The organism is Lysobacterales bacterium (assembly GCA_016703225.1).
In the GTDB taxonomy this organism is placed as follows: Bacteria; Pseudomonadota; Gammaproteobacteria; order Xanthomonadales; family Ahniellaceae; genus JADKHK01.
In genome coordinates this window covers 511,235-568,242 of the sequence record JADJCM010000002.1, presented here as the reverse complement: position 1 = coordinate 568,242, position 57,008 = coordinate 511,235, and the positions used below count along the sequence as shown (strand labels likewise).

Here is a 57,008-nt window from a genome sequence, read left to right as displayed (position 1 = left end):
TCACTGCCGCCCCGGTGATGAGCAGCCCGAGAACGATCGAAATCATCAGTTCGACCAGACTGAGACCTGCGACGGCGTGACGATCGAAAATGCGGTGGACACCCTTCATAGCAAGCTCCGAGTGTGCAGTTCCTGCGCCGCAGAGCCACCGCTTCCGCCTTCGTCGTTCCACCGAATGGAGACCTCACAAACGCCGCTAGTACAGGAGATACCTCCACAAGCACCGGCACCCATGGTCGTCTGGATCGCGGAGACCCAAGCGTTGAGGTCGTTCGAAATCAAGGTGCTGCCAGCCAGCGGCACCGAGCAACCTGTCGCGGGCAAAGCCAGCGTATACCCGGGGGATATCCGCGCAGCTTCCACATTCGCGCGCATCGCCTCGGTGATGGAGTAGGCCAACAAGATGGCTTGGCTGCGCTGGAACGCACTCTGGCTGTTGCGCAATGAAATAGCCTGCATTGCGGCCACGCCAAGCATGCCGGTTGACAACACCAACACCGCGATCATGACCTCAAACAGACTCGATCCCGTCTGCCTGACTCGATTTCTGGATGGACGAATACGCTTCATGACATCTCCTGCGATCAAGAATTCGCGGGGGCTGCGCAGGCGCCCGCAGCATTGCTACGAGCCACGGAGACGCGTGAACCGCCAGAAATGGCCACGTCTCGAGCGTTTTGCGGCGGGGTGGTCGTCGGCACGCACACCCGGACCTTAGCGACCAGCAAGGCACCGCTTGATGCACGCGCCAAGCCATCCGCCCGGAACACGATGCTGTTGGACCCCGATGAAATCAATGGACTCGGCACAACGACGGCGGGCGCGTTCACGGTCGTTGCGCGCAGCACCACATCCGTACCATTGACGTTGCCGTTGGCATCGACATCGACGAACGCCAGCCAGCCACCCCAGTTACCGGCGCTGGTCGTACACGACGGTGCCGCCGTGTCGGCGTTCTCGCTGCGACACACCACGGTGCGCTCACCGCGACGAAACGCTTCCATGCGCGCCAGTTGCAGCGTGGACACAATTTCATTTGCGGGCCCGGATACGCGCGAAGAATTGATTGTCGACTGAAAGCTGGGCAGCGCCAAAGCCACGAGAATGGCGGCTATAATCACCGTGACGATCAGCTCCAGCAGCGTGACGCCTGCCTGTCGCGAGCGACTTGGTGCGATTGCAAGGGCGAGTAAAGTCCGCATGGCGTTGAGTCACCGGTTTTTCGACAGTTCTTACGCTAGCTGTGCCGCAATTCCCGGGCAAGAGTGGACCGACGAACGGGGACTCCGCCCGGTCAACGGCGAGGCGAGGCACCACGCATCGGGAACTCCGTCACGAAACAACCCGGTAGCACGGCTGATAGCCCGAGCCGCCGGGAAGTTTCATGCGTTGCTGCGCGACGAAGGCGGCGAGCAGGCGGTCGAGGGCGGTCATGATTTCGGGTTCGCCGTGGATCTCGAAGGGGCCGTGCTGCTCGATCGCTTGGATGCCCTCTTCCTTGACGTTGCCGGCGACGATGCCGGAAAACGCGCGGCGCAGCTCGGCGGCGAGTACGTGGGTGTCCTGGTCGCGGTCCAGCTTGAGACTGGCCATGTTGGCGTGGGTGGGTTTGAACGGCTGCTGCAGGGCGTCGTCGATCTTCAGCGACCAGTTGAAGAAGAACGCGTCCTTTTCGGTGATGCGGTTGCGACGCACCTTCTCGATCCCGGAGTTGACGACCGTGGCAACTTCGCCGGGATCGTCGATGATGATCCTGTACTTGGCGGCGGCGGCCTCACCCAGCGCGAGCTTCAGGAAAGCGTCGATCTGCTCGAAATAGGCTGCGGATTCCTTCGGGCCGGTCAGGATCATCGGCAGCGGGATCGCCGCATTCTCCGGATGCAGCAAAATGCCGAGCAGGTACAGGATCTCCTCGGCCGTGCCGACACCGCCCGGGAACACCACGATCGCATGCGCCACGCGCACGAAGGCTTCGAGTCGCTTCTCGATGTCGGGCATGATCACCAGATGGTTGACGATCGGATTCGGCGACTCGGCAGCGATGATGCCAGGCTCGGTGATGCCGATGTAGCGGTTGGTGCGCCGTCGCTGCTTGGCGTGGCCGATGGTGGCGCCCTTCATCGGGCCCTTCATCGCTCCCGGGCCGCAGCCGGTGCAGATGTCGAGACCGCGCAGACCTAGCTGATAGCCGACCTTCTTGGTGTACTCGTACTCGTCGCGCTTGATCGAGTGGCCACCCCAGCACACGACCAGATTCGGGTCCAGATGCGGGCGCAGGATGCGCGCATTGCGCAGGATCTCGAACACGGCGTTGGTGATGCCGTTCGACTCCTCCAGATTGAAGCGGCCAGACTGGATGTCACTGGCGACGTAGGCGATGTCGCGCACGACCGCGAACAGCAGTTCGCTGACGCCACGGATGATCTCGCCCTCGACGAAGGCCTCGCCCGGCGCGTTCAGCAACTCCAGCTTGACGCCGCGGTCCTGCTGGTGCACTTGGATATCGAAATCGGGGTAACGCTCGAGCAACGCACGCGGGTCGTCGGAGGTGGAGCCGCTGGAGAGCACCGCGAGCGCACAGCGACGCATCAACTGGTGCAGTCCACCGTGGCTGGCGTCGCGCAGGCGGCCAACTTCCTGGCGCGACAGCATGTCCATTCCGCCCATCGGCGAAATGCGGGCATTCAAGGTAACTGGGGACATCTTGGGGTGGTTCCTCTGATCAGGGCGCGACCGCGCCGGATGCCGGGTCAGTCCGACTCGGTCATCAATTCCGCAGGCACGCCGCCTGCAACGAGAAGTGCGTCGAAACCTCGTTCGCACAACAAGTACGTGGCCGAAGCGCTACGCCGGCCCGAATCGCAATAGACGGCGCAGGGCCTGCGCACGTCGAGTTGCACTGCCAGTTCACGAAGGTGCGCAAGCGGCAGGTTGATCGCTCCCGGCACATGGCCTAGCGCAAACTCTCCGGCCAGGCGCACGTCGATCAGTTGATGCGCAGCGGTCAACTCCTCGAGCGTCATCTGCGAAAGCACGGGCGCCTTCAGCAGTCGCTCGAAGTCCTGGGCCGCGATTTTCATCACCGCGATCTCGGTAAGCGCCCGCACCGTCGCGTTGCGCGGATTGCCGGAAAGCAGTGCCTCCTCGCCAAAGCCACGACCGACGCCAAGGAGCGAAACCTCCTGCTCGTTCATGCCATCGACGTCCTGCTGCACTACCTGCACGCGGCCCTCTGTCAGGATGAAATAGCTGTCGCCATGCTCGCCCTGCTGGATCACGACATCACCGGCCGCGAACCGCGCCGACTGCATGCACGCGAACAGCTGCGCGATGTTGCCCGGCGGGATACGGTGGAATGCATGGTTCTGCAGCAGCGCCGTCATCCAGTCCTGGGGCTCGTCTTCGCGGCCGCTGGAACCGTGGTCGGTGACCACCAGCCCGCCGGTCTGCGACCAGGTCAGGATCAGGTCCAGATGTTCGCGATCGACGATCAACACCTGCGCGGTCTTCAGGCAGGTGGCGGTCACTGCGCGGCGCAGGCCTGCAGCCAGTGCATTGCGCGCTTCCGGCGTGTCTCCGCGGACGACCCTCGCATGCGCACCGTCGAACAACTCGATCTCGCCGGAGATCAGGAACGGCACCGTCTGCGCCGACTCGCCCCGGGAGAACAGGATCTGTCCGGGCTGGTAGGTACCAACACGCGCGTACTTCGCCAGTTCGGCGCGATCGGTCGGCAGCAGCGCGCCGAGCGGAACGAAGTTCTTGAAGAGGCTGATGTTGACCATTCCGCTGGTCAGATCTTGGATTGATGCCGTCGAGGCGGGCACAGAGAATTCCGCAGAAATCGGGCCTGGTCAAGGCGGCGCCCGAAAAAACGGCGGCCCGCACAAGGCGGGCCGCCGCGATTTGCCGCAAGCGCTACGCTCAGAACTCGTAACGGAAACCGACCTGCACGGACCAGCGCGACTGGCCCACTTCGTCACGCGTGCGCATCGTCGGCACGCGGGTGAACTGGTAGATGTAGCGGCCGTTGGCATCCACACCGGCCATGCGCGCGACCTGCATGAAGCCCGGGAAGCCCACTTCCTCGACCATGCCCCAGTCCTTGTTCAGCAGGTTCCCGAAGTTGACGATGTCCAGGAAGATCTCGGACTTGTTGTCGCCAAAGAAGCCGGGGAGATCCTGGGCGATATGCACGTCGACCTGATTGACCCAGGGCATGTTGTCGCTGAAGCGCTCCACCACCTGGCCGCGATGCGAGTTCAGGTAATCGTTGCCCTCCACGTAGGCCCAGAACGCGGCCTCCTGCTGGGCGGCCGTGATGGTGGTGCCGCCGGTAGCCACATCGGTGAACACGACATCGCCCGGACCCGTGGGCACGTAGAACAGGTCGTTGTTGGTGCTGCGACCGTCACCGTTGGCATCACCCGCAAAGGTGTAGCTGAACGGCAGTCCCGAACGGCTCTCGAAGAACATGCCGAAGGTGGTGTCGAGGTCGCCGAAGAAGTCGTTCTTGTACGACAGGTACGCGCTAAACCGGTCCTTGATCGCGTAAGCCGCCTTGCCCGCCACTTCTTCGTTGATGTTGAAGATCGGGTTGGTGCGGAAGTTGGTCTCGGCCTGCGAACTGGTACCGGTCTGCACCTCGGTCGCCTCGGTGTAGGTGTAGGCGACCTTGGCGTACCAATGATCCTCGATCGGCTTCTCCAGGCTCACCACCGCCTGGCGACCACTGCCCTTGGTGGTGTTGTCGAGCAGAACGACGTCGCCAAAGGCCGGGTTGGCGCCGAAGCGCTGGAACGCACCCAAGTTGGTGATCTGTGCGCGCGTGGTCGCGTTGGTGAAGGTGTTGGCGTTGGTGTCGCGCCAGTAATGGTAGCGGCCGTCCGGCAACACGCCGCGGGCCGGACCCATGTTCAGGTGCTCGTAGTAGATCGCCGATTCGACCTCGGTGAACAGCACCTCGGCCGACGCAACAAGGCCCCACCACGGCAGTTCGTGATCGAACGCCAGGTTGCCCTTCCACACGGTGGGCTGCTGGAAGTCGGGCGAGAGGATATCGACGACCTGGCGGCCGGTGGACGGATTGCACGGCGCCGGGCACAGCGGGTGATCCGGATCCCCGGTGAAGCCACCCTGGTTGCGCAGCGAAACCTCGAAGAAGTTGAGACCATCGTTCGAGAACGAGTTCGACAGCCACACGCCTGGGGTCGAACCCTGGAACAGGCCGAACCCGCCGCGCAGCTGCGTCGGGCGCTCGCTGTCGAAGGTGTAGTTGAAGCCGACGCGCGGCTGCACCACCGAGTTGCCGTCGATGGTGCCGTCGTTGCGCAGGCCGAAGGTGTTGTACACCGACTGATTGAACTGCGGACGATCGCCAGTGTTCGGGATATCGACGCGGACGCCGTAGTTGATCGACAGGTTGTAGTTGTACGCCCAGGTGTCCTGCAGGAACAGGCCGAGGTTGTCGAGGGTCCAGTCGGCCGCGCGGGATTCGAGAATGCCGTTGGTCGGCAGACGCACCGAGTAGGTGGCGAAGTTGCCGGCGGCGAATTCGGCGACGCTACTGAAGGTGTACAGACCGTAGGCGTCGCGCCCGAACAGGTTGTAGATGTCGTTGCGCTTCCAGTCGGCGCCGAACTTGATCGTGTGGTCGCCGGCGTAGTAGTCCGCAGCGAGATACGCGGTGGTGGTCTCGGGGGTCAGGAAGTTGGCCTGGCGGAACTGTTCGGTGCCCAGCGTGACCTGGTCCCCGGAAGCGACGCGGATCGCGACCTGCGGCGCGCGCGAATTGACGATCGGGCTACCGTCGTACTCGGAATAGGACACCGAGAACTCGGTCGACAGGCTGTCGGTCCAGTCGCTGTACAGATGGCCGACGTAGCTCTCGAAAGTTGCAGCGTTGTAGTACCAGTAGGAACTGAACGAGTAGTCGCTGGCACTCAGGCGACCGGCAGTGAGCTGCTCTCCCTCGGTTTTGTTGTAGCGGAACGAAGCGCGGTGCGCATCGCTGATGTTCCAGTCAAGCTTGGCCAGGATCTTCTGATCGGTGTTGTCGGCGTTTGCGCCGCCGGTGGCGCCGACATCAATGCCGTAGCCGCTGGCGATGCTCTCGATCTGGTTGAGTTCATCTTGCGTCACGTCGACGATGACGGTCGCGCCCGAGCCGATTGGCCCGACGTTCGAGCTCGGACTGCCGCGCTCGAATTCCTCATAGGCAACGAAGAAGAACAGCGTGTCCTGGATGATCGGGCCACCGAAGGTCAGCCCGTAGGTGATGTCCTGCTCATAGGAGGTGAACTGGGTTTCGCCTTGGGTCGCGCGGTCGCGGCCCACGGTCTGCTGCGGCGCCACCGGCGTGATGTCGCCGAACCAGTCGCCGTCGCGGTACAGGCCATAGACGGTGCCATGGAACTCGTTGGTGCCACTCTTGGTGACCGCGTCGATGCTGGCGCCGACGAAGTCGGACTTGGTCACGTCGTAGCTGGAAATCGTGATGTTGAACTCGTCGATGGTGTCCATCGAGATGGCGTTGTTGAGCGACGGCGAACCGCTGTCGTTCAAGCCGAACTCGTCATTCGAGGGCACGCCATCGATGTTGATCGCGTTATAGCGGCGATTTTGTCCGCCGGCGGAGATGGAGCCGCCACGGTCCTTGTCGATCTGCACGATGCGCGGGTCCAGGCGAGCAATGTCCTGGATGTTGCGACTGATGGTCGGTGCGTTCTCGATCTGCTCCCGGTTGAAGTTCGAACCGGTGCCGGTGTTGTCGGAGGAGAAGATGGTGTTCGAGGCGGTGGCTACGACTTCGACCGTTTCCAGGTCTGTCGCGCCGTCGTCCATGGTCAGGTTGACGGTCGAGACTTCGGCCAGCACCAGATAGACGTCGTCCTTCTTGATCGCTTCGAGGCCGGTCTTGTTCGCCGAGACCGAGTATGGCCCGCCGACACGCAGTCCGCGCGAAACGTAGCGGCCATCGGCATCCGTGGTGACCGACTTGCGGGCGCCAGTAGGCGCGTGGACGATTTCCACGGTCGCGTTGGCGACCGGAGCACCGGTCTCGTCAACGATACGACCGGAAACCGCTGCGGACGTGTTCTGGGCAGCCACCGGCATGGCCGCGGCCAGACCGAGCAGGATGGCCATGGAGAGCGCACTACGCTTTGTCATATTTGCACCTTGTTTTAACAACGGAAGAAAGCACCACCAACAACCATGCGCGCGAACCGATGCGCAAGGGCCGGCGATGCGGCGCTGCGTACCCACCCTCGCGCGGCGCGATCCGGGGGTTAACCGAAGTTTAACAGTGCCCAATGACAGATTTGTAACTCACTGACGTGACACATTTTTTTAACAACATTCGGCGCCGTACTCAATCCTCCTTCCAGGCCGGACCAGGCACGCTCAATCGCTTGAGGTCGCCGCCGCGATCAGCGCCAGGCAACGCGCCGCTTCGACGTCCGCCGCCGGCAGCAGTGCGGCGTCCTCCGCGAAGTAGGCGCGTGCACGCAACGTGGTTCGCATCGGGGCCGGCGTGAACGCGAGCATGCGCACGCCTGCGTTCTCCAGTTCCTGCGCCCACTGCGAGACCAGCCCGCGCAACGCAAACTTGGCGACACCGTAGGCATTCCAGAAGGCATTGCCGACGCGCGACTCGTCGTCCAGCACAAATACGCAACTGCCGCGCACCGCGCGCAGCATGGGCAAGCAGGACTGGGTCAGCACGAAAGGTGCATTGAGATTGACCTGCAGCGAACGCAGCCAGTCTTCCGGCGGCAGACTCTCCAGCGGCGTCAGCCCCGAGAACGCTGCAGCAGCATGGACCAGCACATCGAGACGACCGCACTGCTGGTCGATGGTCTCGGCCAACACGGCGAACTCGGCCGGCGTCGCGCCTTCGAGATTGATCGGATAGATCGCAGGCTCCGGGCTCCCGCTCGAGACGATGCGGTCATACACGCGCTCCAACTCGCGTACACGCCGACCTGCAAGCACCACGGTGGCGCCGGCGGCAGCCGCCTGCAACGCGCACTCGGACCCGAGTCCGCCAGCCGCGCCGGTGATCAGCACGACCTTGCCGGCGAGCGCTCCAGCCTGCGCCGCCACCGCTTCAGGCCTTGCCGGCATCGCGCAGCATCTGGGCGAGCTCGCCCTTGGCGTGCAGTTCGAGGGTGATGTCGCAGCCTCCGATCAACTCGCCGTTGATGAACAGTTGGGGAAAGGTGGGCCAGTTCGAGAAGCGCGGCAGGTTGGCGCGGATGTCCGGGTTTTCCAGCACGTTGACGCTGTGGAACTCTGCACCGGCCTCCTTCAGCGCCTGCACCGTGCGGCTGGAAAAGCCGCACATGGGAAATTGCGGCGTGCCCTTCATGAACAGCACCACCGGTGCCGATTCGACGATGCCCTTGATGCGTTCGATGGTTTCCATGGCAATTCCTCAAATTGTGAGGGCGGCATTCTACCGTCAGCGGCGTTGCTCACGGCGCGCATACGATCGCCGGCTAGAATTGGCGCCCGCAAATTTCCGCAACCGTTTCCGGAGCACTCCGTGGCCATCGATCTGCCCGCCCTGCCCTATGCCCGCGACGCACTGGCGCCGCACCTCTCCGCCGAGACCATCGACTACCACTATGGCAAGCATCATCAGACCTACGTCAACAATCTGAACAACCAGATCAAGGGCACCGAGTTCGAGGCGCTGGCGCTCGAAGAGATCGTGCGCAAATCATCAGGCGGCATGTTCAACAACGCAGCGCAGGTCTGGAACCACAGTTTCTACTGGAACTGCATGAAGCCCCAGGGTGGCGGCGAACCCACGGGCAAGCTTGCCGACGCGATCAACGCCGCATTCGGCTCGTTCGCACAATTCAAGGAGCAGTTCACCCAGATCGCGCTGACCACCTTCGGCTCCGGCTGGGCCTGGCTGGTGCAGCGCGCGGATGGCTCGCTCGGACTGGTCAGCACCGCCAACGCCGCGACGCCACTCACCGGCAGCGATCGCGCGCTGCTCACCTGCGACGTCTGGGAACACGCCTACTACGTCGACTACCGCAACGCCCGGGCCAAGTACATCGAAGCGTTCTGGAATCTGGTGAGCTGGGAGTTCGTCTCCGCGCAGATGGCGTAAGCGCGCAGCCTCAGGCCTCCACATCTCTGGAGCATCGCGGGCAGATCTCGCAGCCACAAAGATTCGCGTGCGGCGGCTGTTGCTGGGGGATGACCACTGGTGGCCCGACGCCGTGCCCGATCCCGGCATGAACATCAGGTAGGCCGTGCGACGGTGGTCGCGGCGTCCCATTGCGGGCGGTGCGTGCGGATCCAGGCGAGCAGGAGTGCGTGGAGTTCCTCGACATTGGCGATCAGTTCGTCGAGTTCCTGCTGGGACGGAAAGAACGAGCCATTGTAAAGACCGGCGGCGCGTTGCCTGCGAAACTCCTCGAGAAGTCGGAGCTTGGACTTAGCCGCGCCGATGGTGGTCGGCAACGTCTGCAATGCCAGGACATGGTGGCCGCCGCGGGAGTCCGGGCGCAGGTCGTGCAGTCGCAAGGAGACGATGCCGATCTGCAGCAGAGCCTCGTAGGCCATGTCGAAGCGGCCCTCGCGGCTCACCTATGTTGCCCGAGCATCGCTGATGCGCGTGGCGATGCCGGTGAGCAATCGGACGATCTCCAACGCGCTGGCGGGTTCGCGCTGGAGACCTCGTCCCACCAGCGACTCAAGCACCATCGGGGCCTCCGATGAGCGGTTTGGTCGGGCCGGCAAGCACGGCGGTGAGGAAGGGATCGCGTTGCTCGCGGCGATGGTGGAAATCGTCGGACGTGTAGAGACGAACGCTGATCTCGCGGGCGATGCGTCGTTCGACCGGCTCGATGGCTGCCAGGAAGGTCTCTAGACGCACGTCGCCTACGACCAGCAAGTCAGCGTCGCTGCGCGCATGTTCACTGTTGCTGGCGAACGATCCATACAGGCAGGCAAAGCGGACACCAGAAACCTTGCCCAATGCAGCGGCGAGTTGTGCCGGAAGTCCGCAGGTCTTTTCGACCATCGCGTGCAGGTCGGTATACACCGGATGACGCGTGTCACCCCGATCTTCCCCTGGGGGATGGGGGACGAGAGAAGCATCCAGCCGCGATGCTTCATCGCCCGCGCAGTCGTTCCGCCGGTGGCGCGACTTGTGCGTGCCGACTCAACGCTCCGCCGACACGATCAAGCGCGTCGGCGAGGGCCGATGGCGAATCCGCCACCAGCGTGGCGTGCCCGACCTTGCGCCCGTCGCGCGGCGACTTGCCGTAGTCGTGCCAGTGACCGCCTAGTTCGGCAAGCAGCACGCGCAGGTCCGGCAGCTCACCGATCCAGTTCAGCATGCAGGCAACGCCGCGTGCAGCGGTGCTGCCGAGCGGCAAACCGAGCACGGCGCGCAAGTGGTTCTCGAACTGCGACACGACGGCTCCCTCGATGCTCCAGTGTCCCGAGTTGTGCACGCGCGGCGCGATTTCGTTCGCCAGCAGTTTCCCGGCGCAGACGAACAGCTCCAGTGCGAATACGCCGACATAGTCGAGCGACTCGGCCACGCGCCGCGCCGCCGCGATCGCATCCGCGGCCAGCACGGCGTCGACTGCAGCCGGCGCCAGGCTGGCCGACAGCACGCCGTGGTCATGCCAGTTTTCGGTCAGCGGATAGGTACGGCACTCGCCGTCGCGGCCGCGCACCGCCACCACCGACACCTCGCGCTCGAACGGAACGAAGGCTTCGAGGATCAAGCCGCCACGCTCGGCCTGCGCCCCCAGCGCGGCCCAGGCCGCATCCAGATCGGCCAGGGTCCTGACACGAAACTGACCCTTGCCGTCGTAGCCGAGGCGGCGTGTTTTCAGGATCGCCGGTACGCCGACCGCGCCGGCCGCATGCTCCAGCTGTTCGCGCGTGGCGACAGCGGAAAACGCCGGCACGGCAATGCCGAGTTCACGGAACAGAGACTTCTCGGCCAGCCGATCCTGGGCCACCGCCAACGCACGCGGGCTGGGAAACACCGGCACCCGCTCGGCCAGCCACTGCGCGCTTTCCGCGGGCACGTTTTCGAAATCGAAGGTAACGACATCGACGCGACGCGCGAACTCGGCCAACGCCGCCTCGTCGCGATAGTCGGCGCCGAGCAGCGGCACGAACTGCGCTGCGCAGGCATCGGCGGCGCTGTCCATCACCAGGAAGCGAAGCCCGAGTGGCGCTCCAGCGAGCGCCATCATGCGCGCCAACTGGCCGCCACCGAGAATGCCGATGGTGGTCATGGAGTACGCGGGTCCGACAGGCTCAGTACCTGTTCGGTCTGGGCGCGACGAAAGGTGTCGAGTGCGCGCGCGATGTCGGCATCGTGCAGCGCAAGGATGGCGGCGGCATGGAGCGCGGCATTCACGGCACCGGCAGCGCCGATCGCGAAGGTCGCCACCGGAATGCCCGCCGGCATCTGCACGATCGAGAGCAGCGAGTCCACTCCATTCAGCACCTTCGACTGTACCGGCACACCGAGCACCGGCAGCGCCGTTTTCGCGGCCAGCATGCCGGGCAAGTGCGCAGCGCCGCCGGCACCGGCGATGATCGCCTTGATACCGCGCGCCGCAGCTTCCTCGGCATAGCGGAACAGCAGGTCGGGAGTGCGGTGTGCCGAGACCACGCGCACCTCGCAGACAATGCCGAGTCGCTGCAGCGTTTCCTCACTGCGCCTGAGCGTATCCCAATCGGAACGCGAACCCATCACGATGCCCACAACAGGCAGAGCGTTCGAATCGGTCATGCGGCTCTCCACGAACAGGGCGGCGCGGACCCACCGCGACGGCTGCTATCTTAGCGCCCGCTCCCATGGCGACGTGATGACTGATGGCTCTCGACCCACGATTTCTCTCCATCCTCTGCTGCCCGGTCAGCAAGCGCGCACTCAAGGCCTTGTCGCGTTCGCGGCTGGCCTTCGTCAATGACGCGATCCGCTCCGGTGCGGTGCTGAACGTATCTGGCTCGACGCTGGATGCAGCGCTCGCCGATGCGCTGATCAGCGACGACGACAAGGTCATCTATCGCATCGAAGACGGCGTGCCGGTGCTGTTGCCGGACGAGGGCATCGGCACCACCCAGTTCGCGGATTTCCCGGCGTGAACATCGAAGCGCCGACGCCATCGGTGATCGCTGCCGATGTGCGGCGCGCGCTGGCCGAGGACCTGGGTGACAGTGACCTGACGGCGCAACTGCTGCCGCCCGGACAGCGCTGCGAGGCCGAGATCGTCACCCGCGAGAACATGATCCTCAGCGGCCGCGACTGGGCCGAGGCCTGCTTCCGCGCGCTCGATCCGGGGGTGCAGATCGAGTGGCGCTGCGGCGACGGTGAGAGCATCGCCGGCGGTGCGCGCCTGTGCCGCATCGAAGGCGCCGCGCGCGGCATCGTCGGTGGCGAGCGCACGGCGCTGAACTTCCTGCAGACGCTGTCTGGCACAGCGACCACGACGCGACGCCACGTCGAAGCGCTGTCTGGCTCGGGCACGCGCGTGCTCGATACCCGCAAGACCCTGCCCGGCTTGCGCCAGGCACAGAAATACGCGGTGCGCTGCGGCGGCGGCACGAACCATCGCATGGGCCTGTTCGATGCGGTGCTGATCAAGGAAAACCACATCACCGCTGCGGGCTCCATTGCTACCGCGATAGCGCACGCACGTGCCATCGCCGGAACGCGCATGGTCGAAGTGGAGGTCGAGAATCTGGACGAGTTCGACCAGGCACTGGCGGCCGCACCGGACCGCATCATGCTCGACGAACTAACCGATGCCGATGTGCGTGAAGCCGTGCGCCGCAACGGCGGGCGCGTACAGCTGGAGCTTTCCGGCGGTGTTTCGCTGCAAAGGCTCGCGGAGATCGCCACCCTCGGGGTCGACTTCGTGTCGATCGGCGCATTGACGAAGCACCTGCATGCGATCGACCTGAGCCTGCGCGTGCTGCGCCGCTGGCCGCCGCCTGCCTAGATCTTGACGATGCCCGCTGCCCATAGCGCAGCGAAAATCGCAGCCGTACCGAGCAGGCCGATCAGCAGCCACTTCACCTGACCACCAGCGCTTGCCTGCACCGTCGAACGCACCACCGTCGGCGCTTCCGGCACACGCGCAACCTGCTGCATCTCCAGATGCGGCGCGACCAGCATGAAGCGCACGGTATCGAGGCGCAGTTCGTCGCCTGGCGCCAGCTTGCCGGTATGCACGCGCTTGTCGTTGATGAAGGAGCCGTTCGCCGAACCCATGTCCTCGACCGCGACGCCATCCGGCATCACCTGCAGCTTGGCGTGCTGGCGCGAGACCTCATCGGTCGGGATGCTGATGTCGCAGTCGCTGGCACGGCCCACGGTCATGGTGCCATGCAACGCGAAGGTCTTGCCGAAGGTGCTGCCGGAAACCCCGCGCAGCACGAATCGCGGCAGCGCCTGGCGCACGCGGGTGCGGCCATCGTCTTCGGGTTCCTTCCTGGCTGCGGCGGCAGCCGCCTGCATGCGCTCGCTGGCGAGGATGCGCGTGCCGATCTTGCCGAACAGCACGATGTCGCCGGGCTTGATCGGAGTATCGGCCAGCACCTGGCGGCCATTCAGCGCGATGCTGTTGGCGGCATCGAGCACACGGATGGAACCAGCGCTGCCGTCGAAGATCAGCTCGCAATGCTGGGCCGCGATCCCCGGTGCCAGCAGGGTGATGTCGTTGCCGGCACCGCTGCCGACCCGCGTGGTGCCGACTTTCAGCTCGATCTGGTCGTGCTCGCCATTCGGGAAGAGCAGCTTCATGTGGCCTTGAACTCCTGATATTCGCTTCGGTGCGGCCGCGGGGCCGGCGTCAATCGATTTCGCGTGCAACCCGGAAGCCGATCGTATTGAAACCGGTGTCCGCATCAAAGCCATCGCTCTGACTTGTGTCAAGCTGGCCCGCGGTCGACAGCCATGCACTGCCCATGGCCAAGCGACTGCCGCAGTTGGAAGCGCAGTCGCTGGTCCATTCGCGCACGTTGCCGGCCATATCGTACAACCCGCCCGGTGCATCGTAGCGGCGGACCGGCGCGGTGGCGGCGAATCCGTCGGAACACGCGAGCGCGTCACGATCGCGGTGCTCGGCATTGAACTCCTGGTCGGCTACATTCGCACGACACCTGCCCGCATCAGCCGCCTTGCCCGCGGCCGCCAGCCATTCGGCGGCACTGAGCAGGCGGTAGCGCTTGCCGCTCTGCTTCGACAACCATTCTGCATAGGCCTCGGCATCGCCGTAGGCCACGCAGACCACCGGATGCGTCGCCTGCTGAACGAACCCCGGGGACTGCCAGGTTCGCGACTTGGAACCGCGGAATACTGATTCGCGGTCGCGACAGGTCGGGCGCAGCGCACGCGCTTTGGATCCGCCCGCCGTCCAGTAACGACCGAATTCGGCGACCGTGGTCTCGTTGCGCGCCACCGCCAGGCGTTTGCCGGCGACGCGCAGCACCAGCAATTCCGGACCGCTGGCCGTGCCGAGCTTGTCGGCGAAGGCATAGCCGGGCTGGCCGACGCCATCCGCCTGCGTGAGCCCGCGCTTGGCGGCCGCGTTGGCCGGCTCGAAATGCAGCGCGCGCGCAAAAGCAGCCCGCGCAGCCTTTCCGTCCCAGCGTGCCATCGCCGCGTCGGCATCGGCCAACGCAGCCTGCACCAACTGCTTGCGTCTCGCCGCCACCGCACTACGGATCGCGCCTTCGCCGTCGTGTTTCCCGGCGATGTCGATGGCGCGCGCGGCGGTTTCGAAATACTCGTCGATCTTGCCGGCCGCAAACTGTTCTTCGGCCACGACCAGCAGGGCCTGCGCGGTCTGCACCAGGCCGGCGCCCGCTGCAGCGTTGTTGGCATCGATCAGCAGGACCTGACGATAACGGTCACTGGCATTGCGTCCGGCGGGAAGGGTCAGGCGCTTCGCAGCGAGATCGCCCTTGGCCAGACGCAGCAACTCGGAGACCGGATCGACCACCGTGGTCTCGATCGCGAAACGCAATTGTGCATCGGCGTCGACGCCGAGCAGTTCCAGCGCGCTCGGCTCGACCGTGGGCTCGGGCTCGTCGGTCGCCACTGCGGGCGTCGGGCTTGAGACCGGCTCGCCCGCGGGCTGCGCGTCAACCACCGGCGCGGTCAAGGCTGTGGCCGACGGCACGATCGCAGAAGCGTCGGGGCCCGCGCCGTGACTGGTCGATGGGCTTACGCTGCGATAGACGGAAAACCCGACCAGAACCAGCACCACGACGACCCCGGCGGTGCCGAGCGCCCACCCCACGCGCCGCGCATTGCCGGGCGCAGCGGCAGCGGTTGGTGCCGCCGCGGAGGAGCGTGCTCTGCTCTGCTCGCGCAGCTTCTGCAACTCGGCGCCAATCGCGCCTGCGGCCACAGTGGGCACGGCCATCTGCCGCGTCGCGCCGGGCTCGGCCGCCGGCCCGGCCGTGGCCGAATTCGGGGGAATCGCACTCATCACCAAGGTCGGCTGCGAGCCGATGGCCGTGGACGTCGGGTTCGCGACCGGCGCCAGACGCGTCTCCATCTCGGCCAGCGCCATCTGGAACTCGTCGGCGTTCTGGAAGCGCTGGTCGGGATCCTTGGCCATGGCCTTATCGATCAGCGCCTGCCAGTGCACCAGATGCTCGGGCAGGCGCGGCACCGGCTCGAACACATGCGCGTAGGCAATCGCAAAGCCGTCGTCACCCTCATAGGGCGCCTGTCCGGTGAGTGCTTCGAAGATGACCGCGCCGAGCGAATACAAGTCGGAGCGGCCATCGACATCACCGCCTCGCGCCTGTTCCGGGCTCATGTAATGGCTGGTGCCGACGCTGACGCCGGCATTGGTGATGCGCGAGGTCTTGCTCACGGCACGCGCGATGCCGAAGTCGGTCAGCACCGGGTTGGCATTCACATCGAAGAGGACATTGCCGGGCGCGACATCGCGATGCACGAAACCGCGCTGGTGCGCGTAACCGAGTGCGCGCGCTACGCCGGAAACCACGCGCAGCACCTCGGCCTCGCTGACGCCCCCACGAATGCGCTGCAGGAAATCGCCGTGCGGCAGGTGCTGCATCGAGAAGTAGTGCAACTTCTCGTCGGTGATGCCAACGTCGTAGACCGCGACGATGTTCGGGTGCGCGAGCGAAGCCAGCGTGCGCGCTTCCTGCATGAAGCGGCGCGAGAAGGTGGTGTCCGAAACCATGGCCGGGTTCATCACCTTCAGCGCCACCTCGCGTTCGAGCGAGGTCTGCACCGCCAGGTAGACCGTGGCCATGCCACCGGCACCGATTTCGCGCTTGATCAGATAACCGGGAACCTGGATCACGCTGGATGGCCGGGACGGGTGGGAGGGGGATTGTAAACGTGCGCAGAGCCGCGCGTCAGCGCCGACGGATGCCGACCGCGCCCCCTGGACTGAGCGCCATCACTTCACGACACGCAGTGCCGGGCCCTTGCGTGCCGGCTTCTCCGGCTCCTGCGGCGCGTTTTCCGGAGGCGGCGGCGCATCCTGAGCCTCGACCGGGAACATCATGCCCTGCCCGTTCTCCTGGGCATACACCGCCAGCACCGCGTGCAGCGGCACATCGACTTGCTGGCTGACGCCACCGAAGCGCGCGAGGAAACGGATGCGATCGTTGCCAAGTTCCAAGTCGGTCACCGCACGCACCGCCACGTTCAACACCACCTGGCCATCCTTGATCGCATGCGTCGGCACTCTCACCCCCTGCTGGCGGGCATCGACCAGCAGGTAGGGAGTCAAGCCGTTGTCACAGATCCAGTCGTACATCGCCCGTACCAGGTAGGGGCGGTTGGAAGTCATCTTGTCGGCTGCAGTCATATTCAGACTCAAGGGCGCAGCGCCTTTTCGGTGTCGGTCAAGCTGCGCGTGAAGGCGGGATTGCGGAAGATGCGCTCACCGTAGTCAATGATCGGCTGCGCTTCCTTGGGCAGCGTCACGGACAACAGGGGCAGGCGCCAGATCAACGGCGCCAAGGCGCAGTCGGCCAGGCTCATTTCCGGATTGAGGAAGAACTTGGCGAGCTTGAACGCCGGCAAGGTCGCTACCAGGCCCTCGCGCAGACGCTTGCGCGCGGCCTCGGCGGCTGCGCGCGTTCCGCTCTGGATCGCCTCGATCTGCGACAGCCAGTCGCGCTCGATGCGCCGCACCGCCAGCCGCACGCGGGCGCGCGACAGCGGGTCGACCGGCAACAGCGGCGGGTGCGGATAGCGCTCGTCGAGGTACTCGCAGATCACGTCCACGTCATACAGCGACAACTCGCGATCAGCCAGCGTCGGGCAGGCGTTGTAGGGATTCAGCTCGGCCAGGTCTTCCGGCGGCTTGGCCGGGTCGACCACGACCAGATCGTAGGCGACCGCCTTGGCCGCCAGCACCAGGCGCACGCGATGGCTATCGATGTCGTCCTTGCCCGAGAACAGCGTCAGCACGGTGCGGGCACGCACCGCGGTGGCGGCCTTGCGCTTGGCGCCCCACGGGGGCGGATTCGGGTTGCTCACGTCGGGATACCTCCGTGTCCTGATTGGGCCGATCCCGGAATATCGCGTCGCCGCCGAAATGGCAAGGGCCCGGTTGCCCGGGCCCTCGCTTCATTCCAGCCGATCTCAGTGGACGTCGCGCCAATATTCGCGCTTGAGCACCCAGGTCATGGCGGTCAGAACAACCAGGAACAACAACACCCAGACGCCCAGTTGCTGGCGTTTCAGGGCGGCTGGTTCGGCCGCGTACTGCAGGAAGTTGGCGATATCGCGCGCGACCCGGTCGTATTCCTCGGCACTCAGGCTGCCGGGCTGGACCGATTCGAAACGCGCGAACACCGGCGCCGCGCCGGCCACCCCACCGTGCGGGGCATCGAACACTGCCGACTGCACACCCTGCTGTTCCCACAGCACATGCGGCATGCTTGCGCCCGGAAACAGCACGTTGTTCCAGCCGAGCGGACGCGCCGGGTCTCGATAGAAGCTCTTCAGGTAGGTGTAGATCCAGTCCGGACCGCCGCGCACGCGTGCGACCAGCGACAGGTCCGGCGGCGCCTTGCCCAGCCATTTCTCGCCATCGGCCGCGGTCATCGCCACGGTCATGGCCTCGCCGAACTTGGCGCCGGTGAAGTTCAGCGCGCCCATCACCTGATCTTCGGTCAGACCCAGATCGGCGGCCATGCGCGAATAACGCATGTACTTGAGCGAGTGGCAGCTCATGCAGTAGTTCACGAACAGGGCGGCGCCATTCTTCAACGATTCCTGATCGTTGAGGTTGGCGCCGGAATGCTGCAGGCCGGCGCCACCGCTGGCGTTGGCGGTCGCGGCGAACAGCGAGAATGCGAGTGCGATCAGCTTCTTCATTGTCATGTTCTCAGTGATCGAAGGTGACGCGCTCGGGCACCGGCTTGGTCTTGTCGACCGCGGTCCAGATCGGCATCGTGAAGAAGAACGCGAAGTAGTAGAAGGTCAGGATCTGGGCGACCAGCTTTTGCATCGGGCTGCCCGACTGCATGCCGAGCCAGCCGAGGATGCAGAAGCTGATCACGAACAGCGCGATCATGATCTTGGTGATCGGGCCGCGATAGCGGATCGACTTGACCTTGGAGCGGTCGAGCCACGGAATCGCGAAGAAGATCAGCGTGGCAGCACCCATCACGATCACGCCGAGCAGCTTGTCCGGGATCGCGCGCAGCATCGCGTAGTAGGGCGTGAAGTACCACACCGGCTTGATGTGCTCGGGCGTCACCATCGGGTTCGCCGGCAGGAAGTTGTCGTGCTCCAGGAACAGCCCGCCCACGGTCGGCTCGAAGAAGATGATGAAGGCAAAAATCACCAGGAAGAACGCGGTACCGAAGATGTCCTTGACCGTGTAGTACGGATGGAAGGCGATGCCGTCGAGCGGAATGCCGGTGGCCTTGTCCTTGACCTTCTTGATGTCGACGCCGTCGGGGTTGTTGGAACCGACCTCGTGCAGCGCCATCAGGTGCAGGTAGATCAGGCCGGCGAGCACGAACGGCACCGCAATCACGTGCAACGCGAAGAAGCGGTTCAGGGTCGCGTCCGAGATCAGGTAATCGCCGCGGATGAACTCGACCAGTTGATCGCCGATGACGGGCACCGCGCCGAACAGCGAGGTGATCACCTGCGCACCCCAGTACGACATCTGGCCCCAGGGCAGCACGTAGCCCAGGAACGCCTCGGCCATCAGCACCAGGAAGATGACCACGCCGAGCGTCCAGATCAGCTCCCGCGGTTTCTGGTAGGAGCCGTAGATCAGGCCACGGAACATGTGCAGGTAGACGACGATGAAGAACGCCGAGGCCCCGGTTGAATGCATGTAGCGGATCAGCCAGCCCCAGTCGACATCACGCATGATGTACTCGACCGAGTCGAAGGCCTCCGCCGCGCTCGGCTTGTAGCTCATGGTCAGCCAGATGCCAGTGACGATCTGGTTGACGAACACGACCAGCGCCAACGAGCCGAAGAAGTACCAGAAGTTGAAGTTCTTCGGTGCGTAGTACTTGATCGCGTGGCGGTCCATCCACTGCTGCAGACCGGGGGCGCGTTCGTTGATCCAGCCCTGGGCGCCGTCGATGACGCGGGTAATCACATTGGTCGTCATGATCAGGCCGCCTTCGGGTCGGCGTCGAGGCCGATCAGGATGGTGTTGTCGTCAATGAAGTAGTGCGGCGGTACGCGCAGGTTGGCCGGCGCCGGCACGTTCTGGTACACGCGGCCGGCCATGTCGAAGCGCGAGTTGTGGCATGGGCAGTAGAAGCCGCCCTTCCACTCGCTGTCGAACGGCTGCGGCAACATCTCCGGGAAGAAGGTCGGCGAGCAGCCAAGATGGGTGCAGATGCCGACGATCACCGCCACGTCCGGGCGGCGCGAGCGCGTCGCGTTGCGGGCATACTCGGGCTGCTGGTCGAGGTTCTCGGAGCCCGGGTCGCGCAGTTGCTGGTCGAGCGAGGACAGGGTATGCACCACTTCGGGCGTGCGCCGCACGATCCACACCGGCTGACCGCGCCATTGCTGGATCACACGCGCACCGACCTCGAGCTTGCTGATATCGGCGATGACCGGCGCTCCGGCCGATTGCGCGCGTGCGCTTGGCTGCCACGCCTTGATGAACGGCACCGCGGCGAATACGCCGCCAACGCCACCGACCACGGCGGTGGTCGCGGTCAGGAACCGTCGACGCCCGTGGTTAACGCCCTGCTCTGCCATGGGAAACCCCACACCTGGAAAGAAATCTGGATGGCTCGCCGAGCCAAAGGAGCGCGATTCTAGTGGAACGCGCCGGGACAGGACAATCAAAACCGCAGCGGAACAAGGCGCCTTCCGGCACGGACAAGATCCCGCCGCAGAAGTCAGAATGCGACCCATGCGCACCTTCGCCCGTTCCGCCCTGTTCGTCCTGCAATTCGCCGTGCTCGGCCTGGCGATCGCCTTCGTCGTTTCGCGTGTGTGGCCGCAGCGTTTCGCCGCCGCAGCCGCGCCCACCCCGGTATCGGCACCCGCTGCGACCGCGCCGGGCTCCTATCGTGCTGCGGTGGACAAGGCCGGCCCATCGGTCGTCAGCATCTACACCCAGCGTGTGGTCGCCGAGCAGGCCTATCGCAGCTTCACCGACCCGACCCTGAGCCGTTACAACGGCGTCACCCTCGGGCCGACGCGCAAGCGCCTGGAGCGCAGCCTCGGTTCCGGCGTCATCGTCGGCGAGGACGGCTACGTGCTGACCAACCACCATGTGGTCGCGGGCGCCGACGACATCCTGATCGGCCTATGGGACGGACGCATCACTTCAGCGCGCATCATCGGTGTCGACCAGGAGACCGACCTGGCGGTGATCAAGATCGAAGGTGCCCGCTTGCCTGCGGCGCACTTCGCCGAAGCCGATGCGTTGCGTGCCGGCGATGTCGTGCTTGCGATCGGCAATCCCTACGGCCTGAGCCAGACGGTGACACTCGGTATCGTCAGCGCCACCGGTCGCAACCAGTTGAGCCTGAGCCGCTACGAGGACTTCATCCAGACCGATGCCGCGATCAACTCCGGCAATTCCGGCGGCGCGCTGGTCAATGCCGAAGGCGCGCTGGTCGGCATCAATACCGCAGTGTTTGGCACCGGGCTCGGCATCAGCTTCGCGATTCCGGCCGCATCGGCACGGCGCGTGCTGGAGCAGATCGTCCAGAACGGCGAAGTGATCCGCGGCTGGATGGGCGCCGAGTACGCCGGCGCGCCGGCTTCTCCCGCGGCAGAGGGATCAGTGCAGCAACGCGGCGCCCAGATCGCGCTGCTGCTGCCGGACGGACCCGCCGATCAGGCTGGGCTGAAGCCCGGCGACGTGGTCGTCGAGTTCAATGGTCAGGCCGTGGAAGACGAGGGCGACCTGCGTTCGCGCGAAGCCGCGCTTGCTCCTGCGACCAAGGTGCAGGTGCGCGCCCTGCGTGTCGGCGTCGAGTTTGTCACCGAGGTGGAATTGATCCGTCGCCCGCGCCAGCAACGCTGAAACGGATCAGGAAGCGCCGAGTCCCGCGGTCTGCTGAGCCTGCTGGTAGCGCTTCATCAGGATCTCGACGCGGTCGACGTAGACGCGGGTCTCGGCATAGGGCGGCACGCCGCCGTATTTCTTCACCGCGCCTTCGCCGGCGTTGTAGGCGGCGGCGGCGAGCTTGATGTCGCCGTCATAGTTCTTCAGCAGGCCGGCCAGATGCTGCACGCCGGCACGGATGTTCTGCGCGCCGTCGTAGGCGTTGCTGACCCCGTACATGCCGGCGGTCGCAGGCATCAACTGCATCAGGCCCTGGGCACCCTTGTGCGAGCGTGCATTCGGGTTGAAGGAGGACTCGGCGTGAATCAGCGCGCGCACCAGTGCGGCGTCGACGCCATTCGCGGCGGCGGCGGCGGCGATCTCGTCGGCGTAGGCGGTGGTATTCAGTCGCGTCGCATTCCAGTTGACGGTCGAGTGCACGTCGCAGGCCGGGCAGGCGTCCACGTAGACCACCGAGTAACCGCCGGCGATCGGCGGCTTCGAGGTGAAATGCACCGTACCCTTGCCATCGATGCGCTTGTAGTAGCGCTCGCCGGTGCCGGGCAGGCGGCTGTTGGTGCTGACGATGTTGATGACGCCGCTCTTGTCCTTGAACACGCGCACGTCGCTGGCGACGACCGCAAGCGGGGCCAGAAACAGGAACGGCAGCAGTCGGATCAAACGGTGCAGTGGCAAGCGTCGAACTCCCTGGACAGCGCTCGGACCTTGCCGGCGCGCCGGAAGTTTCGCCAATCCGCCCGCGATTTGCCAGTGCGTCCGCCTTGACAGCCTACAATCGACCGCCGCCAACCCGTACACTGCGCGGCTTTTTCCGCCCGAGGTTGCACCGATGTCCGGCAAGCTGTTCATCAAGACCCACGGTTGCCAGATGAACGAGTACGACTCGACCAGAATGGCCGACGTGCTCATGGCCGCGCACGGGCTCATGCTCACCGAGAACGAGGCCGAGGCCGACGTCATTCTGGTCAACACCTGCTCGATCCGCGAGCGCGCGCAGGAAAAAGTGTTCTCGCAACTGGGGCGCTGGCGCGAACTGAAGAAGGCTCGCGGAGGGAATGTGATCATTGGTGTCGGCGGCTGCGTCGCGTCCCAGGAAGGCACGGCGATCATCGATCGCGCACCGCATGTCGATCTCGTGTTCGGTCCGCAGACGCTGCACCGACTGCCGGAGATGATCGAGGCCCGACGCGCGACGAACCAGCCGCAGGTCGACATCTCGTTTCCGGAAATCGAGAAGTTCGACCACCTGCCGCCGCCGCGCAAGGACGGCCCGACCGCGTTCGTGTCGATCATGGAAGGCTGCTCGAAGTACTGCTCGTTCTGCGTGGTGCCCTACACCCGCGGCGAGGAAGTCTCGCGCCGCTTCGAGGATGTGATGACCGAGGTGCGCTCGCTTGAGCAACAGGGCGTGCGCGAGGTCAACCTGCTCGGCCAGAACGTCAACGCCTATCGCGGCCAACTCGACGACGGCGAGGAAGCCGACCTCGCCTACCTGATCGAGGCGATCGCCGCCCTGCCCGGCATCGGCCGCATCCGCTTCACCACCTCGCACCCGCTGGAGTTCACCGACCGTTTGATCGACGCGTACGCCAACGTGCCCAAGCTCGCGAACTACCTGCACCTGCCGGTGCAGTCCGGTTCCGACCGCATCCTCGCCGCGATGAAGCGCGGCCATACCGTGCTCGAATACAAGGCGCGCATCCGCAAGTTGCGCGCGGTGCGGCCGGACATCTCGATCAGCACCGACCTCATCGTCGGCTTCCCGGGCGAAACCGAGAAGGACTTCGCGGCGACCATGAAGCTGTGCGAAGACATCGGCTTCGACCAGAGCTTCAGCTTCGTCTATTCGCGCCGCCCGGGCACGCCGGCGGCGAATCTTGAAGACGACACTCCGGAGGCGCTCAAGCTCGAACGCCTGCAACAACTGCAGGCGCTGATCACGGCGAATTCGCAGAAGATCAGCGAGGCGATGCTCGGCACGACGCAACGTGTTCTGGTCGAGAAGACCAGCCGGCGCAACGCGCTCGAGCTGAGCGGTCGAACCGAGAACATGCGCTACCTGAACTTCGTTGCCCCGGAGAGCCTGATCGGCCAGTTCGCCGATGTCATCGTCAGCGACGTGATGGCGAATTCGCTGCGCGGGCGGCTGGCCGTGCCGATGACTGCGGAACTCACCCCATGATCCGCCGCATCCTGCTTCTGCTGATGCTCGCCGCCGCCGCGCACGCAGAGGCGCGCCCGGAAAACTGGGCGCGACCGATTGCGCAGCGCACGCTACCCAACCTGCACCAGGTCAGCCCGGTGATCTACCACAGCGCGCAACCACGCGACGGTGCACAGGCCGCGCTCGATGCGCTCGGCATCAAGTCGGTGATTTCCCTGCGCTGGGGGGAAGATGCGGCGGAGTTGCTGCCGAACGCCAAGCGCATCCACGCACCGATCGAGAGCTGGGATGTCGATCACGCCGAGGGGGTGCGCGCACTGCGGGCACTGCTCGATCCAGCCAACCAGCCGGTGCTGTTGCATTGCCGCCATGGCGCCGATCGCACCGGCACGGTGATCGCGGCCTATCGCATGCTGGTCGAGGACTGGAGCGCGGAAGCCGCCATCGCAGAGATGCGCGAAGGCGGCTACCACTACCACGCGATGTGGAACAACATGATCCGCTTTCTGCGCAAGCTCGACGTGGCGGCGACGCGGCGCGAACTCGGGCTGCCGGAACGCACCGCGCGCGAAAGACCAGCCTGAACGGCGATACGCGTCTTCTCCCGGGCGATCGTTGCACCCGTGGCGCGCCTGCCTGACACTTGCGTCGATTTCCGGGTATGAAAATGGTATGAGAAGACTGCATCTGGGCGGCAAGGTCCGCGTCGCAGGCTGGGAATTGATGAACGTGGTGCCCAGCCCTGAAGTCGATCACGTCGGTGATGCACGCGATCTCTCGCGTTTTGCGGAAGCGAGCTTTGATGAGCTCTACGCATCGCATCTGCTCGAGCACTTCGACTACCGTGATGAGCTTGCGCAGACGCTTCGCGAGTGGTGGCGAGTGCTGATTCCGGGCGGTTTCCTGCGCATCAGCGTGCCCGACATGGAAGTGCTCGCGCACCTGCTGCTCGAGATTCCGAAAGACCGCCAAGCGGAACGCTTTGCGCTGACGCGCATGCTGTTCGGCGGCCATGTCGATGCCTGGGATTACCACAAGGTCGGCTTCACGCAGGACATGCTGGCCTGGTTTCTGCTCGCAACCGGCTACGCCGACGTGAGTCGGGTCGCAGATTTCGGGCTATTCGACGACACCAGCTCGATGCGATTCCTGGGGGTACCGATCAGCCTCAACATGGTCGCAGTGAAGCCGCTGCCAGCAAACGATGTACCGCGGGTCGACCTGGCGCGCATCAGTTGCATCTGCGGCAACGGCCGCCGTTTTCTCGACTGTCACGGTCACGCACGCACGCAGCCCGGCTGAGCGGCAACTACCGGATTGCCACTACCGCGGCACCGCGTCGCTCGCAGCGCCCATGCGTGCACGCAGCGAATTCGCGATCACCAAGGCTCAGCTTCCCCGGGTGCCTGCGCAAGGCGGAAAGCGCTTGCGCAGCAGCGGCTACCACCATCACGCGATGTGGAACAACATGCTCCGCTTTCTGCGCAAGCTCGACGTGGCGGCGACGCGGCGCGAACTCGGCTTGCCCGAGATCGACACGACCGACTGAGTTTGCGACGGCGGAGGCTTCGGCCGCGCACCCAATCAGTCTCGAGTACAGCGATCCGCGCGCATTTCGGCGAGCCGGGCATGCTGGCGCTGCAGGCGCGGTTGCGCGGGCGGTGGGGCGTCGAGGAACACGGCGGCCTCGTCGCAGCGGGCGAGCAGCAGCAGCGCATCACCAAGCAGCAGATCGATGCGCGCCTGGTCGCCGGGCGCTGCGGCAGGGAAATCAGTGGCGGCGAGCGCGCCGATGGCGGCCATCGCCGTGGCTGCGTCTTGCGCCGCCAAGGTGGCCGCGATGCGGGTGAGCGCGATGCTGCGCCGCTCGGGGTGCTCGGATCCGTACTCGGCGAGCAACACCGGCTCGGCGCGTGCGAGGTGGGCGAACGCAGTCGTCGCATCGCCGAGGTCGATCGCCGCCTCGGCTAGCAACCAGTCGGCTTCTGCGATGCGCAGCGGGTCGAACTCGACCGGCGCTTCGTCGATCACCACGCGCATTGCGGTGAAGTCGCGCTGCGCGCCCTCGGCGTCTCCGGCGCGCAATGCCGCCCAGCCCTTTTGGCGCCAGATGTTCTCGCGCGCGGAACGCGGCAGGTCGCCGGCAGCGAGCGCGGAAACCGCTTGCTGGAACAGCTTCGCCGCGCGCTCGCGCTCACCGAGCCGCGACAGCATGCTCGCGACACTGGCCAGCGCATCCGCAGACGCTGGCGCCCGCGGCGCCTGCAGCGCCAGTGCTTCGATGCGGTCGGCGGCGGCGCGCACACCGGGCAGCGCTGCCGGGTCATCGCCGTCGAACGACATCGCCAGCAGCTTGAGGTAGCCAAGGCGCTCGATCGCTCTGATCGCTGGCGCGCGGTCGGCGACCAGCAGCGCTTCCTGCAACACCGGGCGCGCGCGGTCGTCCTGGCCAAGGTTGAGCAGACCGTGGCCGATTTCGCCGAGTGCGCGGAACACCAACTCCGGATTGTCGCCGTGTTCGCGGCGGATGGTCGCGGCCGCCGTCACCAGAAACTCGCTCGCAGTCGGATCGCGACCGGCATAACGCATCGGATTCGCCGCCGCCAGCACTTCCAGCAGCGCACCGACATTGGCCTTCGCGATCGTAGCCTGGCGCCGCGCTTCGATGGCTTCGCTCCAGGCGACTGCAGCGGCAATGGCCAGGCCCGCGATCGCCGCCGACGCCGCAACCACCGCTACCCGGTGCCGGCGCAGGAACGCGCGTGCGCGCAGGCGCCAGGAGCCAATGCCGCTGCGTGGCGCGCGACCGGCCAGCCAGTCGCGCAAGTCATCGGCGAACTGGGCGATTCCGGCGTAGCGCGCCGCCGGCGAGGTGGCCATCGCGCAGGCGACCAGCGGCGCCAACTCCGCGGCCACTTGCGCCCGCTCCGCGGCTTCGAGCAGTGATACATCCAGTGACTCGGCCAGCGGCCGCACCGCGCCACGCACGATCGCGTCCTGCCAGGCCATCGCGCCGGACTCGGCGGCCGCGTAGGGCGACTGCAGCGCCAGCAATTCGTACAACACGACGCCGGCGGCATGCACGTCGGTCAGCGTCGTGGCGCGATCGCCGAGCACCTGTTCGGGCGCGGCGTAGCGCAGCGTCATCGCGGTGACACCGGCGCGCGTCGCGGCGTCGCTGTCGTCATCGACGAGCTTGGCGATACCGAAATCCAGCAGATGCGGCACGTCATCGCCATCGACCAGGATGTTCGCGGGCTTCAGGTCGCGATGCACGACCAGCGCGCGATGCGCATAGGCCACCGCGTCGCAGACCTGCACGAACAGCGCGATGCGCTCACGCAGGCGCGGTCGCCGCTGCCGCACCCAGAGCGCGAGATCGACGCCTTCGACGTAGTGCATCGCCAGCCAGGGACGACCGCAGCCATCGACGCCGCCATCAAGCAGGCGCGCGATCTGCGGATGCTCCAGGCGCGCCAGAATCTGGCGCTCGCGCAGAAAACGCAGATCCAGCCCGAGACCGGACAAATCCCGACGGATCAGCTTCAGCGCCACCCGTTGCGCATAAGCGCCGTCGTCGCGCTCGGCCAGGAACACCTCGCCCATGCCGCCGCTGCCGATGCGGCGCACGATCCGGTACGGCCCGCAGCGCTCGGGCGACGCCGGCGCGGCCAGGTCGCGCACGTCCACCGCGTCCAGCAATTGCGTAAGCGCGGCGGCAAACTCAGGATCACGCGCGCGCCACTCGACCATCGCACCGGCACGCGCCGCCGTGTCCAGTTCGACCAGCGCGTGGAAGGCCTCGCGCAGACGGGCAAACTCGAGATCGGCGGATTGCGTTGTCATCACTCAACCCGCCAACTGCTGGCGCAGCCAGGCCCGCGCCATCGCCCAGTCGCGGTAGACAGTGCGTTCGTCGAGGCCGAGCAGGGCCGGATGACCGAACGACGCGTCCGAGCTGCAACTGCGCAGGGTGACACTGGACGGCGCGCTCATGGATCGCAGATCCCCTCGTGTCGCGGCCAATCGAGAATGTGGCGACGTTCGAGCTCGTTCTGGAGTTCCTCTTCGCTGGGCAGGACGAGGCGGTACTTGGAGGCAAAGAGCTGCTGGCTCTCGCTGAGCACGGAGTAACGGACAAGGGTCTCGTCCTTGTCCGCGCAGAGGATGATGCCGAGCGTGGGGTTGTCACCCTCACCGCGTTTGAGGTCATCGAACATCCTGACATACATGTCCATCTGCCCGATGTCGCCGTGGGTCAGCTTCTTCGTCTTCAGGTCGATCAGGACAAAGCACTTGATGAGGTAGTTGTAGAAGACGAGATCAATGTAGAAGTGAGCCGTCTCGGTGCTGATGCGGAACTGGCGGCCAACGAAGGAAAAGCCACGACCGAGTTCCATGAGGAAGTCGCGCAAGCGGACGACGAGGGCATCTTCCAGCTGGCGTTCGCTGGGTGACGGCTGTTCTGGCAGATCGAGGAACTCGAGGATGTAGGGGTCCTTCAGGAGCTGCTTTGGATTGGCCTCCGGCATTGCCGGAGCAACGGACTCGGGGGCCTGCAGCAGCCGTTCGAAGCTGCGGGTCTCGATGGCCCGCTGCAGGGCGCGGGAAGTCCATTGCTGGCGGGCAGTTTCCTGGATGTAGTAGTCCCTAGCTTTCGGATCGTCGACCCGCATGACGAGGCGCCAGTGCGTCCAGCTCAATTCGCTACGCAGTGCGTAGCGCTTTTCCGCATCGGGGAAGCTCAGGTAGAACTGCCTGAAATTCCTGAGGTTGGCGACGGACATTCCGCTGCCGAGTTCCTCGCCGAGCGCACGCGCGAGATGGCGGATGAGCTGGCTGCCATATTCGGCGCGGGCGGCTCCGCCTTGCTCTTCCTCGACGATACGACGCCCGATGCGCCAGTAAGCGTCCACCATGGCGGCATTGGCTGCGGTGTAGGCCATCCTGCGGGCATCCCGCAGGATGGCGACGACATCCTCGAACAGACGCGATGACTTGGCGGGATGTTCGTTCATGCGTCTGCTCCTTGCAGTCGCCGCGCGCCCCAATCAGTGCCGCGGATGGCGATCACGGGTGTGCCCTTCAAGCGAACCCTGGCCATATTCAATCGTCCTCCATGTCTCAACCCGCCAACTGCTGCCGCAGCCAGGCCCGCGCCATCGCCCAGTCGCGGTAGACGGTGCGCTCGTCGAGCCCGAGCAGGGTCGCGACTTCGCTCACTTCGAGGCCGCCGAAGCAGCGCAGTTCGACCACTTCGGCGACGCGTGCATCGAGCAGCGCGAGCCGGCGCAAGGCTTCGTCCAGCGCCGGAAGGTCGGTGTCGGCATCGATCGGCAGGGCTGCGGCCTCGACCAGTTCGACGCGCTGCCAGTCGCCGCCGCGCTTGTCGCGCGCCTTGGCGCGGGCGCGATCGACCAGTACCTGGCGCATCAACTTGGCCGCGGTGGTGAAGAAGTGCTTGCGATCGCCGATGTCGATGCGGCTGGCGCCGAGCAGGCGTACGAATACGTCATTGACCAGCGCGGTCGGTTGCAGCGTGTCGTGGCCGACGTTGGCGCGCAGCTGCTGCGCCGCGAGCCGGCGCAGGTCGGCGTAGACCAGCGGCAACAGGGCCGCGAGCGCGTCGCCATCGCCCGCGCCCCAGCGTTGCACCAACTCCGTGACCTCGCCCGCCTGCATCCTGCCTCCCGTGCCCACGCCGCGAGTCTAATGTCAGCTCAACCCGGAAACGGCGTATGTCCGCTACAACACCCACGGAGATTGCCATGCGCTCGCTGATCGCCGCACTGCTCACGCTGTCGCTGCCGGTCCATGCCGCCGAGTGGTTCGTCTCCACCAGCGGCAACGACGCCACCGGAACCGGCTCGGTGGCGGCGCCGTTTCGCACACTCGGCCACGTGCTCGACCCGGGGCTTGGCCTGCTCACGGCGGGAGACGTGGTCACCGTGCGCGGCCCGGTCGGCAACAACACCTACAACGAATGCGAGGTGCGCCTGCGCCTGCCGCTGACGCTGCGCTCGCCGCCGGGCGAACGCGCGCATCTCCACTGCGACATCAACACCCTGGACACGGTGACGGTACAGATCGACCCCGACGCCAGCGGTAGCACGCTGTCCAACCTCGAGATCTCGGGCGGCTACTACTACGCGCTGTTCCTGCAGACCGACTGGGACTCCACCAGTAACCCGACCGGCCACGGCGCCTCGAACATCCTGATCGAAGACTGCCGCATCCACGACAGCGGCCGCGACGCGATCAAGATCACGCCGAAGTCGAACGACGTGACCATCCGCCGTTGCGAGATCGATCACAGCGGTCGCCGCTATCCGCCGGGCACACCGCTCGACGACATGAACGCCGAGGGCATCGACAACGTCAACGGCTCGCGCATGCGCGTCGCCGACAGCCACATCCACGACACCGCGACCACCGGCCTGTACTTCAAGGGCGGCGCCAGCGACGTGGTCGTGGAACGCAACCGCATCGAGCGCGCCGGCGCCGCCGGCATTCTGGTCGGCTTCGACACCAGCCCCGAGTTCTTCGACACTGTCGCCAACCCGCTCTACTACGAAGCGATCCGCGGTGTCGTGCGCAACAACATCGTGATCGACACCGGCTACTCGGGCATCGGCCTGTATGCCGCACAGAACGCGCTGGTCGCCAACAACACGCTGATCCGCACCGCCAGCCTCGGCCACGCCGCGCTCTACTTCGGCGTCACGCTGCAGGACTGGGACCCGATCGCAGGCCGGCCACCGAGCGTGAACCCGCGCCTGATCAACAACCTGGTGCTGCAGTCGGGCGGCGACTGCGTCGGCATCCGCTGGCTGGACGAGATCGAACCGGGCGGCCTGTATGGCCTCAGCGGCAGCCCGGGCAGCGACTACAACCGCTTCCACGACAGCACCGGCGCCTGCAACTTTTTCGATACCCGACCGGGCAGCAGCCTCGACAACGGCGGCGGCTTCGCTGCCTGGCGAGCCGAGGAGAACAGCGACGCGCACAGCGCCGAAGCTGCCACTGCCGTCGCCGCTGACGGCCATCTGGTCGCCGGCAGCGCCGCGATCGACGCCGGCACCGTGGTCGCCGAGGTCGGCGACGACATCGACCGCGACGTGCGAACCGCGCCCTTCGACATCGGCGCCGACGAGCGCGATGCGGGTGCCGTGTTCCGCGACGGCTTCGAGTCCACCCTGCGCTGAGAGGCGTCGATGTCGGCTATCGGGCGCAAATGACGCTATGCAGCGAACATCCGCCCGGAGTTCGCCATGCCCTTGCTGCTTCGTCGCCTGCTGCCGATCGCCCTGCTGTTGATCGCCGCCGATGCCGCCGCCGTGGTTCGTCCCTGGCCGGGCAGCGGCATCTGCGCGGGCACGTTCCACGCCTGCGCCAATGGCGCCGACGATGGCGACACCATCGAGATCGTCAGCGCCGCGCCGATCGACGAGGTCGACAATGGCATCAGCAAGGCGGTATCGGTGCGCGCCGGCGCCGGCATCTCCGCGACTTTTGCCGCAGGTCGGCGGCTGCGACTCCAGGCGGGCAGCGCAACGCCATACGATGTGCGCGTCGAGGGGCTGCGCTTTCTCGATGGCGGCATCGAAATCACGGTCCTGACCGCCGGATCGATCACGATCCGCAACAACGTCATCCTCGCGCAGAGCGAGTCGACCGCCATCTTTCTGGTGGGCTTCGGCTACGACGTCCCGGACTACTCGATGAACGTGCTGATCGAGCGCAACCAGCTGCAGGTGGCGCGCGCGGGCGGCAGCGGCGTCAGCGTTGTCGCCCAGGGCCCGGATGTGGTCTTGCAGGCGCGTGTGCTCGACAACCTCATCTCGGCCAAGGGCGACAGTGCCGAGAACGGCGAAGGCTTCGGCCGCCGTGGCATCGCCTTGCAGGTCGAATCAAATGCATCACCCAGTCAGCTGCTGGTCGAGCGCAACCAGATCCTGCCGGATCCCGCACGCGGCGAACTGGCGCGCATGTGCGGCGGCATCTCGATCAATGCCTCCGGGGCGGCGTCGATCCGGACGCGCATCGCCAACAACCTGACGGTACTCAAGGCGGACGGCAACTCGCTCGCCAGCAACCTGTGGATCAACGCCGGCAGCAGCGCCGATGTACGGGCGCGCATCGTCAACAACACCCTGGTCGGTGGCAGGAGCGGACTGCGCATCGGCACCTCCAGCGGCGAAGCCGTGGGCATCGACGCGAGCTTCGCCAACAACCTGCTGCGCGACCATCCCGCGTACGGCGTCATCGTTGCGCCGCTCGGCGCCGGGCGCGCGGTCAGCAACCAGAGCAACGCCATCTTCAACGTCGGCGGCAATGTGTTCACGCCGGGGCCGAACACGATCACCGCCGACCCGCGGACCCAAGGCAGCCATCACCGCCTGGGTGCGGACTCACCGCTGCGCAACGTCGGTGACCTTTCTGCCTACACCAACACCGACCCGATCAATACCGGCCTGGTGCTGCCGATCGACGGCGATGGCATGCGCCGCTGGCGCGAAGCGCAGATCGACATCGGCGCGTTCGAGTACGGCGACTTCAGCAGCACGATCGATCAAGCCATCACCAGTGCGCAGCTCGGCCTGTTCGGCGTCGCTGGCATCGGCGACACGCCGTTCAACCTGCAATTCACCCGCGGCGACGGCCTGCGCCAGGACGGCATCGTGTTGAACGCCCATCCGATCACGCTCGGCCCGATCACCCCCGGTCTGGCGCCCTATCTCTACGCGCAGAACCAGGTCGATGTGCCGGCGCGAGCGGGCTTCCATCTGCTGGTCAGCAGCGGCGGCACCGGCCTCGCAACCCACACCACGTCATCCGCCAACGCGTATGGCGCCACCGGCAGCAGCTTGCCCAGCACGTTGGCCAATGCGCCGGCCGACGCCATCTTCCTGGTCAGCCCGGCCGAGAACGGCAGCGCGCCCGGCCTGCGTCCGGTCGGCGCCGCGCACGTCGGCGGCAGCTGGCGACTGCGCACCACCGACGGCGGCACCCTGGCGCTCGGGCTCCACTTCGCGGTCTACCTGCAGCCGGCCAGCGCCAACGCCTTCGTGCATGTCGCCACGCCGGCCAATCAACCGGTGCCGGCCCTCACCCTGCTCGACCATCCGCGCCTGAATGGTGTTCCCTGCGCCAGCCCGCATGTCTCGGTCGATGCCGGCGGCAGCACACCGGTGCCCTACGTCTCCGCGCATTACGAAACCGGATTGCAACGCTGGTTCATCCAGTCCGAATCACCGAGCACGCCGATCCTGAGCGGCAGCCGATTCTTCGTGCTGGTCGACCCGCGTCTCGCCGAAGATCTCTGTCGCGGCTCGCTGATGAAAGACGGCTTCGAGTGACGTGCGCGCCCCAGCACGCGGGTGAGGACCCGCTCGCTCTGCTTCCGTGTTCCCGAACTCTCAACCCGGACGCGAGCCAACGACTCGACGCTGTCGTTCGCGGCAGCGGACGATGATCGGGTGCTCGTCGCCGAGTCCAGCACTGCTTTCTGCCAGCAGCTCGGCGATCCGCAGGCGCGCGGCATGATCGCCAGTGCGGGCCTGTGCCTCCAACAGCGCACATTCGCTTGAGATCAACAGCGGGTGACGCGCGGGCAACGACTCGCGTCGCGAAGACAGCGCGGCGCGCAGGGGTTGCACCGCAGCGGCAGGATCGCCGCTGCCGAGCAGCGCGGCACCCAGAGTGGACTCGGCATAGGCGCGCATGGAGTGACTGGCGGGCAGCGACTCGCGCGCCGCAGCCGCCACGGGGCGCATCAGGGTTGCGGCTTCCTGGTCGCGACCGGCATCCATCAGCAGGAAGGCGAGCGTACTGCTCACGCGGATCACATCGGCGTGTCCGGCACCGAGGCGCACCTCCAGCTTGGGCAGCAGGCTGCGATATTCCGTCTCCGCGGCGGCGATCGCGCCCAGCGACTCCCTCGCACTCGCGGCATTCACGGCGGCCAACAAGGTCAGCGGGTGCTCGGCGCCAACCTCCGCGTCCAGCAAGGCCCGGGCGCGCAGGTGCAGATCCAGCGCCTCGGCAAACTCCTCGCGCATGCCTTTCAGCACACCGTAGTTGTTGAGCAGTTCGGCATGCTCCGTGGCCAGGCTGGCGTCTCCCGCGAAGGCTGCCAGCGCCTCCCGATAGTCTGCATCGGCGGCGCCGAGCGCTCCCTGACGGCTGTGGATGAATGCGCGGAAAGCCAGCACCCTGGCCCCTTCCAGCGACGTACGCGCACCCACCACCGTCAGCGCGAGTTCGACGTCTGCGAGCGCCTCGTCATAGCGGCCCAGGTCGGCCAGCGTCTGCGCGTGCACGCGCAGCGCCTTCGCCCGCAGCGTCGCTGCGGTATCGCCATCGACCAGCCCCAGCGCGCGATCCGCCTCGCGCTGCGCCGCCTCGGCCAGACCCAACCCGCGATAGGCCTGCGCCAGGGTCAGGCGCAAGCTGATCTCGATCTCCGGCCGCGATGCCAACCCACTGCCGAGCGTCGCCGCGGCACCGTCGAGCAATTCCGCAGCGCTTGGCGCATGCCCGATCACGCGCGGATCGGCACTGGCCAGCATTCGCTCCAGCCACGACTGCACTTCGCGCGCAGCGTCGCGCTCGCGCACTGCGTCCGCGGTCGCCCGCGTCGCGCGCTCGGCGTTGCGCCAGGCGATGGCGGTCAACGCAGAAAGCGCGAAGAACACGCTTGCGGTCAGCGCAAGGCCGAGACGATGGCGCCACAGAAATCGGGCCAGCCGATAGCTCGGGGTCGCGGCACGCGCGCGCACCGGCAGGCCGTCGAGCAGGCGCTGCAGATCCTCGGCAAACTCGGCGCAACTGCGATAGCGGTCGGCGGACGACTTCGCCAGCGCCTTGCCGAGGATGTGGTCGTAGTCGCGTGGCAGCTTCGGTGCCAGCGTGCTCGGTCGCGCTGGCATGACTTCGCAAATCGTGCGCTCGACCTCGCTGGCCGTAGCCTTGCCGAACGCGTAGGGTCGTCGGCCGGTCAGCAACTCGTACAGGACGACACCGAGCGCGTAGACGTCGCTCGAGGTATGCAGGGTCAATCCGCGCACCTGTTCGGGGCTGGCGTACTCGGGCGTCATCGGACCCGGCCCGGTGAGGGTCAGGCCGCGCTGGCCCTCGCCGATCAGCTTGGCGATGCCGAAGTCGAGCAGCTTCGGCCGACCGTCGCTACCGACCAGGATGTTGCTCGGCTTCAGGTCACGATGCAGCACCAGTCTTGCGTGCGCGTACTGGACCGCGGCGAGCACCTCGATCATCAACCTCGTGCATGCCTGCGGCGACAGCGTTGCGCGCTTCGCGTAATCGGTCAGCGGCAAGCCATCGACGTATTCCAGGACCAGATAGGGCGCCCCATCCGCACCGGTGCCCGCATCGAGCAAGCGCGCGATCGCCGGATGGTCGAGTCCCGCCAGGATGCGCCTTTCCAGCTCGAAGCGCTGGCGCAGGTCCGGAGCATCCCAGCGCAGCAACTTGAGCGCGCCTTGTGGCGCCGTTGCATCCTGCACCGACGCGGCCAGATAGACCGTGCCCATGCCGCCATCGCCGATCCGCCGCAGCAATCGCCAGGGACCCACTTGCTGGCCTTCGCGCTGCGGTTCAAACGAAATCGGCCGGGCGATGAAGTGCCCGGCACGACGGTCGGCGTCGAGCAGCGCGCGCACCTCGGCGATCAGGTCGACGTCATCGCCGCACGCGCTGGCCAGGAACGCGTCCGGATCGGACCGCTCGACCACCTCTTCGAACAGGGCGAGTGCGCGCTGCTCGCGATTCATGCGGCGCTGTCGCTCAGGCAGCGATACAGGAATGCACGCGCGCCGCGCCAGTCGCGGTGCAGGGTAGCGCGCGACACGCCAAGCGCGTCACCGATCTCTTCGAAATCCAGCCCGGCGAAGACCCGCAGCTCGACCAGCTGCGCCTTGCGCGGATCGACCTGTTCGAGTCGCTCCAGCGCCTGCTCCAGCGCCAGCAGATCGACGGGTTCAGGACTGGCTGCGAGATCGAGCCGCGACAGGTCGACGCGCTCGCCACCGGCGCGCTTGTCGGTGGCGGCGGCGCGCGCATGGTCGATCAGGATCTGGCGCATCAGTCGTGCGGCGCCGGCGACGAAGTGCCGACGGTCCTGCCAGTCTGCCGGGCGCACCTGCGCGAGGCGCAACCAGGCTTCGTGGACCAGCGCCGTCGGCTGCAGCGTGGACGCGCCGGACTCGCGACGCAGCGCGCGCGCGGCCACTTGGCGCAGTTCCTGATAGACGGCCGGCAACACCGCAGCGAAGGCCTCGCCCTGCCCGCCGCGCCACAGTTTCAGCCAATCGGTCACTGGCGCTTCGATGTCGCACCTCCGCTGAACAATTTGTTGCCGTGGCGATTGTGCGCGCTTCGCGACAGGGCGGAAAGCGCTGCCGCGACCTCGGGCGGGTGCCCTCCGCCGAGCAATTGTCAGGCACATGAGACATTTCGGCGCCTCGCCACGCATCCATGGGACAGAGGGTCGTCCCGACCCGGCGAGGAAACACCGAGATGAACACCAAAGTCAGCCGTCTGGCAGCGCTGATCTGCCTGATCTGGGGCGGTGCGGCCGCTGCCGACACCTACACCACGGTGCAGAACGGGGTCTATTGGTGCACATCGCCCGATGGCTGCGCCTGGGGCGGCTCGGGCATTCCGGGCCCCGCCGACACCGGGGTGATCGCGCACACCACCACCCTGTGGGGCCAGGGCGCCAATCCGCCCGCCACGTCGCCGGTGTCGGTTGGTCGCCTGGACATCGTCAGCGGCGGCAGCATGGGCATCTACGAAGGCTTCCGGCTGAATTTCGGCGGCGGACTGTGGAGCGGCGGCAACATCGACGCCTGCTGCAACGGCGGCGGCACGCTGGCCAACCAGGGCCAACTCGACATCACGGCCAATCCCTTGCTGGCTTACCGCAGCGTGATCGAGAACAACGGCACGCTGCGGGTGGCACCGGGTGGCCGGCTGTACTGGAACCAGGTCAATGGCGGCGGCCTGATCGGCAACCTGACGACGACCGCGACGCCGGCGCTGGTGCACCTCGACGGCAGCGGGCAGATCAGCGGCCTGGTAGCGATCGTCAACGACGGCATCGTGCGCAAGACCGGCGCCGGCACTTCGGTGTTCAACGGCACGCTGCGCAACTTCGGCACCTCGGCGGTCTACCCCGGGCGCATCGAGGTGCAGAATGGAACGCTGGCGATCGCCGACGCCGACGGCTTCGATGCGCTGCTGATCAGCGAAGGCGGGAGCATCGACGTCGCCAGTGGAGGGGTCCTGGCGATCCGCGATGGCGGCAAGATGCTGCTGTGCCCGCAAGCCGGACCGACGCAGGTCTACACCACCGTGGGCACCGGCAGCGGCCGTGTGCGCCTGGAAACCGGTGGCCAGATGCAGGGCGACGTGCGCCTGCCGGACACCACCACTGCCTGCGTCATCAACTTCGCACCGGGCCTGTTCGAGTTCGCCGGCGGCGTGATCGGTGGCAACGGGTACATCCGCAGCAATGGCGAGATCAACATCGTCGGGCCCGATCCGAAGTCGATCACCAACGCACTCGAAAGCGCCGGCAGCATCCGCCTGCACGGAACGACGGTCGTCCTCGATGGCGGTGGCGTGCGGGTGATGCCGGGAGGCAGCTTCGACGCCAGCGACGGCAGCGTGATCAACGGCATCGGCAATGTGCGCCTGTACATCGACGGCGTGATGAACAAACCGGCTGGACCGGGAACGCTGACGCTGAGCAATCTCAGCCTGGAGGGCGTCGGCACGGTCAATGTCGACGGCGGCCGCCTGCTGCTCGACACCTATCAGTACTTCTTCGGCACGTACCGCATGCTCAATGGCGCCACGCTCGACGTGACCGGTTCGTTGCTGTACCTGGACAAGGACGCGGCCATGACCGGTGTCGGCAGCGTCGATGCCGTGACCTTCGAGCAACGCGGACGCCTGGAGCCGGGCGCACCGTTCGGTGCCATCGCCGTGAACGGCACGCTGTTGCAGAACGGCAGCAATCCGCCGCTGCCGACCACGCGCATCTCGATCGGCGGGCCGGCCCCGTTGACCCAGTACGCGCAGGTCCAGGTCGCCGGCAATCTGCGCCCGTTCGGCGTGCTGCGCGTCAACTTCCGCGATGGCTACTCGCCCTTCGCTGGCGACAGCTTCGACTTGATCACGGTCGGCGGCACGCTCACCGACACGCTGGCAGGCTATCAGGTGGTCATCGAAGGCCTGGCGCCCGAGTTCCAGTACACGTTGACGCTATCGCCGCAGAACACGGTGCGCCTGACCGCCCTCAACCATGTGCCGTCGCTGGCGGACTTGATCTACCGGAATGGCTTCGAGGATTGATGCGCAGAGATCCGCTGCCGTGCGCCATGCCCGCGTGGCGTTCCAGAATGGCGGCGCATGACAGCGCTCGACCGGCTCAACCCTCGAAGCCATCCAGGAACAGCAACACGGCACCGGCGGCATCGGTGTTGGCGGTTGCGGTGTTGTTGCCCGCGATCGGGTCGGTGACGCCACCGCCGACCACTGCGGTTACGCTGTTGACCAGCGTGCCGGTGGTGCCCGGCGCCACCGTGCCGTTGACCGAGAAGGTGACCTGACCGCCCACCGGCAGCCCGACGACGTTGGTGATATTGCCGCTGCCCGTCGCCGGACAACTGGCGCCGGGGCTGGCGCTGCAGGTCCAGGTTGGACTGGTGAACGCGGCCGGGAAGATATCGACGATGGTGTTGCTCGGCGCCGCCACCGGGCCGGCGTTGTCGATGACGATGGTGTAGCTCAATGGCTGGCCGGCGGTGTACTGCAGGGGGCTCGCGGCGATGCCGACGCCGACATCGGCTTGCTGCGCCACCACCGCGCAATCGATGACCGCCCGAATCACCCAGTCGCCATTGACGCCGAGGCTGGAGGAGTTGAACCAAGCATAGCTGCCGGCGCCGATCTGCGCGTACAGACCGTTGCGCCCGCTCTGGTTGCCGTCGGTATCGCGCACGACGCTGGGATCGCCAGCGCCGATGCCGACATCGAACACCAGCGCGACGACGAAGGTCTCGTTGCTGGTCACCGGCACGATCAACGGCACCGTGCTGTTCTCGTCGAGATAGCGGAACTCGTTGAGCACGGCGTCGGTGAGCACCGGGCCGCCGATGCTCTGCGCCAGCGTTCCCGGAGTCGGGAAGGTACCCGAGCGCGAAATCTCGATAGCCGCGTGGAGGGTCTGACCGGTGGTGCCCGCGGGCGAGCGCCAGAACACCTGAACCGCACGCAGATCGCCGTTGCAGGGCGAGGTCAGCCACGACGCCGCCTTCTCGCCGGGCACGAAGCCCTGCACGATCACCGCCGTGCCGAAATCGGCGAGCGAGTCGTTCTTGGCGGTCTGCTCTGCTGCAGCAGCATCAAGTCCCACTACGGCCGTGAGCAAGGTCGTCGCGGTGCGCTGATTCATGGTGTCCTCCGCGACCCCGCAAGCCTACGCCCGGCGGCAACCATAAACCTGCGCCGCCCGGCCAGTTTGCGACACAGCGCACGCGTGGCCACAACCCGTCGTGCCCACTCGGCAGGCGTTCGCGCAGGCGCGTGTCAGGTCTGCGCCGCAAGCGCGTATGTCGACAGTGACCGCCGCACCCCGCGCGCACCGCCCCGGAACTGCCCGATGATCCGCCTGCCAAGCGTCGCCCGAACCATAGCCTTGCTGTGCGCCTGCGCGTCGCCCGCGGCCCACGCCGCCGACGCCACCGTCGGCAGCGGCACGCCGGCGTCGTGCGACGAGGCTGCGCTCGATGCCGCGATCGCGCTGCTGGCGCCGGCGGGAACGTTGTCGTTCGACTGTGGTGCTGCGGACCACGCGCTGGCACTAAACACGGTCAAGAGCCTGAGCGGCAACGTCGTGGTCGATGGCGGCGGGCGCATCGTGCTGGACGGCCAGTACGCAACACCGTTGCTCGCCACCAGCGGCAGCGGCAGCGTGATCGAGTTGCGCGGCTTGCGCCTGCACCGCGGCTACGCGGCCGGCGGCTACGGCGGATGCGCGGCGGTCGCGAGCGGGACTTCGCTGCGCGTCCTCGACAGCACCATCGGAGACTGCTCCGCCGACTACTCGGGCGGCGCCATCCACACCGCCGGCGGCAGCACGCTGGAGCTGCGGCGCAGTCGCATCGAGAACGCCCAGGCTGCGCACGGCGGAGCGATTGCCGCAAACGGCAACGTCGCGCTCATCGACAGCACCTTCAGCGCCAACGTCGCCGGCGCCAGCGGCGAAGGCGGCGCGGTGCAGATCTGGTTCGGCACGCTGACCGCGACCGACACCCGTTTCACCCAAAACGTCGGCTACATCGGCGGCGCCCTGCACCAGCGCGGTGGCAGTGCCACGCTGACGCGAGTGCGCTTCGACCAGAACCACGCCACGCTGCGCGGCGGAGCGGTGCTGCTGCGCGAGGGCGCGAGCCTGTCGGGCACCGAGGTGTCCTTCGACGACAACCTGGCCGACGAGAGCGGCGGCGCGCTGTTCCTGTCCGCGCACGACGACGGCGTTCCCGGCACCGCCGTGCCCGACACCGCCGCGTTGCTGCAGCGCCCGAGATTTCTCGGCAACCTCGCAATGTCCGAGGGCGGCGCCGTGTTCGTCGACGGACCCTCGCCGCTGAACGCAGGCGGCTTCGGCATGCTCGTGGTGCAACATGGCGTGTTTGGCAACAACCGCGCACCCTTCGGCGGCGCCATCCTGCAGAGCGGCCAGGCCACCTTCGAAGACAGCCGATTCGAGTCCAACATCGCCGACTACGGCGGCGCGTTGTCCCTCATACCCGGCTGGCCACAATCGGCGCCCATGCTGTGGGGCTACACGGCGCTCACGCGCGTGGTGATCGCCGACAACGAAGCCACTTTCGATGGCGGCGGCTTGCACGGCGGCGGCATCCCGATCTTCGACCAGGTGCAATTCAACCGTAACCACGCGCGCCGCCATGGCGGCGCCATCGCACTGGTCACGCGCACCGCACCGATCGCCCAGGCCAGCTTCGTCGACAACAACGCCGAGTACGACGGCGGCGCCATCCACCTGCGCGGCCTCGTCGGCCAGGAACTGATCAACCTCAGCTTCAGCGGCAACGCCACCCTGAACCCGCTCGGCCATGGCGGCGACATCGCGGTCATGGGCGGCCACCTGATCAACACTTCGATCAGCCTTCGCCACTGCACGCTGCGCAATGGCCAGTCGGCGAATGGCGCCGCGCTGTACGTGTCGTCCCTGGGCGGCCGCGCCGACCTCGAGAACAACGCGATCCTCGCCGCCGGCGCCAGCAGCTGTTTCGGTTTCAACGGTGTTTCGCAAGGCGGCAACGCCATGCCCGCCGACTGCAGCCCCACCCATCCGACCGACCTGATCATCACCACCGCCGCCGATCTTGGCCTGGGCGCGCTCAGCAACTTCGGCAGCGACACCTTCGGCTTCGTGCCGCAACCGGGCAGCGCGCTGATCGATCGCACCGACTGCAGCGCCGGCCGGACCATCGACCAGCGCGGTCGCACGGCTCCGATCGATGGCGACGGCAATGGCCTCGCACGCTGCGACAGCGGAGCCATCGAACGCCAGCCCACCGAACCGCAGGCAGACATCGTGCTGCTCGCCGACGGCTTCGAAGACTGAATCCCGGAGGACCCCGCCGATGCGCATCACCCGCACTGCCCCGATTTTGCTGTTCGCCCTGCTCGCCTGCGGCTGCGGCGAGTCCGTCGTGCCGATCGCACCGGCAGTCGGCATCGCGCCCGGCGCCAGCGTCCAGAACACGCTGCAGATGCGCATCGATGGCATCGAATGGCGCGCCGACCACGATGTCTTCGGCGCATTCCATCCGCCCGGCTACGAACGCGCGCTGATCGTCGCCGGCGCGCGCGGGCCGAAAGACGCAGGCGAGCAGCTGTTCAACCTCAACCTGTTCGGCATCAACGGACCGGGACACTACGAAATCCGCAACGGCGACGCCGCCGGCAGCGTCGCCCAGCTCGCGAACTACACACCGGAGCGCTTCATCGCCGGCAGCATGATGGGCTACGACGTGGTCGTCGACGTGCACGTCGCCGAGGCCGCTCCCGCGCACATCGAAGTCGAGTTCAACGGCACGCTCACTGGCAACGACGACGTGGTGATGAAGATCGAGGACGGACGTTTCGTCTACCGCGAGTAGCGCCTGGCCTCAGCGCGGCGGCCGCGCCGGCAGCTCGATGTGGAAGCAGCTGCCGACCCCCGGTGTGCTGGTCGCGGTCAGCGTGCCCTGGTGCTGCTGCACGATGCCGTAAGCCACGGCCAGACCCAGCCCGGTCCCGGACCCGACCGGTTTGGTGGTGAAGAACGGCTCGAAGATGTGCGGCAGGTGCTCGGGAGCGATACCGCACCCGTCGTGGGCGACTTCGATGCAGACACCATCGCCGCAGGGTCCGGTGCGCACCGTCAGCTGTCCGCCGCGCGCATCCATCGCCTCGACCGCGTTCACGCAGAGGTTCAGCAGCACCTGGTTGAGCAGCGCCGGTTGGCACACGACTTCCGGCACGCGGCCGTACTCGCGCACCACCTCGCAACGATTTCCGAAGCGGGCGCGCAGGATGTTCAGCATCGAGTCGATGCCGGCGTGCACATCGACCGCACGCGGCGTCGCCACTGCATCGACCTGGGAGAACTCACGCAGGTCCGCGACGATGCGGCGCACGCGCTCCACGCCCTCTTCGCTCTCCTCGACCAGCGCCGCCGCGTCGGCGCGCACGAAGGCCAGTTCGTCGCTCGCGGTGGTGCCACCCGCAGCGGCATCGAGCGCCGCGCCGAACTGGTCCAGATAGCGCTTGAGCGTGGACAGGTTCGAGCGCACGAAGCCGATTGGATTGTTGATTTCGTGCGCGACGCCGGCGGCGAGTTGGCCGACCGCGGCCATCTTCTCGGACTGCAGCAACTGCTGCGTGCGCTCGGCGACCAGTTCTTCGAGCCGGTCCTTCATCAACTGCAACTGCTCGCTGCGCGCGTCGGCGAGGCGATACAGCGCGTCCATCGCCTGCAGCAGATTGTCGACCGCCACATCCACCGGGATCGCCAGCTCGGCCGCGTAGGCGTCGGCCGCATCGATGCCGGCACGCACGCGCTCGATCTGGCGCATCATCGAGCGGTCCTCGCGCAGGATGTGCGCCGCCAGCCATCCGGTCAGGAAGCGCGCCAGATGCGAGGTGTTGGTCGGCTGGAACGGCAGCTCGCGCAGGCGCCGCACCTGCCGGGTGAAGTCGCCGTGCGCGAGCGCATGTTGGCGGCAGTGGCGGGCGTCGATGCCGCTGCCCTGCATCAGCGCTTCCTCGTGGCGGAAGTGGGTGGCGGCGTAGTCGAACAGTTCGTCGAGCAGCGGCTCCAGCTCCGCGGCACTGCCGCCCCCGGCCCGATGCAGCGCCACCACCGCGTTGATGATGCGCACCAGCCCCTGGTGTTCGAAGTCCACCTGCGCCTCGCCAATGGCGAAGCGCTCATCCCAGACGAATGCATCCATTGCAGCGGCGACCCCTCACGCGTCAGCGGCTCGGGCGAAATGTAGCAGCCGATGTCAGTTGCGCCACCAAAGCAGCGTATGCCCCGGAAACCCCGGAGACTTGCCCATGACCCTGCTGCGTACCCTGACCGTTCTCGCAGTGATTGCCGGCAGCCATTGCGCCGGTGCCGCCACCTTCATCGTCGACACCAGCAGCGACGCCGCGCTCGGCGACTGCAACGATGCCGTCGCCGCCGACTGCTCGCTGCGCGGCGCCATCGTCACCGCCAACGCCCTGCCCGGTGCCGACGCTATCGCCTTCGACCTGCCCATCGCCGATCCCGGCTACCAGGCCGGCACGCAGCACTGGCGCATCGACGCAGCGAGCAGTCTGCCCAACATCATGGAAGGTCTGAGCATCGACGGCTTTACCCAGGCGGGTGCCACACCCAATGGCAACCCACCCTACGCCGGCATCGCGCACACGCTCAAGATCGAACTGCGCGGCCCCGGAAACGCAGCCGATGGCCTGATCGCTTATGCGCCGTTGAGTGTGCGCGGGCTGGCCGTCAACCATTGGCATTTTGCGATCTTCCATTTCAATCCGGGCCCGAACATCGTCGAGGGCAACTACATCGGCACCGACATCAGCGGCCAACTCGCCGCAGCCAATGACTACGGCATTGCCCTCGGCGGCGACGTGCGCATCGGCGGCGCTACCCCGGCGCAGGGCAACGTCATCTCCGCCAATCGCAATCACGGCCTGGCAAACCAATACGGGCTGACCTCGGTGCGCATTCAGGGCAACATCATCGGCGCCTCGGCCGACCTGACCTCGGTCCCTGGCCGCCAGGATTTCGGCGCGTACCTGCTCTCTGCCCAAGACACCTTGATCGGCGGCGCCATGGCGGCCGAAGGCAATGTGATTTCGGGCAACGGCTTCGCGGCCGTCGAAATTGTTGCAGGCGCGTCCCAGGCGCAGGGGTTGGCGCCGCATGTGCGCATCCAGGGCAACCGCATCGGCAGCGGCATCGATGGCCGCGCGCTCGGCAATGGGCGAGCCTCGAGCTATCCCGCAATCCTGGTCAGCCTCGGCGGCTACTGCCGCACATTGATCGGCGGCAGCGCACCCGGCGAGGGCAATGCCATCGTCCACAACGCCAACGCCGGCATCGCCATCGGCAGTTGCTGGAACGCGCCGATCCTCGGCAACACCTTCCATGGCAATGGCGGACTGGCCATCGACCTGGCCGGCAGCAATGCCTTCGACGGCGCCACACCCAACGACACGGACGACGCCGATGCCGCCGGCAACGACCCCAGCATCGCGGCGGGCGGCAACCGCTTCCAGAACTTCCCGAATCTCACTCTGCCGGCGGGCTTTCTACCCAGCGGTGGCGACAGCGTAACCGTGGACTACACGCTCGACAGCCTGCCCGGCAACAGCAGCTACCCGATCACCGTGCAGTTCCATCGCGCCGCCTGCGGTGGCGGCAGCGCCGAATTGCTGGCCGAGGCGGAGATCGACGAGATCAACGCGCAACAACCGCTGCAGTTCACCCTGAACATCGGCGCCAATGTCTTGCCGTTGACGCTGCTCGCGATCGACGCGCAGGGCAACACCAGCGAATTCGGCCCGGTGTTCGGCGAGACGCTGTTTGCCGACGGACTGGAACAGGATCCTGCGAGCTTCAGCCCCGGCAGCTGTCGCTAGCGCTGCGGCCGCGCCGGCGCTTGCAGCGGCAGATGCAACACGAACTCGCAGCCGGCGCCGGGTGCGGTGTGCAGTTCGATGCGGCCGCCAAGCATTTGCGTGACCAGGTTGAACACCACGTGCAGCCCGAGGCCGGAGCCGCCGCTGCCGCGACGGGTGGTGAAGAACGGCTCGAACGCGCGCGCCGCGACCGCCTCGGGCATGCCGACGCCGTCGTCGCGGAAGCGCAGCAAGAAGCCATCGCCGTCGGCCTGCACGCTGACCTGCATGTGCCCGGCGCTGCCCTCGGTGAAGGCATGCACCAGCGCGTTGTGGATCAGATTGGTCAGCACCTGGAACAGCGCACCCGGGTAAGTGTCCGCGACGATGCCCTCGGCGCAGTCGATGTCGAGCCGGTGGCTGGTGTGCTTGTAGGTCGGTGCCAGCGCGGTGCGCACGTCGTCGAGGAAGCCGCGCAGCTCGAAGCGCCGGCGCTGCTCGCTGGACTGGTCGACCGCGACTTTCTTGAAACTGGTGATCAGGTGCAGCGCGCGGTCCAGGCTGCCAAGGATCAGCCGCATCGACTCGTTGACGTTGTCACGGAACGCCGGCAGTTCGCTGGCCTTGAGTTCGCGCGCGTCGATGCGTGCCACCAGCACGCGGCTCGATTCCTGCAGATGCGTGGCGGCGGTGACGGCGATACCGATCGGGGTGTTGATCTCGTGCGCGATGCCGGCGACCAGACCGCCGAGCGAAGCCATCTTTTCGGCCTCGACCAGCTGCCGCTGCGCACCGCGCAGCTCGCCGAGCGCACTCTCGGCGCGCTCCTTGGCGGCGCGAAGTTCTGCAGTGCGGCCGTCGACCAGTTGCTGCAACTGCTCGGCCTTGCGGCGGATGCGCGCGGTGCGCGAGCGAAATCCGGACACGACCAACGCCATCGCCGCGAACGCGACCAGCAGCGCGAACCACCAGGTCTGCCAGAACGCCGGCAGCACGCGCACCGGAAATACCAGCTCCTGCGGACTGAAGCTGCCGCTGCGATTGCTGCCGCGTATGCGCATCCGATACTCGCCCGGCCACAGGTTGCTGTAGGTGGCAACGCGATAGTTGGCGTCGGTATCGGTCCAGCCGGAATCGAAACCGTCGAGCCGGTAGGCGTAGCGATTGCGCTCCGGCGCGCTCAAGTCCAGCGCCGCGAATTCGACGCTGAAGCCGCGCTGCTCGGGTGCCAGGTTCAGGCCCTGATCCAAGGCACCGAGCGGCTGCGCGCGGCCGTCGACCTTGAGCTCGGTGGCGACCACTGGCGGCGCGTAGTCCCATGCACGGAAGCCGGCCGGATCGACCACCAGCAGGCCCTTGCTGCCACCGAACAGCAGGCGCCCATCACGGGTCTTGGCATCGGCGCGGAACCAGCCGGTGCCGAAGTCGACGCCATCGGCGCGGGTCAGTTCGTGGACGGTGCCGTTGGCCGGATCGTGCACGAACTCGTGCGTCCAGATGCGCCCGGCCGCGTCTTGCTGCAGGTTCGCGCCAAACGGTCTGCCGCCAATGCCAAGGCGCTCGCTGACGCGCTCGAAACGCGCCGGAGCCTGGGCCGGATCGCGCAGCCGATGCAGGCCGATGGCCGTATCGACCCACAGGCTGCCGTTGCGGTCGAACATCATGCCAAGCACGGTCGGATGCGCCAGCCCGGCATCGGCGGCGACTGCCAACCGTTGCATGTCCGGGCGGGCCGCGGTGGTCACGTAGATGCCCTTCTCGGTGCCCACCCAGATGTGGCCATCGGCGGCCTGCACCAGCGCGTTGACGTCGCCTCCAACCAATTCACCGTCGGGACCGGCGATCCGCTGTGCATCGGATGCGTCTGCAAACTTCCGGTACAGGCCATCTTCGGTCGCGACCCAGACCTCGCCGTCGCGCCCGGCCAGCAGCCGACGCGTGCGGCCCTTGCCGGTGGCAAAGCGCTCGAAGCGATCCTGCTGCGTCGCGCTGCGATACAGACCGGAATCGGTGCCGATCCAGATCGCCCCGTCCGCTGTCTGCGCCAAGCCGCCAACGCGCCCGCCCTGCAAGGCATCGGACCGGCCGGGCGCTGCGCGGAACGCGCCGACCAGGCGCAAGCCGGCATCGAAAATGGCGACGCCGTTCTCCTGCGTACCGGCGAGAATGCGGCCATCGGTCAGTTCCAGCACGCTGCGCACGTTCGGGTCGGCAAACACGCCGCCGTGTCCGGACTCGTTGCGCCGCACGCGCAGGCTGCGCCGGTTCGGGTCATGGCGCTGCACGCCGCCGCCGTAGCCGCCGACCCAGACCAAGCGGGCGCGGTCGAGCAGCAGCGCGCGCACCTCGTTGCTGGCCAGGCTCATGCTGCGCGCCGGATCGTGGCGCAGGTGCCGCAGCAAACGCCCATCGTCGGCAGCACGCACCTCGATGCCGCTGGTGCGACCCAGCCACACTTCCTGTGCCAGCGGCTGGACGGCGGTGTAGACCGTAGCCGAAGGATCGCCCTCGGCATCGGACTGGGCCAACGCCAACACGCGGCCGTCGCGCGGGTCGACGCGCGCCAGATCGCCCTGCTGCGTACCGACCCAGATGCGGCCATCGCCCGCTTCGAACAGACACCACACGGTCTTGCCGGCGAGCACATCGGCAACACCGGCTTCGAAACGCACCGGCTCGAAGCGATCGCCGCCCGCACGCAATCGGGCGAGGCCATCCCAGGTTCCGACCCAAAGACTACCGCTGCGATCGACCAGCAAGGCCTGCACGCGGTCGTCGTTCGGCGCCTGCTCCGAACCGGCAGCGGCATGGAAGTGGCGGAACTGTCGCGTGCGCGGATCGAGCCGACTCAATCCGCCGCCGCGCTGCCCGATCCAGACCGCACCATCGGGCGTTTCCGCGAGCGCGGTCACCGCTCCCGCAGCGATGCCCTCGGGCTGATCCGGATCAGGTAAGAAACTCTCGAAGCGCTCCTGCACCGGGTCATACACCGACAGACCATCGGCCTCGGTGCCGATCCAGAGGCGCGCATCGCGCGCGACCAGCAGGCTGCGCACGAAATTGCCGCTGATCGAGCGCGGGTCGGCGTCGTCATGGACGTGGAAGCGGAAGCGGTAGCCGTCGTAGCGGATCAGCCCGGCCGGTGAGCCGATCCAGATCATGCCGGCGTGGTCTTCGACCAACGCCGAGACCACACCATCCGGAATCGACTCGGAGTCGCCGATGCTGGCGAAACCGGGTTCGTCGAGCGGCATGTCCGACCAATGCGTTGCCGACGCGAGCGACGTCATCGACCCGATCAGGCCGAACGCCAAGCACCACCCCGGAAGCCCCCGTTTCATCTGCCGATCTTAGGACGGAACCCGCGCGGTCGCGCGCTAAACTCGGTCCATGACGAAAACCCGGACAGCACGTGAATTCACGCTCGACAGCAACGACGCCGAGCGCCTCGCCAATCTGGCCGGCCCGATCGATGCGCACCTGCGCCAGATCGAGGCGCGGCTCGGCATCGAGATCGCCAATCGCGGCCCGATTTTCCGGCTGAGCGGGCCGGTGGAGGCCACGCGGCGCGGCGAGCGCGTGTTGCGCATGTTGTACGAGGCCAGCGCCGACGAGACGCTGAGCGAGCACAGCGTGCATCTCGCACTCAGCGAGGTTGGCGCCGACCGCCTGATCGAACGCCAGGCGCCAGACGCGCAGGACGTCAGCATCAAGGTCAAGCGCGGCAATGTCCGCGGTCGCGGCGCCAATCAGCAGCGCTACCTGCACGCGATTGCGCGCCACGACATCAATTTCGGCATCGGTCCGGCCGGCACCGGCAAGACCTACCTGGCAGTGGCAAGCGCCGTCGACGCGCTCGAGAACAACCGCGTGCAACGCGTGATCCTGGTGCGCCCCGCGGTCGAAGCCGGCGAGAAGCTCGGCTTCCTGCCCGGCGACCTGTCGCAGAAGGTCGATCCCTACCTGCGTCCGCTGTACGACGCGCTCTACGAAATGCTCGGCTTCGATCGTGTCGCGAAGCTGATCGAGCGCAATGTCATCGAGATCGCGCCGCTCGCCTACATGCGCGGCCGTACCTTGAACGACGCCTTCGTGATCCTCGACGAGGCGCAGAACACCACGGTCGAGCAGATGAAGATGTTCCTGACCCGCATCGGCTTCGGCGCGGTGGCGGTGATCACCGGCGACGTCACCCAGGTCGACCTGCCGAAACACGTCACCTCGGGCCTGCGCCACGCCATGGACGTGTTGCGCAAGGTCGAGGGCATCAGCTTCACCATCTTCGAAGCGCGCGATGTCGTGCGCCACCCGCTGGTGCAGCGCATCGTGATCGCCTACGAGGCGGCCGAGGCCGCACTCAAGCAGGACAAGACATGATGAGCCAAAAGCGCCCGTTCGCCCTGAGCTTGTCGAAGGGCGCTTCGCCGTGAACTCGAAGCTCACCTTGCACATCCGCAGCGACATCGGCTGGAAGGGCCTGCCGGCGGCGCGTTCGTTCCGCGCCTGGATCGAACTGGCACTGCGCGGCGCGAAGCACCGGCGCGCCAGCGAGATCCATGTGCTGATTACCGACGCGCGCACCGGTCGCCAGCTCAATCGCGACTTCCGCGGCAAGGACTACGCGACCAATGTGCTGTCCTTCCCCAGCGAATGGCCGCCGGGCATGCGCTCGCCACTGCTCGGCGACCTCGCGATCTGCGCACCGGTGGTCGCGCGCGAAGCGAAGGAACAGGGCAAGACCCTGCGCGACCATTACGCGCACATGGTCGTCCACGGCACCCTGCACCTGCTCGGTCACGACCACATCGACGAGGCCGAAGCCGAACCCATGGAAGCGCTGGAGACGAAGCTGCTGGCCTCGCTCGGCATCGCCGATCCATACGCGTCCGCCTGACCCGGAAGACCGCGATGCAACACCCGCACCCACACGCCGACCGCGATCTCGCCCGCAGGCTCGAACGCACCGAGGGACTGGCCTGCGCGGCCATCGTGCAGTCACGCGCAAGGCTGCAGCCGCAGTCGAAGTCCTGCTGGCACGATTTCGGCGGCAGCTGCGCGATGTTCGACGGCGCCGGCTCGCCGATGACCCAAGCCTTCGGCTTCGGTCTCTACGACGATCCGAACGGGCATGAGCTGGACGCGATCGAGGCGTTCTTCCGCGGCCACTCGACCCAGACCGTGCTGGAGATTTCGCCGCTGGCAGGAATCCACACGATCGCCACCTTGCAGCAGCGTCACTACCGCATCGTCGAGTTGAGTTCGGCGCTCTGCCGACCGAGCGCCGGCGGCGTGCAGGCGGCACCGCACATGGACGCGGCGCTGCGCGTGCGGGCGATCGACCCGAGCGAAACCGAAGTCTGGGCCGAGGTCGCTGCCGCCGGCTGGGGCAGCGAATCGGACGAGGTCGGGCGCTTCATCCGCGACCTCAGCCGCGCCATCGTCCCGGCCGAGCGCATGGTCAGCTTTCTCGCCGAACTCGACGGCCGACCGGTCGCCAGCGCCTCGCTGTTCCTGGGCGACGGCATCGCCCTGCTGGCCGGCGCCAGCACCATTCCATCGGCCCGCAACCACGGTGCACAGACCGCCCTGCTCGCCGCGCGCCTGGATTACGCCGCACGCCACCACTGCCCGCTCGCGATGATGGCCACCGAACCCGGCAGCGCCTCGCAGCGCAACGCCGAGCGCCAGCAATTCCGCATCGCCTACACGCGCCTGAAGTGGCAGCAGCAAGGCCCGGCCGCAGTCCGCGGCTGAGGCCCACCCTCACGCTCGCCAACAATGGTGGCGCCACATTGAACTGCGGGCCATCTGCCGGAATCGGCATTGCGGGCACGACCGCGGCATGGCATGGATGCACCCTGCGGACTCGGAGCACACCATGAGCGAGATTGACCGCGCAGCGCTGGAACAGATCCGCATGTTGGACCGCAACAAGGGTGCCGACATGCTCGGCAAGATCGCCGGCACCTTCCTGTCCGAGTCGCCACGCCTGGTGCAGAAAATCCAGGACGCGATCGTCAAGGCCGACGCCAAGGGCCTGCGCCAAAGTGCGCATTACTTGCGCTCGGGTGCGCTCGGCATCGGCGCCGTGCGCATCGCCGACATCTGCTGGCAGATCGAACACGCGGCCGAGAAGCAGCTCGACGACGTCGCACTGAAGAAGCTGTTCGTCGAGCTGCGCGTGCGCTGGCAGGCGGCCGCCGACGAGCTCGGTGCCGAGGTGTTCCAGTAGCCCACCCCTCGCAGGGGTGATGCCGGACACAGGCAGCCCGGGCACAGTGGGCGCACAATCGCGCCCTAACCTGCCCCGGAGGTTGCATGCGCGCTTCGCCGATATTGGCCGTCCTATTGCTGGTCTGCGGGTCCGCGCCCGCCGCGGCCTCAGCATCGCCCCTGGGCAGCACGTCGCTGGTCGTGTGCTATCCCGGCAACACGTCCGACATGAGTTCCGATGGCTGCCCCTGCACCGGCAACATCAATTGCATCGGCGTGTGCAGCGGTGGCTTCTGCGGCGCCGTGACCAACGCCAGCTACTGCGCACCGGTCGGCAACGGTCAGGACCTCAGCGCCGACGGCTGCGCGTGCAATGCCAACATCGACTGCAAGGGGGTTTGTGGCGGCACCTCCGGCCACGAATGCGGTGGCTACACGCCCGACCCGGACCCGCCGGTATGCAGCCTCGGCAATGCCTATGACCTCAGCGACGATGGCTGCCCATGCACGCTGAACAACGAATGCGTCAGCACCTGCAGCTTTTTCACCCGCACCTGCGCCGCCGTCACCGGCGCCGTGCTCGCCAACCAGCCGGCGATCAGCGGCGTGGCAGCGAGCCCGATCCAGCTCGGCAACAACACCATCGACCAGGCGACGCTGTCGGCCGCGAGATTTCCATCGGGACGCATCAGCTTCTCCCTGCACTCCCCCGGCGACACCGGCTGCAGCGCGGCCGCCTACAGCGGCAACCTGGCGATCAGCGCCAACGGCAACTACGTCTCGGGCGCCTACGCCCCCACCTACGTCGGCACCTGGCGCTGGGTAGCGAAGTACCACGGCAACGCCTACAACCTCCCGGCCCAGACCTCCTGCGCCGACGCCAACCAGCACACCCTGGTCATCGACGACCTGTTCCACGACGGATTCGAGTGATGGCCAACGGCGAATGCACCGAAACCACCGATCCAAATGTAGTCTCGACGCATGAAGGTTGCCGACGTCATTCGCTTGCTTCATGAAGATGGCTGGGTGCTCGTCGCAACACGAGGCAGTCACCGTCAGTTCAAGCACGCGACCAAACCTGGGCGTGTTACGGTGTCAGGCAAGCCGAGCGACGATCTCGCGCCCGGAACCCTGATCAGCATCTATAAGCAAGCGGGCCTCAGGAGGTGATGCCATGCGCTACGCCATCGTGATCGAAAAGGCCGGAGACAATTTCTCTGCCTACGTTCCGGACCTGCCGGGGTGCGTCGCAACCGGCAACTCCATCGCCGACGTGGAGCGGGAGATCAGCGAAGCCATCGCGTTCCATCTGGAAGGCATGCGCGAGGACGGCCTCCCGATCCCGCCACCGGCCAGCGTCGTTGACTACGTGAATATCGCCGCCTGAATCAAAGCGCTTGGTCCAATGGCGGCCATCCAGACACGGCGGTCGCGGCCACACATCCCCGAGCATCGCGGCGCACCCACCGGCACCCACGGCAAAAAAAGCCCCGCGCAAGCCGTGGGCTTTTCCCGCGAACTCCTTGACCGGCCAACTCCAGCCATCACAGACTCCGCCCTTCAGCCCGACGCTTCGGTCGGACAATTGGCGTCAGCTCGCTCTTGAGATCCCCTCGTGCGCCGCGGCGGCGGCCGAACCGGCGTTTTGTTTCTTGGGAGGCATCCGTGTCACTGCACCATTTCAAACGCGTTTCCGCGCTACTGCTGATCGTTGGCTCCATCGCAGGGTCGTGGCAACTATACGCGGCGGCGACACCATCGAAAGCCTTCATGGAAAACATGGGCCTTTCCGAATACACGACCATCACCTACCTTTCCGGCGATGGCGCCGAAATTTCCTCGGAGCAGTTCTTCAAGCTCGCATTTTCTGGCCGTGCATTTCTGACGGAAAAGAATCCCGATACCCACGAGGCCGTACTGGCGATCAGGCCCATTGCCGATGCAGCGCGGGTAACTCAGCAGGCAGGGCTTTCCATTGGCATCGGCAAGACCATGCCGAAAGCAGCTCTATCGGACCTTTCCGGTCGTTCACGCAGCCTCTACCCTGGCGACGGCAAACCACTGTTGATCAGTTTCTTCTTCTCGGAGTGCGCCCCCTGTGTACAGGAGGTCCCGGATCTCAACGCCTTTGCGCGATCCAATCCGGGAATTGATGTCGTCGCAGTCACTTTCGACTCCGCACTTGACTCCAAGGCGTTCGTCGACAAGTACGGCCTCGCTTGGCCAGTTGTGGCTGAGGCGCAGTCTTACATCGACACCGTTGGCGTCAAGACGTATCCAGGCCTGGCATTGGTAGCGCCGACCGGCGTCTTGGTGGCGCACAGGTCTGGCGGCTTGTCCTCCTTTGGTGGAGCGAAATCCGGGGACGCCGCACTGGCAGGCTGGGTCGCCAGTTCCCTGCGGGAGGACTAGCACCCGTCGCGACGAGCGCCGAGATCAATCCCGCAAGCAGTCAGCGTGGTCGACTACGTGGATATCGCCGCCTGAGCCGGAGAAACCTCCATGGAACTCCGAATCCCGGGCGCGCTCAACGCGCCTCGATGGTGGTGTCGCGCTTCTCGCGCTCGGGCATTTCGCGCTCGCCGTGTTCGATGAACCAGACGTATTCGGCGATGTTGGTGGCGTGGTCGCCGATGCGTTCGATGTTCTTGGCCGCGAACAGCAGGTGCGTGCAGGCGCTGATGTTGCGCGGGTCTTCCATCATGTACGTGAGCAGCGAGCGGAACAGCTGGGTGTATTCGGCGTCGAGTTCGGCGTCGCGTGCGCGCACCCGCATGGCGCGCTCGGCATTGCGTTCGCGGTAGGCGACGATGGTCTCGGCAACCAGTTCCTGGGCCAATTGCGCGAGCGAGGCGAGGGCGCGCGTGGCGGCGATCTGCGGCGCGTCCTTCAGTGCCAAGGTGCGCTTGGCGACGTTCTTGGCGTAGTCGCCGATGCGTTCGATGTCGGCACTGATGCGCAATGCCGCCATCACCTCGCGCAGGTCGCGCGCCATCGGCTGGCGCAGCGCGAGCAGGCGGATCACGTCGTGGCTGACCTCGTGCTCCAGCGCGTCGATGGTGGCGTCCGCGGCCATCACCGCACGTGCGGCGTCGGCGTCGCGTGCATCCAGCGCCTTGGCAGCAGCGCGCAGTTGCGCGCACGCCAGGTCGCCCATGCGCGCGATCTCCTCGGTCAGGCGCGCGAGTTCGTTGTCGTAGCTCTTGACGATGTGGTCATTCGGCATGGCGCAGTCCTCAGCCGAAGCGGCCGGTGATGTAGTCCTCGGTGCGCTGCACCTTGGGCTGGGTGAAGATCTGTTCGGTGACGCCGTGTTCGATCAGCTCGCCGAGGTACATGAAGGCAGTGAAGTCCGAGCAGCGCGCGGCCTGCTGCATGTTGTGGGTGACGATGACGATGGTGAAGTCGTTGCGCAACTCGGCGATCAGCTGCTCGATGCGCCCGGTCGCGATCGGATCGAGCGCCGAGGTCGGCTCGTCGAGCAGCAGCACGTCCGGTTTCAGCGCGATCGCACGCGCGATGCACAGTCGCTGCTGCTGGCCACCGGAAAGCCCGTTCGCGCTCTGCTTCAGCTTGTCCTTCACCTCGTCCCACAACGCTGCCTGACGCAGGGCCTGCTCGACACGCTCCGCCATCTCGGCCTTGTTCAGCCGCTCGTAGTGCATGATGCCATAGGCGATGTTGTCGTGGATCGACATCGGGAACGGCACCGGCTTCTGGAACACCATGCCGACCTTGGCGCGCAGGCGATTCACCGAGTAGCGCGCGTCGAGGATGTTCTCGCCGTCGAGCAGGGCCTCGCCGCTGGCCTTCTGGCCGGGATAGATCGAATAGATGCGGTTGAACACGCGCAGCAGGGTGCTCTTGCCGCAGCCGCTCGGGCCGATCATCGCGGTGACACGCTTTTCGGGAATGTCGAGGCTGACGTCCTTGATGGCGTGGAAATCGCCGTAATGGAAGTTCAGGCGACGCACCGACATCTTGGTGGCGGTGGTCGGCCCGGCAGCGCGGGCGGCAACGGCGGTACGGAGCTCAGTCATGGGCGACTCGCTTGCAAAGCAGGACCTGACGCACGAACGGCGACAGCGTCGGGACGTAGGCGGCACGAAGCTCAGTCATGGGCCACGCGTTTTCGAAGCAGCACCAGGCGCGCGAACAGCGACAGCGCCAGCACGAACACGGTGATGATGAAGGCGCCTGCCCAGGCCAGCGCATGCCAGTCCTCGAACGGGCTCATCGCGTACTGGAAGATCACCACCGGTGCACTCGCGATCGGCTCGCTCATGTCCGAGCTCCAGTACTGGTTGTTGAGCGCGGTGAACAGCAGCGGCGCGGTCTCGCCGCTGATGCGCGCGAGTGCGAGCAAGACACCCGTGACGATGCCGGGTGCAGCAGCGCGATAGAGAATCTGCATGGTGACCTTCCACTGCGGAATGCCGAGCGAGAGCGCGGCTTCGCGCATCTGCGATGGCACCAGCTTGAGCATGTCGTCGGTGGTGCGCACCACCACCGGCAACACGATGAAGGCGAGCGCGAGGGCACCGGCGAAACCGGAGAAACCGCCCATCGGTCGCACCACCAGGGTGTAGACAAACAGGCCGAGCACGATCGACGGCGCCGACAACAGGATGTCGTTGACGAAACGGATGGTGGTACCGACCCAGTGGCGGTCGGCGTATTCGGCGACAAAGGTGCCGGCGGCGATGCCGATCGGGGTGCCGATCGCGGTCGCCAGCAGGCACATGACGAGGCTCCCGAACAACCCATTGGCGAGGCCTCCGGCCTCTCCCGGTGGCGGCGTCATCTGCGTGAACAAGGTCGGGCTGAACGCGGCGATGCCCTTGCTCAGCGTCGTCCACAGGATCCAGGCGAGGAAGGCCAGCCCGAGCACGGCGGCGCAGGCCGAGAGCAGCAGCGCGACGGCATTGATGATGCGGCGCTTCAGGAAAATCAGGTCGGTGGCCATCAGCTGCCCTCCCGCTTGGCGAGCTGACGCAGCATCAGCTTGGCCACCGCGAGCACGATGAAAGTGACCACGAACAACAGGAAGCCGAGCGCGATCAGCGAACTGCGATAGAGATCGGTGTCGGCTTCGGCGAATTCGTTGGCGATGGTGGCGGCGATCGAGTTGCCCGGCATCAGCAGCGAGGTCGAGAGTTCATGCGCGTTGCCGAGCACGAAGGTGACCGCCATGGTCTCGCCGAGCGCACGCCCAAGGCCGAGGAAGATGCCGCCGATCACCGCCGAACGCGTGTACGGCAACACCACATCCCAGACCACTTCCCAACGCGTCGAGCCAAGTGCATAGGCCGATTCCTTCAGTCGCGTCGGCACGGTCAGGAACACGTCGCGCATCACCGAGGAGATGAACGGCACGACCATGATCGCCAGCACCAGGCCCGCGGTCAGCGTGCCGATGCCGAGCGGCGGCCCGGCGAACAGGCTGCCGACGATCGGCCACTGGCCGAGGTTCGCATCCACCCAGGGATAAACATGCTCGGCCAGCATCGGCACGAACACGAACAGGCCCCACATGCCGTAGATGATCGACGGAATGCCGGCCAGCAATTCGATCGCGGTACCGACCGGCGTGCGCAGCCAGGTCGGTGCGACTTCGGTCAGGAACAACGCGATACCGAAGCTGATCGGGATGGCGATGATCATCGCGATCGCCGCGGTGACGAGCGTGCCGTAGATCGGTACCCATGCGCCGAACTGCTGGCCGATCGGATCCCATTGCGCGCTGGTGATGAAGTCGAAGCCGAAGGTCGCGAACGCTTCGCGCCCGCCCCACAACATCGACAAGGCCGCACCGCCGAGCGCGAGCAACACGA

General features: G+C 66.4%; 55 protein-coding genes (2 of these 55 running past the window's edge). 22 read left to right on the top strand and 33 right to left on the bottom strand.

Annotated elements, in window-relative coordinates:
* The 8 genes from IPG63_11180 to grxD form a co-directional block, all read right to left on the bottom strand.
* On the bottom strand, positions 1-109 hold the 5' end (the start) of the coding sequence (locus tag IPG63_11180; GenBank protein MBK6727809.1) for a PilW family protein. Its footprint begins 926 nt before the window's first position; 109 of the gene's 1,035 nt are visible here — the first part of the coding sequence; the start codon lies at positions 107-109; the stop codon falls past the left edge of the window.
* Positions 106-570, bottom strand: coding sequence for a type IV pilus modification protein PilV (gene pilV / locus IPG63_11175; GenBank protein MBK6727808.1), 465 nt, complete (start codon positions 568-570; stop codon positions 106-108). Before pilV ends, IPG63_11180 begins: the two co-directional genes overlap by 4 nt.
* A gap of 14 nt (positions 571-584) precedes the next feature.
* Positions 585-1,202, bottom strand: a complete 618-nt coding sequence (locus tag IPG63_11170) for a GspH/FimT family pseudopilin (protein ID MBK6727807.1) — start codon at positions 1,200-1,202, stop codon at positions 585-587.
* A gap of 130 nt (positions 1,203-1,332) precedes the next feature.
* Complete coding sequence (locus IPG63_11165; GenBank protein ID MBK6727806.1) at positions 1,333-2,703, bottom strand: LOG family protein; 1,371 nt, start codon at positions 2,701-2,703, stop codon at positions 1,333-1,335.
* A gap of 47 nt (positions 2,704-2,750) precedes the next feature.
* On the bottom strand, positions 2,751-3,785 hold the full coding sequence (locus IPG63_11160) for a cyclic nucleotide-binding domain-containing protein (protein MBK6727805.1): 1,035 nt from the start codon (positions 3,783-3,785) through the stop codon (positions 2,751-2,753).
* A 139-nt stretch (positions 3,786-3,924) separates the two neighbouring features.
* Entirely contained in the window at positions 3,925-7,170 is a 3,246-nt protein-coding gene (locus IPG63_11155) for a TonB-dependent receptor (protein MBK6727804.1), read from the bottom strand.
* Between the two features lie 234 nt (positions 7,171-7,404).
* Positions 7,405-8,127, bottom strand: coding sequence for an SDR family NAD(P)-dependent oxidoreductase (locus IPG63_11150; GenBank protein MBK6727803.1), 723 nt, complete (start codon positions 8,125-8,127; stop codon positions 7,405-7,407).
* Positions 8,111-8,428: a Grx4 family monothiol glutaredoxin gene (gene grxD, locus IPG63_11145; GenBank protein ID MBK6727802.1), complete on the bottom strand. Its 318-nt coding sequence runs from the start codon at positions 8,426-8,428 to the stop codon at positions 8,111-8,113. Before grxD ends, IPG63_11150 begins: the two co-directional genes overlap by 17 nt.
* A gap of 120 nt (positions 8,429-8,548) precedes the next feature.
* On the opposite strand from grxD, the gene IPG63_11140 reads away from it, so the two are divergent.
* Entirely contained in the window at positions 8,549-9,127 is a 579-nt protein-coding gene (locus IPG63_11140; protein MBK6727801.1) for a superoxide dismutase [Fe], read from the top strand.
* 134 nt (positions 9,128-9,261) lie between these two features.
* Here IPG63_11140 and IPG63_11135 read toward each other — a convergent pair whose 3' ends face one another.
* The 4 genes from IPG63_11135 to purE form a co-directional block, all read right to left on the bottom strand.
* Positions 9,262-9,609, bottom strand: coding sequence for a hypothetical protein (locus IPG63_11135; protein MBK6727800.1), 348 nt, complete (start codon positions 9,607-9,609; stop codon positions 9,262-9,264).
* Between the two features lie 106 nt (positions 9,610-9,715).
* A complete protein-coding gene (locus tag IPG63_11130) occupies positions 9,716-10,066 on the bottom strand; it encodes a nucleotidyltransferase domain-containing protein (GenBank protein ID MBK6727799.1) in 351 nt (116 codons plus the stop codon).
* A 70-nt stretch (positions 10,067-10,136) separates the two neighbouring features.
* Positions 10,137-11,282: a 5-(carboxyamino)imidazole ribonucleotide synthase gene (locus IPG63_11125; protein ID MBK6727798.1), complete on the bottom strand. Its 1,146-nt coding sequence runs from the start codon at positions 11,280-11,282 to the stop codon at positions 10,137-10,139.
* A complete protein-coding gene (gene purE, locus IPG63_11120) occupies positions 11,279-11,785 on the bottom strand; it encodes a 5-(carboxyamino)imidazole ribonucleotide mutase (GenBank protein ID MBK6727797.1) in 507 nt (168 codons plus the stop codon). Before purE ends, IPG63_11125 begins: the two co-directional genes overlap by 4 nt.
* An 83-nt stretch (positions 11,786-11,868) precedes the next feature.
* On the opposite strand from purE, the gene IPG63_11115 reads away from it, so the two are divergent.
* Complete coding sequence (locus IPG63_11115) at positions 11,869-12,141, top strand: hypothetical protein (GenBank protein ID MBK6727796.1); 273 nt, start codon at positions 11,869-11,871, stop codon at positions 12,139-12,141.
* Positions 12,138-12,998: a carboxylating nicotinate-nucleotide diphosphorylase gene (gene nadC, locus IPG63_11110; protein ID MBK6727795.1), complete on the top strand. Its 861-nt coding sequence runs from the start codon at positions 12,138-12,140 to the stop codon at positions 12,996-12,998. Before IPG63_11115 ends, nadC begins: the two co-directional genes overlap by 4 nt.
* Here the strand turns inward: nadC and IPG63_11105 are convergent.
* The 7 genes from IPG63_11105 to petA all read right to left on the bottom strand — a co-directional run bounded on the left by IPG63_11105 (position 12,995) and on the right by petA (position 20,245).
* Positions 12,995-13,801 (bottom strand): FHA domain-containing protein, encoded by an 807-nt coding sequence (locus tag IPG63_11105; GenBank protein ID MBK6727794.1) that lies wholly within the window; start codon positions 13,799-13,801, stop codon positions 12,995-12,997. The two genes, nadC and IPG63_11105, sit on opposite strands and share 4 nt — an antisense overlap.
* Before the next feature lie 49 nt (positions 13,802-13,850).
* Entirely contained in the window at positions 13,851-16,346 is a 2,496-nt protein-coding gene (locus IPG63_11100) for a protein kinase (GenBank protein MBK6727793.1), read from the bottom strand.
* Positions 16,347-16,445: 99 nt separating this feature from the next.
* Entirely contained in the window at positions 16,446-16,841 is a 396-nt protein-coding gene (locus IPG63_11095; GenBank protein MBK6727792.1) for a ClpXP protease specificity-enhancing factor, read from the bottom strand.
* Positions 16,842-16,867: 26 nt separating this feature from the next.
* Complete coding sequence (locus IPG63_11090) at positions 16,868-17,464, bottom strand: glutathione S-transferase N-terminal domain-containing protein (protein ID MBK6727791.1); 597 nt, start codon at positions 17,462-17,464, stop codon at positions 16,868-16,870.
* 177 nt (positions 17,465-17,641) lie between these two features.
* Entirely contained in the window at positions 17,642-18,385 is a 744-nt protein-coding gene (locus IPG63_11085) for a cytochrome c1 (GenBank protein MBK6727790.1), read from the bottom strand.
* Between the two features lie 4 nt (positions 18,386-18,389).
* Positions 18,390-19,640, bottom strand: coding sequence for a cytochrome bc complex cytochrome b subunit (locus IPG63_11080; protein ID MBK6727789.1), 1,251 nt, complete (start codon positions 19,638-19,640; stop codon positions 18,390-18,392).
* A 2-nt stretch (positions 19,641-19,642) separates the two neighbouring features.
* Positions 19,643-20,245 (bottom strand): ubiquinol-cytochrome c reductase iron-sulfur subunit, encoded by a 603-nt coding sequence (gene petA / locus IPG63_11075; protein MBK6727788.1) that lies wholly within the window; start codon positions 20,243-20,245, stop codon positions 19,643-19,645.
* A gap of 157 nt (positions 20,246-20,402) precedes the next feature.
* Here petA and IPG63_11070 point away from each other — a divergent pair, with 157 nt between their 5' ends.
* Positions 20,403-21,527: a trypsin-like peptidase domain-containing protein gene (locus tag IPG63_11070; protein MBK6727787.1), complete on the top strand. Its 1,125-nt coding sequence runs from the start codon at positions 20,403-20,405 to the stop codon at positions 21,525-21,527.
* Positions 21,528-21,533: 6 nt separating this feature from the next.
* Here IPG63_11070 and IPG63_11065 read toward each other — a convergent pair whose 3' ends face one another.
* Positions 21,534-22,478 (bottom strand): lytic transglycosylase domain-containing protein, encoded by a 945-nt coding sequence (locus IPG63_11065; GenBank protein ID MBK6727786.1) that lies wholly within the window; start codon positions 22,476-22,478, stop codon positions 21,534-21,536.
* Here IPG63_11065 and miaB point away from each other — a divergent pair.
* The 4 genes from miaB (at position 22,399) to IPG63_11045 (ending at position 25,282) form a co-directional block, all read left to right on the top strand.
* Positions 22,399-23,751 (top strand): tRNA (N6-isopentenyl adenosine(37)-C2)-methylthiotransferase MiaB, encoded by a 1,353-nt coding sequence (gene miaB, locus IPG63_11060; GenBank protein MBK6727785.1) that lies wholly within the window; start codon positions 22,399-22,401, stop codon positions 23,749-23,751. The genes IPG63_11065 and miaB overlap by 80 nt on opposite strands.
* A complete protein-coding gene (locus IPG63_11055) occupies positions 23,748-24,317 on the top strand; it encodes a tyrosine-protein phosphatase (GenBank protein ID MBK6727784.1) in 570 nt (189 codons plus the stop codon). Before miaB ends, IPG63_11055 begins: the two co-directional genes overlap by 4 nt.
* Before the next feature lie 88 nt (positions 24,318-24,405).
* On the top strand, positions 24,406-25,035 hold the full coding sequence (locus tag IPG63_11050) for a methyltransferase domain-containing protein (protein MBK6727783.1): 630 nt from the start codon (positions 24,406-24,408) through the stop codon (positions 25,033-25,035).
* Positions 25,036-25,087: 52 nt separating this feature from the next.
* A complete protein-coding gene (locus IPG63_11045; GenBank protein ID MBK6727782.1) occupies positions 25,088-25,282 on the top strand; it encodes a hypothetical protein in 195 nt (64 codons plus the stop codon).
* Positions 25,283-25,317: 35 nt separating this feature from the next.
* Here IPG63_11045 and IPG63_11040 read toward each other — a convergent pair whose 3' ends face one another.
* The 4 genes from IPG63_11040 to IPG63_11025 all read right to left on the bottom strand — a co-directional run bounded on the left by IPG63_11040 (position 25,318) and on the right by IPG63_11025 (position 29,415).
* Complete coding sequence (locus IPG63_11040; GenBank protein ID MBK6727781.1) at positions 25,318-27,579, bottom strand: protein kinase; 2,262 nt, start codon at positions 27,577-27,579, stop codon at positions 25,318-25,320.
* Between the two features lie 3 nt (positions 27,580-27,582).
* Complete coding sequence (locus tag IPG63_11035) at positions 27,583-27,729, bottom strand: hypothetical protein (protein ID MBK6727780.1); 147 nt, start codon at positions 27,727-27,729, stop codon at positions 27,583-27,585.
* Entirely contained in the window at positions 27,726-28,751 is a 1,026-nt protein-coding gene (locus tag IPG63_11030; GenBank protein MBK6727779.1) for a DUF1016 family protein, read from the bottom strand. The genes IPG63_11035 and IPG63_11030 overlap by 4 nt, the downstream gene beginning before the upstream one ends.
* A gap of 106 nt (positions 28,752-28,857) precedes the next feature.
* Positions 28,858-29,415, bottom strand: coding sequence for a sigma-70 family RNA polymerase sigma factor (locus IPG63_11025; protein MBK6727778.1), 558 nt, complete (start codon positions 29,413-29,415; stop codon positions 28,858-28,860).
* A gap of 86 nt (positions 29,416-29,501) precedes the next feature.
* On the opposite strand from IPG63_11025, the gene IPG63_11020 reads away from it, so the two are divergent.
* Complete coding sequence (locus tag IPG63_11020; GenBank protein ID MBK6727777.1) at positions 29,502-30,938, top strand: right-handed parallel beta-helix repeat-containing protein; 1,437 nt, start codon at positions 29,502-29,504, stop codon at positions 30,936-30,938.
* Between the two features lie 66 nt (positions 30,939-31,004).
* On the top strand, positions 31,005-33,092 hold the full coding sequence (locus tag IPG63_11015; protein ID MBK6727776.1) for a hypothetical protein: 2,088 nt from the start codon (positions 31,005-31,007) through the stop codon (positions 33,090-33,092).
* A 60-nt stretch (positions 33,093-33,152) separates the two neighbouring features.
* Here the strand turns inward: IPG63_11015 and IPG63_11010 are convergent, their stop codons facing one another.
* Both IPG63_11010 and IPG63_11005 read right to left on the bottom strand, forming a co-directional pair.
* On the bottom strand, positions 33,153-35,525 hold the full coding sequence (locus tag IPG63_11010) for a protein kinase (protein MBK6727775.1): 2,373 nt from the start codon (positions 35,523-35,525) through the stop codon (positions 33,153-33,155).
* Positions 35,522-36,199, bottom strand: a complete 678-nt coding sequence (locus IPG63_11005; protein ID MBK6727774.1) for a sigma-70 family RNA polymerase sigma factor — start codon at positions 36,197-36,199, stop codon at positions 35,522-35,524. Before IPG63_11005 ends, IPG63_11010 begins: the two co-directional genes overlap by 4 nt.
* A gap of 71 nt (positions 36,200-36,270) precedes the next feature.
* Here IPG63_11005 and IPG63_11000 point away from each other — a divergent pair, with 71 nt between their 5' ends.
* Positions 36,271-38,112 carry a hypothetical protein gene (locus tag IPG63_11000; protein MBK6727773.1) on the top strand — a complete coding sequence of 614 codons (1,842 nt, stop codon included), beginning with the start codon at positions 36,271-36,273 and terminating at the stop codon, positions 38,110-38,112.
* A 76-nt stretch (positions 38,113-38,188) separates the two neighbouring features.
* Here the strand turns inward: IPG63_11000 and IPG63_10995 are convergent, their stop codons facing one another.
* Entirely contained in the window at positions 38,189-39,214 is a 1,026-nt protein-coding gene (locus tag IPG63_10995) for a hypothetical protein (GenBank protein MBK6727772.1), read from the bottom strand.
* 207 nt (positions 39,215-39,421) lie between these two features.
* Here IPG63_10995 and IPG63_10990 point away from each other — a divergent pair, with 207 nt between their 5' ends.
* Positions 39,422-41,413: a hypothetical protein gene (locus tag IPG63_10990; GenBank protein ID MBK6727771.1), complete on the top strand. Its 1,992-nt coding sequence runs from the start codon at positions 39,422-39,424 to the stop codon at positions 41,411-41,413.
* 19 nt (positions 41,414-41,432) lie between these two features.
* A complete protein-coding gene (locus IPG63_10985) occupies positions 41,433-41,951 on the top strand; it encodes a hypothetical protein (GenBank protein MBK6727770.1) in 519 nt (172 codons plus the stop codon).
* Between the two features lie 9 nt (positions 41,952-41,960).
* Here IPG63_10985 and IPG63_10980 read toward each other — a convergent pair whose 3' ends face one another.
* Positions 41,961-43,286 (bottom strand): hemerythrin domain-containing protein, encoded by a 1,326-nt coding sequence (locus IPG63_10980; protein ID MBK6727769.1) that lies wholly within the window; start codon positions 43,284-43,286, stop codon positions 41,961-41,963.
* A 106-nt stretch (positions 43,287-43,392) separates the two neighbouring features.
* Here IPG63_10980 and IPG63_10975 point away from each other — a divergent pair, with 106 nt between their 5' ends.
* Complete coding sequence (locus IPG63_10975; protein ID MBK6727768.1) at positions 43,393-44,979, top strand: hypothetical protein; 1,587 nt, start codon at positions 43,393-43,395, stop codon at positions 44,977-44,979.
* Here the strand turns inward: IPG63_10975 and IPG63_10970 are convergent.
* Positions 44,976-48,248, bottom strand: coding sequence for a hypothetical protein (locus IPG63_10970; GenBank protein ID MBK6727767.1), 3,273 nt, complete (start codon positions 48,246-48,248; stop codon positions 44,976-44,978). The two genes, IPG63_10975 and IPG63_10970, sit on opposite strands and share 4 nt — an antisense overlap.
* Positions 48,249-48,348: 100 nt before the next feature.
* Between IPG63_10970 and IPG63_10965 the strand changes: the two genes are divergently transcribed.
* From IPG63_10965 to IPG63_10930, 8 genes are all read left to right on the top strand, one after another.
* Positions 48,349-49,335, top strand: a complete 987-nt coding sequence (locus IPG63_10965; GenBank protein MBK6727766.1) for a PhoH family protein — start codon at positions 48,349-48,351, stop codon at positions 49,333-49,335.
* Positions 49,336-49,384: 49 nt separating this feature from the next.
* The gene (gene ybeY, locus IPG63_10960; protein MBK6727765.1) at positions 49,385-49,852 is read left to right on the top strand and encodes an rRNA maturation RNase YbeY; all 468 of its coding nucleotides are present in this window, start codon (positions 49,385-49,387) and stop codon (positions 49,850-49,852) included.
* A gap of 14 nt (positions 49,853-49,866) precedes the next feature.
* Complete coding sequence (locus tag IPG63_10955; protein MBK6727764.1) at positions 49,867-50,712, top strand: GNAT family N-acetyltransferase; 846 nt, start codon at positions 49,867-49,869, stop codon at positions 50,710-50,712.
* Positions 50,713-50,836: 124 nt separating this feature from the next.
* Positions 50,837-51,190, top strand: coding sequence for an Hpt domain-containing protein (locus tag IPG63_10950; GenBank protein MBK6727763.1), 354 nt, complete (start codon positions 50,837-50,839; stop codon positions 51,188-51,190).
* 209 nt (positions 51,191-51,399) lie between these two features.
* A complete protein-coding gene (locus IPG63_10945) occupies positions 51,400-52,104 on the top strand; it encodes a hypothetical protein (GenBank protein MBK6727762.1) in 705 nt (234 codons plus the stop codon).
* Between the two features lie 51 nt (positions 52,105-52,155).
* A complete protein-coding gene (locus IPG63_10940) occupies positions 52,156-52,344 on the top strand; it encodes a type II toxin-antitoxin system HicA family toxin (GenBank protein MBK6727761.1) in 189 nt (62 codons plus the stop codon).
* Positions 52,345-52,348: 4 nt separating this feature from the next.
* On the top strand, positions 52,349-52,561 hold the full coding sequence (locus IPG63_10935; protein MBK6727760.1) for a type II toxin-antitoxin system HicB family antitoxin: 213 nt from the start codon (positions 52,349-52,351) through the stop codon (positions 52,559-52,561).
* A 278-nt stretch (positions 52,562-52,839) separates the two neighbouring features.
* Positions 52,840-53,586 (top strand): TlpA family protein disulfide reductase, encoded by a 747-nt coding sequence (locus tag IPG63_10930; GenBank protein ID MBK6727759.1) that lies wholly within the window; start codon positions 52,840-52,842, stop codon positions 53,584-53,586.
* A 115-nt stretch (positions 53,587-53,701) separates the two neighbouring features.
* On the opposite strand, the gene phoU is transcribed toward IPG63_10930, so the two are convergent.
* From phoU to pstC, 4 genes are all read right to left on the bottom strand, one after another.
* Positions 53,702-54,400, bottom strand: coding sequence for a phosphate signaling complex protein PhoU (phoU, locus tag IPG63_10925; GenBank protein ID MBK6727758.1), 699 nt, complete (start codon positions 54,398-54,400; stop codon positions 53,702-53,704).
* Positions 54,401-54,410: 10 nt separating this feature from the next.
* Positions 54,411-55,214 carry a phosphate ABC transporter ATP-binding protein PstB gene (gene pstB / locus IPG63_10920; protein ID MBK6727757.1) on the bottom strand — a complete coding sequence of 268 codons (804 nt, stop codon included), beginning with the start codon at positions 55,212-55,214 and terminating at the stop codon, positions 54,411-54,413.
* Positions 55,215-55,285: 71 nt separating this feature from the next.
* Entirely contained in the window at positions 55,286-56,140 is an 855-nt protein-coding gene (gene pstA, locus IPG63_10915; protein ID MBK6727756.1) for a phosphate ABC transporter permease PstA, read from the bottom strand.
* A protein-coding gene (gene pstC / locus IPG63_10910; protein ID MBK6727755.1) for a phosphate ABC transporter permease subunit PstC crosses the window boundary here: on the bottom strand, positions 56,140-57,008 show its 3' portion. It continues 97 nt past the right edge of the window; only the last 869 of its 966 coding nucleotides appear in the window; the start codon falls outside the window, past its right edge — the gene reads right to left on this strand; its stop codon occupies positions 56,140-56,142. Before pstC ends, pstA begins: the two co-directional genes overlap by 1 nt.

What these genes read in the sequence shown, in the direction of transcription:
- pilV (MBK6727808.1), bottom strand. Translation starts at nt 570, where the DNA reads ATGAAGCGTATTCGTCCATCCAGAAATCGAGTCAGGCAGACGGGATCG.
- IPG63_11170 (MBK6727807.1), bottom strand. Translation starts at nt 1,202, where the DNA reads ATGCGGACTTTACTCGCCCTTGCAATCGCACCAAGTCGCTCGCGACAG.
- IPG63_11165 (MBK6727806.1), bottom strand. Translation starts at nt 2,703, where the DNA reads ATGTCCCCAGTTACCTTGAATGCCCGCATTTCGCCGATGGGCGGAATG.
- IPG63_11160 (MBK6727805.1), bottom strand. Translation starts at nt 3,785, where the DNA reads ATGGTCAACATCAGCCTCTTCAAGAACTTCGTTCCGCTCGGCGCGCTG.
- IPG63_11155 (MBK6727804.1), bottom strand. Translation starts at nt 7,170, where the DNA reads ATGACAAAGCGTAGTGCGCTCTCCATGGCCATCCTGCTCGGTCTGGCC.
- IPG63_11150 (MBK6727803.1), bottom strand. Translation starts at nt 8,127, where the DNA reads ATGCCGGCAAGGCCTGAAGCGGTGGCGGCGCAGGCTGGAGCGCTCGCC.
- grxD (MBK6727802.1), bottom strand. Translation starts at nt 8,428, where the DNA reads ATGGAAACCATCGAACGCATCAAGGGCATCGTCGAATCGGCACCGGTG.
- IPG63_11125 (MBK6727798.1), bottom strand. Translation starts at nt 11,282, where the DNA reads ATGACCACCATCGGCATTCTCGGTGGCGGCCAGTTGGCGCGCATGATG.
- purE (MBK6727797.1), bottom strand. Translation starts at nt 11,785, where the DNA reads ATGACCGATTCGAACGCTCTGCCTGTTGTGGGCATCGTGATGGGTTCG.
- IPG63_11115 (MBK6727796.1), top strand. Translation starts at nt 11,869, where the DNA reads ATGGCTCTCGACCCACGATTTCTCTCCATCCTCTGCTGCCCGGTCAGC.
- IPG63_11105 (MBK6727794.1), bottom strand. Translation starts at nt 13,801, where the DNA reads ATGAAGCTGCTCTTCCCGAATGGCGAGCACGACCAGATCGAGCTGAAA.
- IPG63_11095 (MBK6727792.1), bottom strand. Translation starts at nt 16,841, where the DNA reads ATGACTTCCAACCGCCCCTACCTGGTACGGGCGATGTACGACTGGATC.
- IPG63_11085 (MBK6727790.1), bottom strand. Translation starts at nt 18,385, where the DNA reads ATGACAATGAAGAAGCTGATCGCACTCGCATTCTCGCTGTTCGCCGCG.
- IPG63_11080 (MBK6727789.1), bottom strand. Translation starts at nt 19,640, where the DNA reads ATGACGACCAATGTGATTACCCGCGTCATCGACGGCGCCCAGGGCTGG.
- petA (MBK6727788.1), bottom strand. Translation starts at nt 20,245, where the DNA reads ATGGCAGAGCAGGGCGTTAACCACGGGCGTCGACGGTTCCTGACCGCG.
- IPG63_11070 (MBK6727787.1), top strand. Translation starts at nt 20,403, where the DNA reads ATGCGCACCTTCGCCCGTTCCGCCCTGTTCGTCCTGCAATTCGCCGTG.
- miaB (MBK6727785.1), top strand. Translation starts at nt 22,399, where the DNA reads ATGTCCGGCAAGCTGTTCATCAAGACCCACGGTTGCCAGATGAACGAG.
- IPG63_11065 (MBK6727786.1), bottom strand. Translation starts at nt 22,478, where the DNA reads ATGAGCACGTCGGCCATTCTGGTCGAGTCGTACTCGTTCATCTGGCAA.
- IPG63_11055 (MBK6727784.1), top strand. Translation starts at nt 23,748, where the DNA reads ATGATCCGCCGCATCCTGCTTCTGCTGATGCTCGCCGCCGCCGCGCAC.
- IPG63_11050 (MBK6727783.1), top strand. Translation starts at nt 24,406, where the DNA reads ATGAGAAGACTGCATCTGGGCGGCAAGGTCCGCGTCGCAGGCTGGGAA.
- IPG63_11045 (MBK6727782.1), top strand. Translation starts at nt 25,088, where the DNA reads ATGCGTGCACGCAGCGAATTCGCGATCACCAAGGCTCAGCTTCCCCGG.
- IPG63_11040 (MBK6727781.1), bottom strand. Translation starts at nt 27,579, where the DNA reads ATGACAACGCAATCCGCCGATCTCGAGTTTGCCCGTCTGCGCGAGGCC.
- IPG63_11035 (MBK6727780.1), bottom strand. Translation starts at nt 27,729, where the DNA reads ATGAGCGCGCCGTCCAGTGTCACCCTGCGCAGTTGCAGCTCGGACGCG.
- IPG63_11030 (MBK6727779.1), bottom strand. Translation starts at nt 28,751, where the DNA reads ATGAACGAACATCCCGCCAAGTCATCGCGTCTGTTCGAGGATGTCGTC.
- IPG63_11025 (MBK6727778.1), bottom strand. Translation starts at nt 29,415, where the DNA reads ATGCAGGCGGGCGAGGTCACGGAGTTGGTGCAACGCTGGGGCGCGGGC.
- IPG63_11020 (MBK6727777.1), top strand. Translation starts at nt 29,502, where the DNA reads ATGCGCTCGCTGATCGCCGCACTGCTCACGCTGTCGCTGCCGGTCCAT.
- IPG63_11015 (MBK6727776.1), top strand. Translation starts at nt 31,005, where the DNA reads ATGCCCTTGCTGCTTCGTCGCCTGCTGCCGATCGCCCTGCTGTTGATC.
- IPG63_11010 (MBK6727775.1), bottom strand. Translation starts at nt 35,525, where the DNA reads ATGAATCGCGAGCAGCGCGCACTCGCCCTGTTCGAAGAGGTGGTCGAG.
- IPG63_11005 (MBK6727774.1), bottom strand. Translation starts at nt 36,199, where the DNA reads ATGTGCCTGACAATTGCTCGGCGGAGGGCACCCGCCCGAGGTCGCGGC.
- IPG63_11000 (MBK6727773.1), top strand. Translation starts at nt 36,271, where the DNA reads ATGAACACCAAAGTCAGCCGTCTGGCAGCGCTGATCTGCCTGATCTGG.
- IPG63_10995 (MBK6727772.1), bottom strand. Translation starts at nt 39,214, where the DNA reads ATGAATCAGCGCACCGCGACGACCTTGCTCACGGCCGTAGTGGGACTT.
- IPG63_10990 (MBK6727771.1), top strand. Translation starts at nt 39,422, where the DNA reads ATGATCCGCCTGCCAAGCGTCGCCCGAACCATAGCCTTGCTGTGCGCC.
- IPG63_10985 (MBK6727770.1), top strand. Translation starts at nt 41,433, where the DNA reads ATGCGCATCACCCGCACTGCCCCGATTTTGCTGTTCGCCCTGCTCGCC.
- IPG63_10980 (MBK6727769.1), bottom strand. Translation starts at nt 43,286, where the DNA reads ATGGATGCATTCGTCTGGGATGAGCGCTTCGCCATTGGCGAGGCGCAG.
- IPG63_10975 (MBK6727768.1), top strand. Translation starts at nt 43,393, where the DNA reads ATGACCCTGCTGCGTACCCTGACCGTTCTCGCAGTGATTGCCGGCAGC.
- IPG63_10970 (MBK6727767.1), bottom strand. Translation starts at nt 48,248, where the DNA reads ATGACGTCGCTCGCGTCGGCAACGCATTGGTCGGACATGCCGCTCGAC.
- IPG63_10965 (MBK6727766.1), top strand. Translation starts at nt 48,349, where the DNA reads ATGACGAAAACCCGGACAGCACGTGAATTCACGCTCGACAGCAACGAC.
- IPG63_10955 (MBK6727764.1), top strand. Translation starts at nt 49,867, where the DNA reads ATGCAACACCCGCACCCACACGCCGACCGCGATCTCGCCCGCAGGCTC.
- IPG63_10950 (MBK6727763.1), top strand. Translation starts at nt 50,837, where the DNA reads ATGAGCGAGATTGACCGCGCAGCGCTGGAACAGATCCGCATGTTGGAC.
- IPG63_10945 (MBK6727762.1), top strand. Translation starts at nt 51,400, where the DNA reads ATGAGTTCCGATGGCTGCCCCTGCACCGGCAACATCAATTGCATCGGC.
- IPG63_10940 (MBK6727761.1), top strand. Translation starts at nt 52,156, where the DNA reads ATGAAGGTTGCCGACGTCATTCGCTTGCTTCATGAAGATGGCTGGGTG.
- IPG63_10935 (MBK6727760.1), top strand. Translation starts at nt 52,349, where the DNA reads ATGCGCTACGCCATCGTGATCGAAAAGGCCGGAGACAATTTCTCTGCC.
- phoU (MBK6727758.1), bottom strand. Translation starts at nt 54,400, where the DNA reads ATGCCGAATGACCACATCGTCAAGAGCTACGACAACGAACTCGCGCGC.
- pstB (MBK6727757.1), bottom strand. Translation starts at nt 55,214, where the DNA reads ATGACTGAGCTCCGTACCGCCGTTGCCGCCCGCGCTGCCGGGCCGACC.
- pstA (MBK6727756.1), bottom strand. Translation starts at nt 56,140, where the DNA reads ATGGCCACCGACCTGATTTTCCTGAAGCGCCGCATCATCAATGCCGTC.